Source organism: Mesorhizobium sp. FG116, from assembly GCF_057809835.1.
On record NZ_JBMDKS010000011.1, the window covers coordinates 1 to 56824 of the forward strand.

Genomic DNA, 56824 nt, shown 5'->3' on the forward strand with positions numbered 1-56824 from the left:
GCGCGCTGACGCCGGTGATGGTGAGCGGATCGCCATTGGCATCGGTGTCGTTGGCGAGCAGGGCTGCCGCAGCAATCTGCAGCGCCGTGTTCTGCGTCGTCGTGTAGCCGGTGTCGTTGGTGGCGACCGGCGGCGTGTTGGTCACCGGCGTCTGGCTGAAGACGACATCAACCCAGTAGTTGGTGTTGGCGTAGGTGCTGGACGGGAACAGATTGCCGTTGCCGTAGGTGTAGACGCCGGCCGTCGCCGTCAGCGGGCCGTTGGTCTTTGGCGTGGCGAAGTAGTTCGACGTCGAGGTGTAGCCGCCGAAGCTGTGGAAGCTTGCGACATAGGTGGTGCCGGCGGTGATGGCGACAGGGTTGGAGAAGGTGACCGTCTGCCAGCCGCTTGCCGTCTCGTTGGTGAAGGTGGCAGTCGCAAGCACCGTACCGGTCGAAGACCACAACGTCCCGGTATGCGTGCCGACGTCGCTCGCGCCCTTGTAGTATTTGATGCCGGTGATCGAACCCGACGCCGACGAGGTGAAGCGAACACCAAGGTTCAACTCCACACGGTCCGGATCGGTCAAGCTCGCAGGTGTGTCTGTCGCCGCGAATATGGTCTGGTTAACAGCCGGATCCGTGACCGTCATGTTGACGATTGCCGAGCCTACACCACCCCTGCCGTCAGAAATCGAATAGCCGAAGCTGGCTGCGCCGGTATAGCCGGCGTTCGGCGTGAAGGTGATGGTGTTGTTCTGAGCGTTGAAAACCACGGAGCCGTGGGCTGCCGCGCCAGCGCCTGTCAGCGAGAGAATGTCGCCGTTGGGATCGGTGTCGTTGGCGAGCAGCTGGGCCGCCGTGAAGGTGAACGACGTGTCCCGAGTAATCTGGAACCCATTGTCGTTCACGCCGACGGGCGGCGCATTGACGCTGTTGGTCGGGCTGAAGATTACATCGACGAAGTAGTTGACGCCATTGGAAGAGCTGGTGGGGAAGGCTGAGGTGTCTGCGTAGGTGTAGTAGCCGTTGCCGGCGGGCGCGGTAAGCGGCCCGTTGGTCGTTGCAGTCGCAAAGTAGTTTTCCGTGTTCGCATAATGACCGGCGGACAGATAGCTGACCATGTAGGTGGTGCCGGCGGAGATCTGCACGGGATTGCTGAAGATCACCGTTTGCCAGCCACTGGCGGTTTCGTTGGTGAAGGTTGCCGTAGCAAGCTTGGTGCCGGTGCTGGACCATAGCGTCCCGACATGGGTGCCGCCGTCGCCGAGGCCCTTGTAGAACTTCATGCCGATGATGGTGCCGGCTTGGGACGACGAGAACCTCATGCCGACATTGACGAACCGGTCGTCACGGTCGGAGAGGATTTCGGGAACTACTGATGGAGAAAACAGGCTGGTCAACTGGGCCGGGGTAACCGTGATGTTGACGCCGGCTCCGGGCGTTTCGAGATTGACGCTGTCGTCGACCGCGCGCGTCTTGATATTGTAGGTGCCGCCGGCAAGCGGCGTGAACGTGTAAGTCCAGTTTTCCAGCCCGCTTGCGCGACGCCAGGTGGTGCCGCCGTCGGTGGATACCTCGACCACGGCCACCAGGCCGCCACCGCTGTCGGTTGCCGTGCCGCTGATGACCACCGGCTGTCCGGCGGTATAGCTGCCGCTTGATGCCGGCGACGTGACCACGCTGACCGGCGCGGTGTGATCGGTTGTCTGCGATGCCGCCACGAGGCTGGCCATCAGCGTTCCGGGCTGGACGCCCATTTCGGCGAACAGGTTGACCATCGCCTGCTGGACATTCGGATCGGTGGGGGTCGCTTCGTTGTCATGGTGGTCGTCCAACCCCCACGACCAATAGACGGTGCCTGCGCCGAAGACGAGCGCGCCGCTTGGCGCGCGATACATGGTCAAGGCGTGCGTCGCTGTTCCCGGACCCGTGGTGTTACCGTAGTCGAGCAGGAGCGTGTTCACGTCAACCGTCGTCGACGACAGGTTGATCAAGCCGGCCGGGCGCGCGCCGTTGTCGACGTCGGAATCCCATTCGTAGCCGAGCAGATTCTTCTGCAGCGAGTAGACTTGCCCGGGCTGGAGATCGGCCACCGCCGTGTTGCTCCAGAAGCGGAAATTGGACATGTTGTACGGTATTGTGATGGTGTCGAGACGGTAGGAATCGACGGTGAAGATCGTTCCCGTCAACCCGTTCTCCGGCTGTCCGGCGCCAAGTTCAGGATCGCGCCATGTCGAGGTGGTATTGCCCGGATCGGTGTCGGCGTTGTCCCAGCGCTCCTTGTAGGACACCATGGTCTTGTATGGCGTGCCGGTACCGTCGATGCTCGATTCCCAGCGCACCTGCCAATAGACTTCGTTGCCGCTGAGAAAAGCCAGGTTGACGCCGGCGTCGCGCGCGGCTTCGACATTGGCCCTTTGCTGTGCCGACCAATATTCGTCATGGCCGACAGACAGGAATATCTGGCTGTTCAATAACTGCGAGCCGGAACGGTCGGTATCGATACCGGTGATGTAGTTGACATCGTATCCGTTCTGTTCGAGCCACCGGATCGTCGGGTATTCGACGGAAAAGATGAAGTCCTGCGGGCCTGCCGAAAAGCCACCGTCACGGGTGATGATCGGACGGTTGTAGCTGACGGCGCTGGCGCGGCCGGCATGGCCGCCTGCATCGATGCCGCCATAAAGGTTGTAGCCGCCCCACCAATTGTATGCCTGCCAGGTCGTGTCCGAAGTCTGGAAGGTGATGTCACTCGTCGCTTCGTCGTCGCGCACGATGAACGGGATGACGTTGGATCCGCGCGATCCGTCGAGGCGGGTGAGCTTGGCGATATAGACACCCGACACCGCGTCGGCTGGAACGTCCCACGATGCCGAAACCGACCAGTTGCCGGCGTCGACCAGCTTCCTGACCGGGTCGAAGAGAGGATTAGGCTGGACCTGCGCGCTCGCCAGCGTTTTGTTGATGGTGGTGACCTTGCGGGCGCCGTCGCCACCGTAATAGCCAAGACGGTAGATATCGATGCGATAATTGGTCGAATCGGTGTCGATCTTGAAGTCGACCCGCTGGCCGTGGTTGAGCGAAAACTGGACGGAGAAGCCCTCGATCGACGAATCGGCTGCGCCGATCATCCATTCGCTCTCCGGCGAGCCTTGCTTCTGGTTTTCCAGGGTAATCGCGTTGGCCGGTCCGCTCAGCGCGGCAACGCCGTTGTTCGTGCCGCCGGAGGCCGATGTATCCATATATTGCGGGTCGGTCGGCGAAAGGCCGCCGCCGACCGGCGGTGCATATGTCGTGTCGTAATATTGCAGCACGCGAGCTGCATAGCCTGTCGGCTGGCCGTTAGACGCCGTCGGACCGCCAATGCGGATCGAGCATATCGTGCAGGCCCGTCCGGTGCAGGATCCGCATGCCATCGCAGCACCGGCCGCGCGCCAGTCCGCATTCCAGCCGGAAATCGTTGCGACGGGCGCACTGTCGAGTACTGTCGCGGGTGCCGCGTCCGGCGCCGCGCCGGCGCTCTGCGACGATTGCGAAGTCCCGGTCGTCGCGGGTGCCTGCACAAGCGTGGGCTGTGGCGTCGCGTGATCGTTTGGCGCAGGTGGCGGCGCACTTGCGCCCGATGATCCGCCGGGCGCGGGAGCCGATACGCCGGACAGAGCCGGCGCGGGAGTGGGCGTCAGCAAGGATGTGACCAGGTTCTGCGCGGTCGCTGCCAGTTGCTGAAGATTGCCGTAGCGACCCGAAAACTCCGGCGCGTGCTCGGGGGCGTAGCCATCCCTGCCGGTGTTCATGGCCAGGACGGAGCCTAGGAAAGCGGACGCTGCGGTGACTATCTCAGGCGATTCGACCTTGGCCTGCCGCTGTGCTGCGCGCGAAACCTTGACCTGGCGTTTTCCGGAAGCCCGCGGCGTGCTGGTTTCGGCCAACACCGTCGTGGCGGTGGCGCTGTCCAGCGCGGCCATCTCCTTGACGGAAGCAGGTGTGTTCTCGGAAACCGCGGCCGCAGCTTTCTTGGCCTTGCGCTGCAAAGCCGGCTTTTGCCCGTTGCCAGCGACCGACGATTTGCCGCGATGCCCGCCAAAAGCCAGGTTTTCGATCGCCGGAAAATTTCCGGACCCCGTCGAGCCGTCCGTCAACGGCGATCTTTCACGTTTGTCGTCGAGCATTTTCATCGTCGTGAGCCCGGAGTTTGGCAATGTCGCATTGCACGATTGAACGCCTATGTTCGCCCGCGCGCACCCGCTTTGACTATTGGCTTCTTCGGGTGAATAGAGGTCCCACCAACGATCTAGTCCCGTCCCGATGAATTAGATCGCGGGTGCGTTGACGGGCTTCCGGGTCGAGGCCGGCGACTGGCGGAAAACCGGCTGCGGATTTCGTCTAAAGCTGCCGCAATTTCGCGACTTGGCCGGCAAGTTTTGCGGGGTCGCCGGCGATGCGCACGGTTTTCAGCCGTGCCGTCTGTCCGGCAATGATCGTCACGGCAGAAGCGGGGACACCGAAAACCTTGGCGACCAGCCGCTCGAGTGCGGCGTTGGCTTCGCCCTTTTCAGGAACTGCGCGGACCCGGGCCTTCGCGTGGCTGCGTCCATCGGAAGCTGTTTCAACTCCCTCAATGGCATCTACCGCCGATTTCGGTGTCAGGCGCACATGGAGGTCGATGCCATCGTCGCGAAGCCGGAAAGCCTGGCTCATGGCTGGAGCGCAGGTGTCGGAAGTTGGCTCAAACGACCAGCGGCAGCACTGTCGTCAGCAGGAATTGCCGAACGAAGAACAGCAGAAGCAGGAGGATGATAGGCGAAATATCGATGCCGCCGAGGTCGGGCATGAAGCGACGGATCGGCCGCAGGGCCGGTTCGGTCAGCTTGAACAGCATGTTGCCGATGGTGCCGACGAACTGGTTGCGCGGGTTGACCACATTGAACGCGTAGAGCCACGAGAAGATGGCCGAGGCGATGATGATCCACCAATAGAGGTCAAGCGCCAGAACAAGGGTCTGAATAAGGGCGATCATGCCGTTCTCCAATTGTTGCCGACATGTAGCCATTGCCGGCAAAACGAGCAAGGCCCGCCGGAGCGAAGACGGGCGCGAGGATCGCCGATGTGGCCAATTGCTCGCTTGACAGTGGATGGCGCGGCCTCATAAATGCGCCATCCGTTGGACGGGGCTGTAGCTCAGCTGGGAGAGCGCGTCGTTCGCAATGACGAGGTCAGGAGTTCGATCCTCCTCAGCTCCACCAACGGTTTTCCCTAAACAGGTTTCCACAATTGCCGTTGTTGAATATTGCGTGATTTCCGGGGCTTAGCAGTATGTGGCGTTGCTGAGCAGGGGCGGGGAGACGTGATTTGTGGCTGTGCGCGGCGTCAAAGCCCAACCGTCTCTATGCGCGTCCTTCGCAGACCACAAGTTTGGCTGGATGATGGTTGGATGATCGCAAGCATGCTGGGTTGATTGTTGCGAGGAACTCTGGCGATCAGTGTATATGGCTGTGGATTGGTGATGGCTTGGCGAGGATTTGGCCAACGCTGCGATGCCGGTCCGGCAAGTGCATATATCACGATGACACTATGCCGTCTGATATCAGGCGATGGCCTGGGCTTGATCAGACCATGTTGTTGGCAGATTGAGCCGTGCCAGTCTGCGCGCCGTTAGGTCGACTGGCTGCCGGCCTGACAGGATTTGATCTAGGAGATGCGGTGATAGAAACGCTAGCGGCAGCAGGCGACCTACATCGGCGCGATGGACACCGAACTGAGAAGCGATGTCGTTGATGGTCAGTGGCGGCTTTGATGTCAGCTGTGCGAGATAGAGATGCGCGCGGGAGACCAGATTCACGAGCGCGGTGTCTGGATTTTGAGTTGGGGGCTCACCATCGATCACCATGCGCATTTCATTGCCGCGCCGCTTTATGCTGGTTGGAAGGCTGATGGAGGCCAACGATTCTTGATGGACATTATCGGCTTCTGGACTGGCTCCTCGTGTTGATGTCGTCGGCTTGTCCGAAGTCCCAATAAGCTGAAGCAGAGCTGGCGTGTTGACGTCAAATGTAATGGCATCGGTTGCCAGGGTGATCTTGTGGAAGACGGTGGCAAGGATGGTGCGCCGGTCGGCTTCGGTCTCGTCAGCAAGGATTGTGCCTATGCACTTTGCTCTGTCCAATCCGGACTGGAGATTTGATGATGATGGGGCGTGGACAGATATCCAGTCGGATAAACGTGCCCGATCATTTAGAAGTCGTGTTGCAAACTGCAGCACCGCGGCTTCGATCATCGGCGCAGGGATGCGCCATGCTGTGCTATCGTAGCGCTTGGCCTTCCTGATGCGGCTTGAGATGTAGTAGCGAAAACGCTTGCCACGTGTCCTGGCATGGCTGGGGCTCATGCGATCGCCGCTGTCATCAAACAAAAGCCCGGTCAGCAAATGGGCGCCAGGCTGGGTGCCTGATCCACGTGGTGCTGCAGCTTGATCAGCCAACAGTCTCTGAACCTGACCGAACTGGTCCGTGTCGATTATTGCTTGGTGCTCTCCATCATAGACATTGTTGCGGTGGCGCAGCTTGCCGACATAGATGGGGTTAGCCAGGAGCTTATAGAGCATGCCGCTTCCGACGCGTCGGGAGTAGCCGGTGAGAGATGGGTCCATGTCATTGCTTTGTTCGAGGGCGATCGCTTGCCTGGTGGTCTCTGCAGCAAGGGCAGGGACGGAGCGAAGTTCGAGGTACCTAGCGAAGAGGCTACCTACGAAGCTTGCCTCAGGTTCCTTGATGAGCAACTTCCGGCTCTGAACCTGATACCCCAGTGGTACCCTGCCACCCATCCACATGCCTTTTGCCTTTGAAGCTGCGATCTTGTCGCGGATACGTTCGGCTGTGACCTCGCGCTCGAACTGCGCGAAGGAGAGCAGTACGTTGAGGGTGAGGCGACCCATGGAGGTGGTGGTGTTGAACTGCTGGGTGACAGAGACAAACGAGATGTCATTTGCATCGAACACCTCGACGATCTTGGCAAAGTCGGTCAAGGAACGGGTCAGGCGATCGATCTTGTAAACGACGACGACATCGATCTTCCGATCGCGAATGTCCTGCAGCAGGAATTGCAATGCCGGCCGCTCCATGGTGCCGCCTGAGATGCCGCCATCGTCGTAGTGATTGGCAACAAGCTTCCAGCCCAATCCTGCCTGTGATGCGATGAAGGCGGAACAGGCGACACGCTGAGCGTCGAGCGAATTGAACGCTTGGTCGAGACCTTCTTCTGTTGATTTGCGAGTGTAGACCGCGCAGCGCAGGAGCCGCTTTGCATTCATAGCCCGAAGAACCTCGGACCTGACCAATGAGTACCCGTGATCTGATGGGCTATTGCAGTCAGCGACGTGTAGACCTTGGCCTCGAACACAAAGCCGCCTTCGATGACGGTGATGACATGACGCTTGCCATTCCACTCGCGGATAAGCCGGGCTCCCGGTGCGGGTTGCTTTCGCCTTGGTCCAGCGGTTTGGCCCATCCCAGAAGAGGTGCTCTCACCAGCAGCAGCCGGACCTTGTCGGCGTGCCGCTATTGCTCGCTCCAGATCACCAATCGCCGCCTTCAGCGTGCGGCGGGTCGCTGGTGACAAGCTACCCCACCGCTTTGCCTGGACATGCCAGGCTGCTGACCGGATCAAGAGATCTCGATGCAGGCTCTTGGGTGGCGCGACCTCATATGCTTCTTGCCATCGTCGTGTCAGGTCTTCGCGCGGGAGCTTGCCCAGACCGGCGATCTCTTCCGCCACCTCCTTGCGCGCGAACTTTTGTCTCGGGCGTCTCATGGTAAGAGGTCCGCAACGTCATTGATCACCCGGTAGCGACGGGTACCATCTTTGCCCACCTCGCTGACCAGTTTGAGGTCCAGCTTCTTTCGCACTGTGCCGGACAGAAAGCCGCGCACCGAGTGCTGCTGCCATCCAGTCAAGTCGACCAGTTGCGCAAGCGTTGTTCCTTTTGTGGTGCGCAGCTTCTTCAAGACCAAATCGGTCTTGCTAGGACCAGTTTTGCTGAAGTTCGTGGGGGTGACACTGGTGCTGCTGCCACGTGTCGCTGTCGTCGCCTTCGATATAACCGAGCCTGTCGCCCCCGTAGGGGCTAAAGGCGCCTTGTCATCTTTGCTCGAATTCTGCGCTTTCGAGCTTTTGTCACGGGGAGACGTTTTCTTCGTGGAAGGGCCATTCGCAGACTGCGGGTTGGAGCGGACAGCTTCGCCGCGCTGGGCAGCAAGATCGTTATTGCCGCTGTGGATCAAAACCATGCTAGGTTCTCCTTCGGTTCATGCGCCGAACCATCCGGCGCTTGTACCGACGAAGGCCCGCATCCTGGCGGGCTTGAGAACCTCGACGACGAGAAGACCTTTTCTCTCCATCCGTCGTCTAGAACAGCAATGCTTCGTTTGCTTAGTAAGTCCAGGGGAAGTTCAGGCTGCCGCGTCTGTTCTGCTTTCCTTTGCAACCGTCTCGAATAGTTGCCGCCAGCAAGCCGTCAACTCATCCACCGAGCCTTCCATCGACCGAGCCAAAGCTGCGAGTGCGGCGGGTTCGATGCTCTCTCGATGCTCCCCCAATATCCACAGGGTCGCCAGAATTCCTTCCAGATGACGTAGTTCCGGCTCTAGCCGGTGCACGGTATCGACAACGCCGGAGTTCTTGAACGTGAGTTCTGCTGTTTGCCCTCGGCTCTTCGCCATCGATTGCCCCAAACTTCAAAGCCAGTGGCACTACTGCTTGCCGTAGCGAAGAAGTCCAGCCCATTGTCGAGAGATATCGGGCCAACACGATAAGAATTTCATGCCCTTGAGGAAGCTAAGGCATCAAATATCGAGAAAAGCGATGGTCTTCCGAAGTGATGATCAATCTTCTTTTCTTCGCCAACCTATCCAAAAAGATGTGGATTTAGTGTTTTTGTGCTATGATACGCGGATAATTATTGTCGCGTGCTGATCTTCGCCTCGCGTAGTTGTCGCCTTCGGATCTTGCGCGGCCAGAAGGATCATACTATTAACCGTATACCTCTTGGCATTGTCGCTATTTTCTCTCCCCTCCGCTCTCCTACCAACTGAGGTTTGCATGACCGAAGAACTGTAATCCAAGTCCGTGTTCATTGACCTAGATGTTATGGCGATATAACCCAGCAAGAACGAATACTGCTATAATAATAGACCACGTGAATATGTTCCATACGATCTTTCTTCCTATAAATCGGTTATATCTTGACTCGAGCTCTCTCTCGGGCTGCCTAAATGATTCAATTTGCGCGAGTAGAGTATCTCGACGATACATTTTCCATCTTTGAAAAGAAAATATACCTGCGCCAATCGACACAATAAATAGAGCCGAACGAAGCCAAGCTGGCGAATCCCCTAGGAAATATTGAAATAGCGCAACGCATATCGCGAAAGTCAAAAATCCGATCCACTCACCGCCACGTGCACTCAATTCGTTGAGATATTTTTCACATTCCTGATCGGTTGGTAATCTCTGATTAGTATTGTATGTAACCGCCTTTTCGGCAGTCCGTTCGACGTGTGCCGAAGTTCCTTCCATAAGGTGAGAAAGGGGTGTCACCTGAATCTTGAAATCTTCGTGACTGGAAATGGATTGCCAAGGACCAGACTGAGTTGTCGATATCTCGTCGGTTCCCGATATCCTGTTTGATAGAAGTAAGGTTTCGATATCGTTTTTTGACGACGGGCCGTAAATGCTGCTGCCCTTCTTTATATACCAAATGGTATCCACAGCGTGTTCCCCTTCTATATAATCACGTGAAATAATAACTCACCGCCCGCTTTCTGAGAGCTGTAGACTATTTAATCTCTTGTAGGTAGTTACCTAGTCAATTGCCACTCAATTTACCTCTTTTGAGGGTAATGCTGGCACAGAAGGCATTGGCCGTGGCAGCGGCGATCATCACCGCGTCATAGGGGGTCCGTGGGAATCTCTGCAACAATACTCGCTAAGGGGCTCCGTGGGAGTTGCTCCAGCCTTGTACGTTAAGGGCGGGGCGGCTGTTTTGGGGTGACGGGAAGCAAGTGATTTCCGCGCACGACCCTCAAGGGGTGCAATTGATCGCGCAAGACGGCGATATTTTGCAGCACGACAAGCCGAACGCCGGCATGTCATGGCGGCACCAGTACCGATGCTTGCTGTCGACACGAAGCCCGGCCCCTTCACGCTGACAATGGCAGTAGCCAACGAGATTTGGTCGCCAGACCTCCCTCAATCGCCAATAGAGGTTATCTTAACCTAATGATAACGTGCCATTATCATTCATCATAGCCTGTCGACAGTCGCGGCGATTTTATGCGAAATGGAGCGCAAATGGAGCCGCTTAGGCCTCGGCTGAGCTTTTTCGGTCTTTTCGCAGCTTTGGCCACCGCCGACTGCTGTTTTATCGCTACCATGCGGCCGAAGCTGATCCTGTTCGACGAGCCGACCAGCATGCTCAGACCCGAACTGGTTTCCGACGTGCTGGACGCAATGTAAGACCTCGCCGAAAGCGGCATGCCCATAGTGGTAGTGACGCACGAGGTCACCTTTGCTCCCGAAGTTGCAATCCGGATCGTGTTCATGGCCGGGGGTGAGATCGTCGAGCAGGGCAAGCCGGCCGATGTGCTCGGCAATCCGTCGCATCCGCCGCGCACGCATTTCTGGCCAAGGTGCAATAGCGGGCAATCGTTTTAGCGCGGCGTCCAGTGCCGATGGCCTGAAGCACGATTATCAGCCGCACACAAAGTATGATCGACTAATATGCCCAGCCCGGCTCGAGCCGGGCAAAGCATCAAGCATATTCAAGAAGTCTATTCGGCAAGGCGGGCCATGGTCTTGCGATAGGCCTCGAAAATGGCGGCCTGCTGCGGGTGGTGGCGGTCGCGGATCACCCATTTGCCTGCGACCATGACGTCGCGCACCGGGTTCTGCGTGCCGCCCAGCAGCCAGCCGTCCAGCGCGGTCTGCGGGCCGTGGCCGAGAAGCACGTTGCTGTCCGGATCGAGCATGACCAGATCGGCCCGTCGGCCGGCGATCAGCGCGCCGCCGCCCTGAGCGGAGGCCTGCTCGCCGCCGGCAAGCGCCGTATCGAACAGGATGCGGCCGCTATGGGCCTCCTGTCCGTTTTGCGATTGCGCGATGACGTTGCGGCGGTTGAGCTGCAGCCGCTTGCCGCATTCGAGCATGCGCAGTTCTTCGGCGGTGGAGGTGGAATAATGGCTGTCCGTGCCGATGCCCCAGGCGCCGTCGGCACTATGATACTCGACCAGCGAGAAGAAGCCGTCGCCCATGGTCGCCTCGGTCAGCGGGCACAGGCCCGCCACCGCGCCGCTTGCCGCCATTCCGGCGACTTCGGAAGCGTCCAGATGCGTGGCATGCACCAGGCACCAGTCGGCATTGAGGTCGACATTGTCGATCAGCCATTGCACCGGGCGGGCGCCGAGCCCCGCTTCCACTTCCACCACTTCATGCGTGGTTTCCGAAACGTGGATGTGCAGGCGCGCCTTCGGATCCATCGCCTTCATGCCGGCAAGGGCGGCCTTCACCTCGTCCGGCGTCACTGCGCGCAGCGAGTGCAGGGCAAGGCCTACGTTCAGATTGGCATGGTCGCCCCGACGGCTGCGCAGGGTTTCGATGAGCTTCAGATAATCGTCCACCGAATGGCCAAAGCGCCGCTGCGTCGGCTCGACCGGCTTGCTGATGCCGCCATGGGCATAGAGCACCGGCAACAGCGTCAGCCCCAGGCCGGTGCGGTCGGCCGCCGCGATCAGGCGATCTGACATCTCGGCCGGGTTGGCGTGGAACTGGCCGCCGGTCTGGTGATGCACGTAGTGGAACTCGCAGACGGCGGTCATGCCGAATTGCAGCATCTCCAGATAGACCAGCCCTGCAATCGCTTCGTAGTCCTCCGGCGTCAGCCGGTCGACCATCCGGTACATTTCCTTGCGCCAGGTCCACAGATTGTCTTCGGCACGCGCGCCGGTGACGAATTCGGTGCGCCCGGCAAGGGCACGCTGGAAAGCGTGCGAATGCAGGTTGGACAGGCCGGGAACGCCAAAGCCGCGCAACGTGGTCACGTTACTGGCCTGGGGTTTCGTGGCCGACACGGAAAGGATGCGCCCGTCGCTGCCGACCTCCAGATAGCCGGGAGACAACCAGCCGTCGGGCTGGTGGAGGTGCTCTATCTCGTAGACTTGTGTCATCTCGGCTCCTTCAGGCACCAGTGGCGCATCGGCAGACGGGGCGGCGCCCTGCCTCACATGGCATCGCCGCCGTCGAACATGATCTTTCCGGCTTTCAGCACCAGCCGGGCGCGGCCCCGCCCCAGCCCGTAGGCCATGTCCACGAAGCGCTCGTAGGGGAAGATCGCGACATCGGCCTGCTTGCCGGCTTCCAGCGAGCCGAGGCGGTCACCGCGATCGAGCGCCATCGCCGCGTGCAACGTGCCGGCACGGATCGCCTCGGCGGGGCTGAACTTGTAGAGCCGGCAGGCCAGTTGCACGACGAAGGGCATGGATTCCAGCCAGCAGCCGGGACACATGTCCGTCGCCAGCGCCATCGTCACGCCGGCGTCGAGCATAGCGCGGGCGTCGAAGGGGCGGTTGTGGCCGACGGCGAAGTCGAGCCCAGGCATCACCACGCAGACGACGCCCGCCTCGCGCAAAAGCGCGTATTCCGCCGGGTCGGTGTAGTTCATGTGATCGGCCGACACCGCCTTCATTTCGGCGGCGAGCGTCGAGCCGCCAATATGGGAATAGGCATCGGTGTGGATCTTGATCTTCAGCCCGTGGTCGAGCCCGCGCTGCAGAATCGCGCGTGTTTCCTCCACCGTGTAGTAGCCGTCGTCGCAATAGACGTCGTTGAACTCGGCAAGCCCCCTTCGCGCCACTTCCGGGATCATCTCGTCCGTGATCTCGGCGATATAGGCGTCGCGGCTCCTGTCATCGGGAAATTCGTGCGCGCCAAGGAAGGTCGAGACGATCTCGATCGGCTGGCGCTCGCCAAGCAGCTTGTTGACCTCAAGCATCTTGATCTCGGTCGCGGTGTTCAGCCCGTAGCCGCTCTTGCTTTCCACCGTCGTGGTGCCGCAGGCCAGCATGTGTGCGAGCCGTTCGGCGGCGCTGCCGGCAAGCTGCTCCTTGGTCGCCTCGCGCATCATGCGCGCGGTTGCCGTGATGCCGACCGGAATGCCCATGGTGCGGATTTCATCGGCGCTGCGCCCGCGCACTTTCTGCGCGTATTCCTCGACCCGCGATTTATGGAAGACCAGATGGGTGTGACAGTCGACGAAACCCGGCATCACCAGCCCGCCGCGGGCGTCGATCCGCTCGGCTAAGGAGAGGTCGTGGCCGGCGGCGATTTCGGCCGGAGTGCCGATGGCGGCGATCCCGGTACCCGAGATCGCCACCACCGTATTCGTGCGGGCACCGACAAGATCGGGTGCATCGGCAGCGCAAGTCAGGACCTGGCCTGCGTTTTCGATGAGCGCCGTGATCTTGCCCATGGCGGTGCCTCCTTATGCTTATGTGGTCTTCTTCTGCGGCGCCTTGGCGTCGTCGGGCCCGAAGGTCGCGGTGGGGGTCCACCACAAGGGAACCTGCACGCCATCCTTGGTGAACCGGTCGGACGCCGTCTTGCGCGCGATATCATAGCCCGCCTGGGCATGGCGAACCACGCCGATGCCGCTGTCGGTGGTCAGGCAGGCGGCCAGGCGAACGTCGGCCTCGGCCGAGCCGTCGGCGATCATGGTAACGCCGGTATGAACGGCCTCACCCATCGAGTAGTTCTCCTGGATCGCCACCAGATCGGCGCCGGCGGCGACGTTCAAGAGCGCATTCAGGTAGGGCCAGTCGGAAATCAGGTCGCTGCCGTCCTTCATCCGCTCGGATTCGAAGGTCGGGTTGACGATGGAGCCCGAGTCCAGATTGTCGCGCGAGAACGCGACCGGCCCTTTCAGTTCGCCCGAACGAACCATTTCGTTGACGCGCATGCCGAACGCCTTGCGCTGGCCGAAGCCGAGATAGCAGATGCGCGCCGGCAGGCCCTCGATCGGAATATGCTTGCGGGCAAGCTGGATCCAGCCCCGCACCAGATCATCATCGGCGAACATTTCCTCGACCACGTCGTCCAGCTTGGCGAGATCGCCGGCGTCGCGCGACATGCAGGTCCAGCGGAACGGCCCGCGTCCTTCGCAGAAGAGCGGGCGGATGTAGGCGGCGACGAAGCCGGGGATCTTCATCGCCTCGTCCACCGGCATGCCGGCATCGCGGCTTTCCTTGCGCAGCGAGTTTCCGTACTCGAAGACCTGAACGCCCTTGTCGTAGAACTCGTTCATGATCTGGAGCTGCTCGATCATCGAGGCGCCGGCCAGCTTGAAATATTTGTCGCGGTTGGTCTTGCGCAATTCGCGCGCCTCGTCGACCGTCAGGCCGTTGGGGATATATGACAGCGGGTCATGCGCCGGGGTCATGTCCGTGATGATATCGGGCGTGAAGCCGGTATCGCGCGCTTTCTTCAGAACATCCACTGCATTGCCGATCAGCGCGATGCCGAGCGACCGCTTTTCTGCGGCCGCCTCCCTGGCCAGTTTCACAGCCTCGTTAAAATCATGCACGACCACGTCGCAATAGCCCACCTCGAGGCGGTGCTTGGCCACTTTCTCGTCGGCGTCGGCACAGATGCAGACACCACCCAGCATGGTCATGGCGCGGGGCTGGTTGCCGCCCATGCCGCCCATGCCCGCCGTGAGCAGGATGCGGCCCTTAAGGCTGCCACCGAACTTCTGATCGCCGATGGCCACCAGGGTCTGGAAGGTTCCCTGGATCACGCCCTGCGTGCCGATGTATTCCCACGGTGCTGCGGTATACTGGGCGTAGATCGTCAGGTTCTTGTCCTGCAGATCGTAGAAGATCGGCCATGTTGCCTTCATGATGTTGGTGGTGGCCATCACCACACGCGGCGCCAGCGTGTTGGTCTTGAAGATGGCGACCGGCATACCCGACTGCACCACCAGCGTTTCGTCGTTCTCAAGCTCCTCCAGCGACTTGACGATGGCGTGATAGCTTTCCCAGTTGCGGGCGCATTTGCCGATGCCACCATAAATGACCAGTTGCTCCGGATATTCGGCGTTCTCCATGTTGTTTTCGAGCATGCGCAGGATGCTTTCCTGCTTCCAGCCCTTACAGCGCAGGTTGTTTCCGCCCATTGCACGAACGGAATAGAGAATCTCGGGTTTACTCATCGTGGCCTCCTCGCTGGGTCGCAGATCGCTGCAGGTAATCACAGCGATATAAGTGATATATACAACTACATATCAATGCTCCGACAGCCCCTGTCAAGTGCCGTTTTTTGTCTCTGACCTAGGAAGGTTGGCTTGTTGTGGCAAGCTGCCATGATGTGTATATGCTGGCACGAGACGTGATCTGGCGGGATGTCATGAACGGGCGCAGAGATTTGAGGAAGAGCAATCAATCGGCTGGCGGCGGAACTCTTGCACTTTCGCTCGGCCAGCAGATTCGCAACCACGTTTTGGAAAAGATCGCCAGCGGTGAATGGCCGGAAGGTAGCCGCATTCCATCCGAAGCCAAATTGGTCGAGCAACTGGGGGTGTCGCGAATGACGGTCTATATCGCGCTGCGTGACCTGTCAGCTGAAGGCGTGCTGCTGCGCAAGCAGGGGGCAGGCACCTTCGTTGCGCCCCGCCGAAGTCACTCGACATTTCTTGAATTGCGCAACATCCACGCGGAAATCGAGGCGCGAGGCAATCGGCACACAACCGACGTTCATTTACTGGAACAAGTAAGCAGCGACCTCGCTGTGGCGACGGAACTCAACATTTCTCCGGGCACAACAGTCTTTCACTCGGTCCTGGTGCACCGGGAAAACGGCAAACCCATCCAGATTGAGGACCGGTATGTCAATCCACAATTCTCGCCCGACTATATCGAACATGATTTTACCAAGATTACCCCGAACGAACATCTGATGGCGATAGCGCCATTGGAGGAAATCGAACATGTGATCCAGGCTGTGCTGGCTGACGGACAAAGCAGCGAACTGCTGGAATTGCACCTCGGCGATCCGGTCCTGCTCATGCGTCGGCGCACTTGGTCGCGCGGTATGATCGCAACGAGCGCGCGCCTCCTGCACCCCGGCGCCAGATTCAGCCTGGCCGGGCGAATGGTCGTACAACGCTAGCGGAGTCAGTCGCAAGACACGTCACTAGCATCAGCGGTTTCTGGAGCGGAGCGCCTGATCCGTCATCCGAGGCGCCAACCATCGAGTGACGCCTATCGATTGCGACGCATGCACCAGACTACGACTGTCGGAGCGTAAGGCCGGTATCGACGCCTGCCGGATTGCTCGAAATCCATCGTACGCTTCTGACGCGACAGTGCGGCCACAGAAGGCAGCGCCGATATCCGCAAGCACAGGAACTGGCGCTTGACAAGGTAATTACCATATAGTTGTATATGCAACTATTGGGTTGGCATTGGTCGCTCGATCTGGCCAAAACACTGCAATGACTCTGGGAGGATCTAATGAGGTACCGATTTTTCAACAGGCGCATGGTTGCGGTGGTCGCAGCCCTTGCTTTTGCCGCCTATTCTGGCGTTGCGGCCGCCGATTCACCGGCGATCAAGATCGGGTTCTTTTCGCCGCAGACCGGTTTCGGCGCGCCGGACGGGCGCAGCGCACTGGCCGGCGCGCAGTTGGCGATCAATCAGGTCAATGCCGCCAACGGCATCGACGGGCAAAAGCTTGAGTTGATACCCTACGACGACGGCAGCGACCCCAAGCAGGGCGCCACCATCGCCACCAAATTGACCTCCCAGGACGGCGTCGTTGCAGCGGTAAGCGGCTCCTACAGCCCGCAGACGCTGGCCGCCGCCACGATCTTCCAGCGTGCTAAGACGGTGCTGGTTTCGGCCTATGCGGTCAATCCGGGCATTCCCAAGACAGGGAGCTACATCTTTCTGCAGGACGCCAACGGCACCGTGCAGGGCCGCGCCGGAGCCAAGTTCCTCGCGGACAAAGGGATCAAGAAGCCGGCCGTGATTTCCATCGACAACGATTTCGGCAATGCGCTGGTCGAAGGTTTCGTCGCCGAGGCGCCCAAGCTCGGCATGACGGTCGTTTCCACCGACAAGAACCAGTTCGGGGAAAAGGATTTTGGCACCATCATCCGCCGCGTGATCGCATCGGGCGCCGATGCCATCTACCTCGTCCAGTACGTTGCGGAGGGCAAGCAGTTTCTGCGCGATTGGGCACAGGCAGACGGAAAGCTGACGCTGCTCAGCACCGAGGGCATCGATTCCGCCGGATTCTATTCGATCGGCAAGCTCGCCGACGGGCTGATGTTCACAACTAACCTCAACCGTGACAGCAAGAGCGAAGAAACCCAGCAGTTTCTTTCGGACTTTGCCAAGGCCTACGACTTCCCCGTCGATATGGTCGCGGCCTCGTCGCATGACGCGGTAATGCTGGTGGTCGACGCGATGCGTAAAAACGGCGTAACTGCTGCGGACGTAAAAGCTGGGCTCGACGCGTTGCGTGATTTCAAGGGCGCGACCGGAACCTTCGAACGCTTCACGGAGAACCGCGAGGTCATCAAGCCGGTGCAGATCCAGGTCTTCAACGACGGCAAGATTTCCAGCGCCGGCGTCGTATCCGACCCAGACATCATCACACCGTGAGCCTGAGGCCGGATCGTAATGACCTATATCCTCATCCAGGGCATCGTGGTCGGCTCGCTCTACGCGCTGATCGCGATCGGGCCGTCGCTGGTCTATGGGCTGATGGGCGTACTTGATGTTGCCAGCGCAGCGGCACTGACGCTGGGCGCGTATCTGCTGCTCGTCGTCTTCCAGGCCAGCGACAGCGTCCTGCTTGGGGTGGCCGCGGCGCTGGTTCTTGCAGGTGCCGTAGGCTGGGTCTTCCAGAAAGGCCTGTATGTCCCGATCCTGGATCGAGGTCCCATCGTCACTCTGATAACGAGTATCGGAGTCTATATATGTGCGGATGAACTGTTCCGCCTGGTCTTCGGCCCCTTGCAGCAAAGCCTTGGCATCCAGACCATGATTCCCGATCTGCACGTAGCCGGCGTAGAGGTGACGGGAATAAACCTGCTGATCATCGTCATCGGCGTTGGCCTTCTGCTGCTGACCTGGCTGGTGCTGACCAGGACGCGTTACGGCGTGGTATGGCGCGCCGTGGCTCAGGACCGTGACATCGCATCCGCCGTCGGGATCGACAGCAAGAAGGTCATTGGCGGCGTTTTCGTCATCGGCTATGCGCTGAGCTCCCTCGCCGGCATTCTCTACGCGCTGAAATACGACAACGTCATTCCCACGATGGGCGACGTTCCCGCCTACAAGATGCTCGCCATCATCATCCTCGGCGGCCTCGGCAGCCCGCTCGGCACCATCGCCGCCGCCTTTCTCATCGGGCTGGTGGAGACGGCTGTGGTCGCGCAGTTCGGCTTCGTCGTCCCGCGTGATGCGATAGCCTTCGCCGCGCTCGTGCTGGTGTTGCTTATCCGGCCGCAGGGCCTTATTCCATCCCGCGTGGTGCGCGCATGAGCTACCTACTCGTCCTGCTCATCACGGTGACTATCCTGTCGACGGTCACCGTCAGCCTCAATATGGTGGTGGGCTATACCGGCCAGCCAAACCTCGGCCAGAGCGCTGTCTTCGGTATCGGCGCCTACTTCGCGGCTGTGTTCTCGACCTCCTACAGCATGCCGTTCTGGTTCTGCTTCTTGGCCGCCGGGCTGGTAGCGGGCGTCGCCGGCGCGCTGATCGGCGCCATCAGCCTGCGCCTGCACCAGGATTTCTTCGCCATAACCACGCTCGGCCTGAACTTCATCGTGGTCGCGACTTTCCAGACCCTGCCGTTCTTCGGCGGCGCCACTGGCCTCTACGGCATCCCCTTGCCGTCGATCGCTGGATACGAACTTGATTATCCGGGGCTGGCAATCTGTTCCCTGCTTCTCCTGGCGAGCAGTGTGGGGGTCAGTCTACTAGTCAACCGCAGCTGGTTCGGCGGCATCCTTCAGGCGATCCGCGAGGACGAAACGCTGGCGGCGGCGCTCGGCGCTCCGGTGGCGCGATACAAATCGACCATATTCGTCATCAGCTCAATCTTTGCCGGATTTGCAGGATGCCTCTACGCCTATTTCCTCAGCACGGTGTCTCCTCAGACTTTCGGGTTTAACGATTCGGTCCTATTCTTGGCGATGCTTTTGATTGGCGGTTCTGCAACGATCCGGGGAGCCATTTTCGGTGCGGTCCTGCTGACGATCATCCCCGAACTGTTTCGGTTCGCTTCGGAATACCGGATGCTGATCTTCGGCGCCGTGCTAGTCCTCGTTCTGCGGTTCCACCCGCAAGGCATCATCGGCGACGACAGCCTGATTGCGCGCTGGACGGCCATTGTCTTCGTCGGCAAAAGAGCCCACTCATGACCGCGCCCTTGCTTGAACTGAAGGCCGTTACCAAGCGCTTCGACGGGCTGGTTGCGCTTTCCAACGTGAATTTGGCCGTGATGCCCGGCGAATTCGTTTCGGTCATCGGGCCGAATGGGGCGGGCAAATCCACCCTCTTCAACGTCATCACCGGCGTGCTCGCACCAAGCGAAGGCACGGTCGCCGTCAATGGCGAAACCGTTCGCAAGTTTCGCCCCGATTTGCTCCACGCTTGCGGGCTTGCCCGGACGTTTCAGGTCGCGCGCGCGGTCGGATCCCTTTCCATCCGCGACAACGTCATGCTGGGTGCGGCGGGGCCACGGCTTCGCGGCTTGGCGGCTCCGTTCCTGTCGAGGTCGGGAGAGCCGGAACTGCAGGAACGAGTAGACGAACTGCTGCGGTTCACCGAGCTTGCTGACGTCGCCGGGCAGAGCGCCAGGGAGGCCTCGCCAGGCGATCTTCGCCGCATGGAAATCGCACGGGCGCTGGCCGGCAATCCTGAGATGATCCTGATGGACGAACCAGCGGCGGGTATTGGCGCCGACGGCCTGCAACCGCTGAAGGAACTGATCAGGGCCATCCACAAGCGCGGAATATCGGTGCTGCTGGTCGAGCACTACGTCGGGCTGGCGCTTTCGCTTTGCGACCACGCCATTGTGCTGGAAAGCGGCAAGATCCTTGCCGAAGGGCCGCCGGACGCAATCCGCGCCGACCAGCGTGTGATCGATGCATACCTCGGCACGCACGGCAATTACACTGCCACGAGCAAAGAGCAGGACAAGGCATGAGCGCGGCGGATCTCTTGCTCGACATAAACGGCTTGGCTGCCGGGTATCGCCGGACCGAGGTGCTGCACAAGGTGTCGCTACAGGTCAGGCGCGGTGAATTCGTCGCCGTGCTTGGCGCCAACGGCGCTGGCAAATCGACACTGATCAAGTCCCTTATCGGCCTGCTGCCGGCGCGAGGTTCCGTGATTTTTCAGGGAGCGCCGCTGCTGGGCTTGGAGCCGCACCGGCGCGTTGCCGCCGGGCTCGCTTACGTGCCGGAGGGACGGCGCGTGTTTCCGGCACTGACGGTTGCAGAAAACCTCCAGGTGGCGAACCGGACCCAGCGCGGCGGCGCGGTCGACGAAATCTACGGCATCTTTCCCAAACTGGCGCAGCGAAAGGCCCAGCTTGCCGGCACCATGTCCGGTGGCGAGCAGCAGATGCTGGCGCTGGGCCGCGCGCTGATCAGTAAGCCGGCCTTGCTGCTTGCCGACGAGATTTCTCTCGGTCTGGCGCCGCTGATCGTCGAATCGCTGTTCGAGGTGCTGGTGCGGCTTAACCGCGAGGGGATGGCTATCCTTCTCGCCGAGCAGAACGCCCGTGAGGCGCTGGGCCATGCGCATACGGCCTATGTCATGGAGACGGGGCGCATCACGATAAGCGGACCCGCCGCCGAATTGGCAGTGGACCCGCGTATCGTCGATGCCTATCTGCAGATGAACTGAGAGCAGAGTTTTACCCGAGGGTCTTGTGGGCGCCCGTCAGTTCCGTTTCGCCAGCGCTCCGGCGATGATCATCTTCTGGATGTCGCTGGTGCCTTCATAGATGCGACAGATGCGGGCGTCGCGATAAATCCGCTCGACGGCGAAATCCTTAAGGTAGCCGTAGCCGCCATGCACCTGTATGGCCTCGGAGGCTACCTTTTCGGCGATTTCCGAGGCGAACAGCTTGGCCATGGCCGCCTCGCCCTTGCAAGGCTGCCCGAGGTCGCGCATGCGGGCGACCTGATGCAGGAAGCTGCGCCCCACCTCAATCCGTGTCTGCATCTCGGCGAGGCGGAAGCCCACGGCCTGATGCTCGATGATAGACTTGCCGAAGGTCTGGCGGTCGAGCGCATAGGCATGGGCATGCTCGAATGCGGCACGGGCGAGGCCTATGGATTGCGCGGCGATGCCGAGCCGGCCGAGTTCCAGCGTGCTCATCGCCAGCGCATAGCCGCCGCCCGGCGCGCCGAGAACATGGTCGTCCGGGACGAATACGTCGTCCAGTTGCACCTGGCAGGTTTCCGATGCGCCGAGGCCGAGCTTTTCCTCCACGCGCACGGCGCTGTAGCCTGCCGAGGCGGGTGGAACCAGGAAAGCGGTGATGCGGCGGCGCGGATCGTCACTTTCCGTTGCTGCGAAAACGATGGCTATATCGGCCGACTTGCCATTCGACATGAATTGCTTGGCGCCAGAAATCCGATAGCCGCCCTCGCATTTCACCGCTTTCGTACGGATGGCGAAGGCATTCGACCCTGCTTCCGGCTCGGTCAGGCCGAATGCGCCGTTCATTCTGCCTTGGGCCAGCGGACGCAAATAGCGCTCCTTCTGCGCCTCAGTTCCATGGACCCGCAAGGGCGTACTGATGAGGCCGTTGTGCAGCGCCATCATGGCGCCAATGCTGCCGTCGACCGCCGAGATCTCCTCCACTGCCAGCACATAGCTGACATGGTCGGCTGCGACGCCACCCCACTCCTCGGAAACCAGCATTCCGAGGAACCCGAGTTCCCCCAAGGCCGCCATTTCGGCGCGGGGAAATGCCTTGGTGCGGTCACGCTCGGCCGCATGCGGCGCCAGTTGCTCGCGCCCGAAGCTGCGGGCGCTATCGCGGATCATCCGCTGCTCTTCACTCAACAGGCAATCATGCATGGCTGGCTCCTCAATTAACGGCGTCATGCGCCGTGCAGAATGCCATGGCTCGCGAGTCCGGCGATCTCGTCCGGGGCCATGTCCAGCAGGTCGGCGAGAATAGCCGGTCCATCGGCGCCGAGGGCGGGCGGGGCAACCTTCGAGGAGGCCGGCATTCCGGAAAACTTGACCGGCTGGGTCATGACGCTGATTGAGCGTCCGTGCGCGGTCGAGGCCGGGCGCAGCAACGAGCGCTCCCGCGCCTGCGCGCTTTCAGCTGCTTCGGCCACCGACAGGATCGGCGAACAGGGCACGTCATGGCCCTGCAGCGTCACCACCACGTCGGCGACGCTCAGCGAACGGCTCCACGCCTCGATGCACGCCTTGAGCGGCACGTGGTTCTCGCTGCGCACGGAATTGTCAGAGAAGCGGGGATCGTCCGCCAGCTCCGGCCGGCTAATCGCACGCGCCAGTTTCGCAAATTGCTTCGGATTCAGCACGGCGATGGTGAAATGGCCATCCGCGGCGGCGAATACGCCGAAGGGAGCGCCCAGCTGATGCCGGTTGCCGACCCGGATCGGCGGAGCATCGCCGTAGAGATGCTGGGTCAACGCCGCTGGCAGGAAATTGAACAGGCAGTCGTACATCGCCACGTCGACGAACTGTCCCTTGCCGTGGCGCTGGCGCGACAGAAGCGCTGCCAGCACCGACCATGAGGCAAACAGGCCCGTGGCCAGATCGGCGACGGATTCCCCGGTCATCATCGGCGGGCCATCGGGTTCGCCGGAAACATCCATGAAACCCGTCATTGCTTGGATGATGAGATCGTAGGCCGGCAGGCTGCCCATCGGGCCGGTCTGGCCGAAACCAGAGATAGAAACATAGATAAGCCGCGGATTGGCTTGCGAAAGCTCCGCATAGCCCAGCCCCATCTGTTCCATAACGCCGGGGCGGAAATTCTCCACGACGACGTCACAGCTCGATGCCAGCCGGCGCACGATCTGCCGCCCGGCCTCGGACCTTATATCAAGCGCAATGCTTTTCTTGCCGCGGTTGAGAAGCAGAAACAGGCCGCCGGTCTCCTCTTCGAAGGGCGGCACGTGACGGTAGTCATCGCCGCCGGGCGCTTCGACCTTGATGACTTCCGCCCCAAGGTCGCCAAGCAACGCCGTACAGAAGGGGCCGGCCAGAACACGAGTCAGATCGAGGACGCGAACGCCGTCGAGGCAGGGTGAGGTCATTCGAGCCTCCTTAGGCTGGCCGTATTTGAGTGGGCCATAATTGCAAGAACGATACGAGCGAACCAAAAGAAGGAAAAGAATTGATTCCAAGCAGCAATTATAGGTTAATCCTATAATGATCTCCCTGAACCAGCTTCGCTATTTCGTGGCCGCCGCTCGCGCCGGCAGCGCCACCCGCGCAGCCCAGAGCCTTCACGTCTCCCAGCCTTCGATCTCGGCTGCGATCCGCGACCTGGAAGCGGAATTCGGCAAACCCCTGTTCGAGCGGCGACAGGCGCGGGGGCTCGGCCTGACGGCATTCGGCGTGAGCAAGCTAACGGAAGCGCGGGATATCCTGAACCGGCTCGACCACCTGACGTCCGTTACCGAGGCCGAATCCGCACCGCTGCTGCTGCTCGGCTATTTTTCCACCGTCGGTCCGACCTGCGTACCCGGCATACTGGCGCAGCTGGCGCACGATCTTCCCCATGTTCATGTGGATCTATGCGAGTACGACCTCGAGGCGCTTTCCAAGTCGCTGAAAAACGGCCTCGTGGATCTGGCGATCAGCTATGACGTCGGTCTGCCCAACGAGGTCGCGCGCGACGTGCTGGCGGAGTTTTCGCCCCATGCCGTGCTCCCGCCGGATCATCCTTTGGCAAGCCAGCCGGAAGTTTCGCTTTTCGAACTGGCGCAATACCCCTTCATCCTTGTCGACCTGCCGCTTAGTCGTGATTTCCTGATGGTTCGTTTCTGGCAGCAGGGGCTGTCGCCGACGGTCGTTTTGCGCACCGGGTCGGTCGAAATGGTGCGCGGCATGGTCGCCAACGGGCTGGGCGTCTCCATGCTGTTTACCAGGCCGCACCACGACCTGACCTACGACGGCAAGCCGGTCGTATGCCTGCCGATCAGCGACGGGAATGTCCGTCAGCGTCTGGTGGTTGCCTATGCTGCTTCTGGTCCAGCCACCGCTACTGGAAAGGCAGCACTAGTTTCAATTCGGGATCACTTCTCAGATGTCAATCTCGATTAACGGCGTCTTCCATTTCCGTTCCAATCTCCGTCGTTCAACCGAGAAAGGTCATCTCCCAAAAGAAGTCTCTCGCTTGCCCTACCACCGACTTGAGACGACTGGCCCAAATCGTAGTACGTCGCGACCCGCTGCACGCAACTCGGTGACCGATCTCAACCCCATGAGTGCCAGCGTAGCATCTAGTTCGGCCCGCAAGGATGACAGAACAGCCGTGACGCCTGCCTCGCCGCCGGCGACCACTCCATAAACATAGGCACGACCTAGCAGGCACGCAGAGGCTCCGAGTGCCAGGGCCTTCACAATATCGCCGGCTCTGCGAATACCTCCATCAAACAGGATTTCCGTCCGCCCAGCGAGGGCGGGGGCGATATCGGCAAGAGCCGCGATACTTGAGGATGTGCCGTCGAGCTGCCGTCCGCCATGGTTCGAGACAACAATCCCATCGGCACCGAGATCGACGCAGCGCAAAGCGTCTCTAGGTGTGATAATGCCTTTGACGATCAATCGGCCATGCCACCGATTCCGCAACCATTTGAGCGCTTTCGCGTCAAAGGAAGGAGCAATCTGGCCTGCCAGGAAAGCAGCCTGTTCGAGGTAACCACTGCCGGCCTCCGGCCAGCCCTCGGCAAGCGTCATCTGGATAGGATAGGCCCGAATTAAATCCGCCAGCCAAAATGGATGGCTGAGAAAGTCCGCCATCATGCGTGGTCCAGGGCGCGACAGTATACGCAAGCCGTTACGGATGTCGCGTTCACGGATGCCTGATACCGGAGTGTCAACTGTAACGAATAGGTTCTCTATCCCGCAGGCAGCTACCCGTTCGAGAACAGATTCCGTGCGGTCGGGGTCCTTTAGAACATAAAGCTGGAACGCGGCATCAGAGCCGAGCAACGGCATCAAGGTCTTCAGGCTGCTCACTGCAAAAGACGAGATGCATACGGGGATGCCTGCGGCTTTGGCGGCACGGAAGGATGCCATCTCACCCCCAGCCCGGAACAACCCCAGCGACCCAACAGGGCCGAGCATCAATGGCAGTGCATACTGTCGACCTAGAAAATTTGCATCGAGCCGCCGTTCCGAGACATCCCGCAAAACCTGGGGGCTAAGCTGGAGACAATTGAAATCGGCAATATTCGCTCGAAGCGTGACCTCCGCCGAAGCCCCACCGTCGATGTAGTCGAAGAAGACGCGCGGCAGGCGGCGGCTTGCAGCGAGACGAAAATCGTCCGTGCTGACCATACGCCTAAGTCGCGCTTTCGAGACCACTACAGCTATCGGTCGGGTTGTCCAGGCAGGATTTTGCCGGGATTCATGATGCCTTGTGGATCGAGTGCCGACTTGATCATGGCCATGATTTCCAAGGCATCCCCCATCTCGCGCTCAAGATACGGTCGCTTGCCCTGTCCGATCCCGTGCTCTCCAGTGCAGGTGCCCTCCATGGAAAGGGAAAGGTCATTCAACCACCCCATATATGACTTGGCCGCAGCCAATTCAGTGGAGTTTTCCAAATCCACAAGTATCAGGTTATGGAAGTTGCCATCGCCGACATGGCCGGCAATGGGCGCGAGTAATCCCAGCGTTTCCGCCCTTTCGGTCGCAGCAGCTATGCATTCGGCCAAGCGCGAAATCGGCACGCATACGTCGGTGCTTATGCCTTTAGCTCCGGGTCGCAGACCAAGAACTGCCCAGAAAACGTCATGGCGGGCCTTCCACAGCCGGCTCCGTTCTTCGGGGTCTGTGGTCCAGTCGAGACCGGTCGCCCCATAGTCGCGGGCGATTTCGGCAAAGGTCTGTGAGTGCTCAGTGACGGAGGACGGGCTGCCATGGAACTCCGCCAACAGCAATGGAGCTTCCGGAAGGGACTGCCCCGAGTATCGATTTACGGCGTTTACTGTCATTGCGTCCAGCAATTCGATACGTGCAAACGGCAGGCCGAACTGAAGTGCGCCGATCACGGCATTGCTCGCGGCCTCGACCGACGGGAAGCTGCAGCGGGCGGCCGAAACCGCTTCGGGAATACCGCGCAGCCGCAATGTCAATTCGGTGATGATGCCGAGCGTGCCTTCAGAACCGATCAGCAGTCGCGTCAGGTCGTATCCGGCGGCGCTCTTGCGAGCGCGATGCCCGGTCCGGATCACCCGGCCATCAGCCATCACGGCCTCCAGCGACAGCACAACGTCCTTCATCGTGCCATAGAGCACCGCTGTTGTTCCCGATGCTCGGGTAGCCGCCATCCCGCCAAGCGTGGCATCGGCGCCCGGGTCGAGAGGGAAGAACAATCCGGTGTCACGTAGATATTCGTTGAGCCGGCTGCGGGTTACACCCGGTTGGACGACGCAATCCATGTCCTCGGTGTTTACGGACAGAATAGCATTCATGCGCGAGAGGTCGATGGAGACTCCACCTCTAGGTGCATTCAACTGCCCCTCCAGGGAACTACCGGCACCATACGGAATGATCGGCACCCCGGCTTCTGCACAGAGCTTGACGGCTTCTGCGACCTCAGATGTGCTCTCGATGAAGATTACAGCGTTCGGCGGCTGGTTCTCTATCCACGTGGTAGTGGCACCGTGCTGGGCGCAAATGGCCGCTCCCGTCTGGAAACGGTCCTTAAATCGCGCCCGCAAGGCTTCGGTAAGCGTCTCGGGGAGAGCACTTGCTGCCGGCATCGTGATCAGCCCATCGCCGTCCGGGCGGCCCGCAGGACCGCACCGGAGTGAACCAGGGTCGTTGCCGCATGCAGGCGCGGATAGAGGACCTTATCGCGTTCCAGATGATCGATCGGTCGACCGTCGGTCGCGGCACTGGCGCGCAGCATCCCGAGCACCGCCCGACTGGCCGCCGAGAGTGCATCCTGTCCCTCGCGCCTTTCGGCCAGTCGTAGCTCCAATGCCTGTGCGGCCATCAACACCTCGATGCCAACGACATTCTCGATGTTGCGCACGATCTGGCGAGCATGGCGCCCGGCATTGTTGGCCATTGAGACGTGGTCTTCCTGGTTGGAACAAGTAGGTATGGAATCCACGCTGTCGGGATGGGCAAGTGTCTTGCAGTCCGACACCAGCGCCGCGGCGAGATATTGCGGCAGCATATAGCCACAATCCATTCCCACATGTTCGCTGGCTACCAACATGTCGGGCAAGCCACGGTTGAGGGTGCCGTCATTCAGCCGGAACAGCCGTCGCTCTGCGATATTGCCAATCTCGGTCACGACGATTGATAGGAAGTCGGCAGCGAAGGCGACATATTCTGCATGGAAATTGCCGCCTGACAGAGCCTTCAGACTGCGCCCTGGCAGGCGATCGGCGAAAATAAGCGGGTTGTCGGTCGCGGCATTCACCTCCGTCTCGATGATGCCGCGCACGAACTTCAGCGTATCGCGCACCGGACCCAGCACCTGCGGTACGCACCGAAGCGAATAGGCGTCCTGCGGCGGCTGGCGCTTCGGGTCGTTTTCTATACCGCCATCAATCAACTTGCTTCCCGCCAGAAGACCGCGGATGTTGGCTGCGCATTCGATCTGGCCGGGATGCCCTCTTGCCTCGTGCAACTCGGGGATGAATGCGTCGCCGAAGCCTGTCAGTGCCTCGATTGACATCGCCGCAGCCACTTCGGCGGTGGCCAGCAAGGTTTCAGCATCGGCAAGAGCAAGCGCGGTCTGAGCGGTCGAAAAGGACGTCCCGTTAAGAAGCGCCAATCCTTCCTTCGGCCCCAGGACGAGACGTTCAATTCCTGCCGCGCGCATCGCTGCAAGGCCGGACATCAGTTCACCCTTGTACCAGGCTTCGCCGCTGTCGATCTCAGCTTCGCCAGTTTCGTCCCGCGACATGACCAGCGCCATGTGTGCTAGCGGGATGAGATCACCACTTGCGCCGAGTGAGCCATACTCGGGGACGACCGGGATCACGTCCCGTTCCAGCATGGCAAGGATTGTCTCCACCACCTCGCGACGCACGGCGGAGTAGCCGCGCGTCAGGCTGGTGGCGCGGATGAGCATGGCAGCGCGCACCACTTCCTGGTCGAGATGTCGCCCGACCCCGGCCGAATTGGACACCACCAGTCTCCGCGAAAGGTCGCGCGCCTGAGCCGATGTCTTGAACGCCTGTCGGCCCGACAATGACCCGAAGCCGGTGTTGATCGAATAGATTGCCTGGGTTGGCTCTCCCCGGTCCATCTGTGCTGACAGTTTGGCAACCCACTCCTCGCTCACACGCATGGCGGCGCAGGCCGCCTCGGTCAATGCCACAGGACACCGATGCCGGGCTACATCGATAAGATCGTCCAAGTTTACCGGGTTCTGTCCGAGTCGTAGCGCCTTCGTCATGATCGTTGTCTTTCCTCCAGCCGGCGCGTTGCTTAACGCCTGCTTGTGCTCGATCGCCAATTATTGACTGCGGCAAGCACCGCCGCCGTGTCGGCCGCCATGCCGGTCGTGATCCGCACCCCTTCACCGGAGAAACAGCGCACGGCGATGCCCGCCTCGCGCAGGTAGCGGGTCAAATCGTCAGCCTCGTTGCGGACCGCTACCCATACGAAGTTTGCGCGCGAGCGTGCGACCGGCAGGCCCATCGCCTCCAGCCCTTCTGTCAGAAGGCCACGCTGTTGGACGCTACATGCCACCCTTTCTGCCACAACGCCGTCTTCCTTAAGGGTGGCCAGAGCGCCAGCGATTGCCGGGGCTGGGAGCGGAAACGGAGGCGCTACCGCGTTGATGGCGTCTATGATCTGAGGATCAGCCAGACCGTATCCGATACGCATACCGGCAAGTCCCCATGCCTTCGAGAAGGTACGAAGGACGACAAGGTTCGCATGGTGCTCCAATCGGGCAGCGGGAGAGTTTGCCACCCCAGTTCTGTCCTGGTCATAGTCGGCATAGGCCTCGTCAAGAATGATGAGGATATCTTTCGGCAAAGCATGCAAGAGGGCGTCCAGGTCCTCTTGGGCGAGGGCGGTTCCGGTAGGATTGTTCGGATTGCACAGCACTACGATACGTGCCCCATCCGCACAGGCTTTCAGCATAGCATCGGGGTCTACCCGATGGTCGGCATCGAGCGGCACCTCGACGAGACGGGCGCCCGCGATACCGGCGATAATCGGATATGCCTCATAGGAACGCCAAGGTATTACGACCGTGTCTCCCGCATCGCAGTAAGCACGCATCAATTGATCAAGCATGACGATGGAGCCCGCGGATACAGCGATGCAATCCTCGGCCAAGCCATGCCGCTTTGCCAATGCTTCGGTGAGAGACTCACCGCGCAGGTCCGGGTAGCGATGCCCGGCGCCAATGGCGCCCGAAACCGCAGCTTGCACTACAGGACTTGGCGCATCGGGAGCTTCATTGGAGCCGAGGCGGTGTGAAAAATGAGCGGACTGACCGGCTCGGCCACGCCCGTAGCTGGGCAGGCCGGACAGACGGCTGCTTGGTTGCGGAACGCAAAAGCCTTGATCGTCGTTCGGACGCAAACTTCCCGACATGGCGGCATCCATTTGTACTTAGTTGTATATGCAACATAAGCATCTTCCACAAATCGAGCGTTTGTCAAGATGGCCGGGACTTCGGTAGCAGTCAGCCAGCAGGGTGCCTCACTCCTAGCGAGCCATCGCCATGCGTCCGGCTAGGCTGAACGGGAACCAGGATGCAGGAGTCGTGCACTGGTGGCGATCATTCCGTGCGGACCACGTACGACGACGCAACATATGCACAGGATCATCCGTTTGCATCTCCAGAAGTTTGCGGCTCGCCTCGTCAGCCAGCACGGCTTGGATATGCTCGACTTCCTCTAGCGGTTCCGTCGCCATTAGGTGGGCGTGCGGAGTGATACTGGTGAAACCCTGTTCCATATAGTCTGGAGAAAAGCGCGGATTTACGAACCGGTCCTCAATTTATAGCAGTTTTCCATTTTCGCGATGAACGAGAATGGAATGAAATACCGTTGATCCCCGGGGGCAACTTTCATTTCCGTTGCGATGGCAAAGTCGCTATTTACTGCCTCCAGCTTGATGACATCGGTGGTATGCAGATTTCCGTGCTCTTCGACTTCCGCATGAATGCTGCGAAGTTCTAGGAACGTTGATTGCCTACGCCGGGCCGCGACAATGGTACCGGTGCCTTGTAGACGAACCAGAACGCCCTCTGTAGACAAATCACGCAATGCGATGTGAATTGTCATTCTTGAAGCGTTGAATAGCCCGGCCAATCGGGATTCAGATAGTATTCGATAGCCTTATGGCCATTCTCTCGAATTGACCTGGACAGGACGTGGTTGCGTACCTGTTGGCCCAGAGAAGGGCCGATCTCGTCAATCTCAACGTCAATCTGCTTGTGGGAACTCCACATCCGTCCACTCATGTGCCACACGCTGATTTGTTCATGTCGAGATGATTTTCTGCGCGTGATGCAATTTGTATTCAACGGCCGATCAATCTTGGCAGAGCTCATTGTTCGCTCCTGACGAATTCGATTGGTGGATATGTACGTGGTTATATATACATTTATGACGATCGAAAATTGTTGTTGTGTCGCCCAATTTTCCGAGGAGGATGACGACGGAAAAGCCAGAAATCCTCTATTCCGTCCGCGCCACCGGAGAAAACAACCTGCGCTGCAAGGGATAGAATCAGGAAGGGATTCTGCGCATGCTCGAAAACAACATGGATAATGCACAGTATCCTAAAGAACCGGTCATCTACGGGGCATCGGAAAGTGCGCCCGCAACTGGGAAAGCCACCACGCAATCGTAAAGTCTCTGGTAAAATTGGAGAACGACGAAACGCTGCCGTTCAATCCGGTATGCCTGTGGCCACTTTCATGACGAACGCTCCGGCTCCGCGCGTGGTCATGGCGACTACCAACATGAATGCGTCATGTGTCCACCAACCCGCACAAATCAAGCGTTTCGCAAGCCCGTCAGGTCAACTGCGGTTAGTTTGGGTCTAAAGACAGGCTTTGAGATCGGTGCTGTGCCCTCGCGGGCCGTAAAATCTGTCGGTTCAAAGAAAATTGCGTATGCGCGCGACAAAATCGCGCTTGACAATCCATCTTCCGCCAAGTTGTCTATGTGAGTATATACTTATCATCGATTGGCGCTGTGCGGCGCCGTGGAGGAATCGGTGGGAAAAGCCTGCGTCATACCAATGCATTCCGCCGAACGGCCGGATCTGACCGGGTCGTGTGGACAGCTTGGCGCGGAGTGTCTCGATGTATCGCGCCGCAGGACTCTGTTTGGGCGAACGGCCTGTATCAAAGTTTTTCAACGTCGCCACGGCGACCAGAAGGGGAGTGAAGATATGAGCTTTGGATGTTTTGGTCGAATTCGACTCGTAGCGGGTGTCGCAGCCGCGTTGCTGACAGTCGGATCGATGCTTGCGGGCCCGGCCAGCGCCGATACCGACATCGCCACCAGCATGGACGCAAATCTTAGCGCCATGCTGCCGGCCAAACTGAAAGAGGCCGGCAAGATCAGGGTCGCCAGTAACGTCGAATATCCACCCTTCGAATATTACGACACCGACAATACCACCATCATCGGTCTGGACAAGGATCTAGCGGAAGCGATCGGCCAGAAGCTCGGCGTCAAGCTGGAATTCGAGAACATGAGCTTCGACGCCATCATCCCAGCACTGGCCGCCAATCGCTATGACATGGCCATGTCGGCGATGACCGACACCGAGGAGCGGCGCAAGAAGGTCGATTTCGTCGACTATTTCATCTCCGGCGGCGGCTTCCTGGTCAAGCACGGCAATCCCAAGAACATCCACAGCCTTGCCGACATCTGCGGCGTGACTGCCGCCATCGACAAGGGCACCACCGAAATCGAAGACGCAAGGCTGGCCTCTGAGGAGTGCGTGAAGGCCGGCAAGCCGGAGGTCAAGGTCGAGGTGCATCCCGGCACCAGCAAGATCGTGCTGGCCTTGCAATCGGGCCGCGCCGACGTGGCGATGATCGACACCTCCGCCGGTGCCTATATCTCGCAGCAGCATCCGGGCGAGTTCGAGGTGCCGGACGCCTCCTACGCGCCGCGACCCTACGGGCTGGTGTTGCCCAAGGAATCGAACGAACTGGCCAAGGCCCTGCAAGCCACGGTGCAGGCGCTGATCGACGAGGGCACTTACGCCAAGATCCTAACGAAGTGGGGCCAGGAGGTCGGCGCCGTCAAGGAGGTGACGATCAACGAGGGCACCGGCCTGTAAGGCGGACTCATCAGACCGGGCCGGAAAGCGGAACTCGATTTCCGGCCCGATGGACAGGGCGGCGGCCCGGTTTGGTCCGGATATCCACCGCTCCAGACGCCACCGGACGGCCAATATCTCCAGGAGTGCGACGCCATGTCGGCCAGCAAGACCGGTTCCGAAGGAAGGAAAAGCGATCCCACGATCGACCTGGTCATCAGGCCGGCAAGGCATCCGTGGCGCTGGGTGGCCATGGCCTTCGTGGCCCTGCTGGCGGCGATGCTGGTGCAGACGCTTTTCACCAATCCACGCTTCGAGTGGGCGGTGGTGGGCCAATACTACACCTCGCAGACCATTCTGCTGGGCGTGCGCCGCACCCTCGAACTGACGGCCATTGCCATGGTCCTCGGCATCTCGCTCGGCGTGGTGCTGGCGGTCATGCGCCTGTCGCCCAATCCGATCCTGTCGGGTTCGTCCTGGCTGTTCGTGTGGTTCTTCCGGGGCTCGCCGCTGCTGGTGCAGTTGCTGTTGTGGTACAACCTGTCGGCGCTGTTTCCCCACATTTCGCTCGGTATACCCTTCATCGGCCCGGAGTTCGTCCAACTCGACGCCAATGCATTGATCACGCCATACACCGCGGCCATACTTGGCCTCAGCCTCAACGAAGCCGCCTATAGCGCCGAGATCATCCGCGCGGGCATCATATCGATCGACCACGGCCAGACCGAAGCGGCCCAGTCCATCGGCATGTCGCGGGGCCGGCTCCTACGGCGGGTGGTGCTGCCGCAGGCGATGCGCGTCATAATCCCGCCGCTCGGCAACGACACCATCAACATGCTCAAGATGTCGGCGCTGGTCTCCATCATCGCCGTGCCGGAACTTCTGTTCGCGGCGCAGACGATCTATACGCGCACGTTTGAAACGATCCCGCTGCTGATGGTTGCGGTCATCTGGTATCTGATCATCGTCTCGATCCTGAGCGTCATTCAATACTATATCGAACGCCATTACGCCCGCGGCGGCAGCCGCAGCCTGCCGCCAACACCATTGCAAAGCGCACGCGATTTCTTCGGCTTCGCCCGCAGCCGCCTGATCGAGACCGACAGGAAAGGGAACGCGTCATGACTAGTCAAGTCGAGCCATCTGCCAAGGTGATGGTGCAGGCGACAGGCGTGCGCAAATCCTTTGGCGCTCTTGAAGTGCTTAAGGGGATCAACCTGTCGCTTTCGAACGGGCAGGTCATGTGCCTGCTCGGCCAGTCGGGTTCGGGCAAGAGCACGTTCCTGCGCTGCATCAATCATCTGGAGCGCATTGACCAAGGCCGCATCCGGGTCGACGGTGAACTGATTGGCTACAAGGAAGCCAACGGTTATCTTCAGGAAATGCACGAGCATGAGATCGCGCGCCAGCGCATCCACATCGGCATGGTGTTCCAGCATTTCAATCTGTTCCCGCACATGACCGTACTTCAAAACATCATTGAAGGGCCGATCGGCGTGAAGCGGGAGCCGCGCCAGGAGGTGACGGAGCGGGCGCATGCCATCCTGAAGCGGGTCGGCCTGGCTGAGAAGGTCGACGCCTATCCGCGCCAACTTTCGGGCGGCCAGCAGCAGCGCGTCGCCATTGCGCGGGCGCTGGCCATGCGGCCCAAGCTGATCCTATTCGATGAACCGACCAGCGCCCTCGACCCCGAACTGGTTTCCGATGTTTTGGATGTCATGCGCGACCTGGCCGCAAGTGGCATGACCATGATCGTCGTCACACATGAAATCGCCTTCGCTCGAGAAGTGGCGGATCGGGTGGTATTCATGGCCGGAGGCGAGATCGTTGAAGAAGGAAGTCCAGCGAATGTTCTTGGAAGTCCTTCTCATCCGCAGACACAGGCATTCCTCGCTAAGGTACTTTAAGCTGCAAATCTATAGGATTACCGCTATTGTTGCCCATGAATATTGTCGATTACAGGGTTGTCAATCTCTTCAAAAATGAATAATTCTGGTAACGTGCGACCGGATTGTATTCGTGTCACCTATCGTCAGATATCTAATCTGTCTGTCGTCAGAACGTTCGGCCCATATTGAGGTGTAGCTTAGCGAAGTGCCGGCCTTGTCTTGGGATTGTTGTTAAGCGGCAATGTTGCGGTGCTGCAAGCGCCGCTGTTCAATGGTCTGTCGTTTGATCCTTTCTCGCTGTTTGATGATGGCCGCGGCCCTGCCGAAGTAAGCGCTAGCCACACCAGCTAGGTCGGCTCGTAAGAAGGCAACCGCCCGCAAGGCGGCCACAGCAAATCCTGGATGGGCAAAAGAGACTGGGGCCGAGGCCAATTGTGCTCCAAGAATTGCGAACTGCTCGGCCAAGGATGGATTCGGACTGAAGGCGCCTCTCTCCTGTCGGTTGCGTATCATGTGGACCATCTCGATGCCGGACAAGATGATGATGGCTGATGCCTGTGATTTGAAGTCGAGCATTGGCTGGACGCGGCGCTTGATGCGCCGATGATCCGGTTCAATTCGGTCATTCAGGTATTTACCCTTGCGGATTTCGATCGGCTTCAGGTCGCGTCGGGAGCGATCCAGTACCCAGCTCGCTGACCAATTTGAGGTCTAATTTCTTTCGCACTGTGCCGGACAGAAAGCCGCGCACCGAGTGCTGCTGCTATCCAGTCAGGTCGACCAGTTTCGTAAGCGTTGTGCCTTTTGTGGTGCTCAGCTTCTTCAAGACCAGATCGGCCTTGGTAGGAACAGCTTTGTTGGTGCTTTTCGCCTGAACCTGACTGACAACTGTCGTCGCCTTTGGCTTCGGCTTGCTGAGCAGAAATGTTAGCGCAAACTGAATCGCCTTTTGCTTTAAACTCCGCTTCGCAAACCCGTGCAACCTTACCCAACTGATCGGCGATGTCGTTGATGGTCAGTGGCGGCTTGTCGGGGTCGACGACAATGCCATTCTTGCAGATGTCGAGGATGTCTGACATGCCACCGGCCCCAGACGTGACGACCGGCAGCCCCGCAGTTGCAGCCTCCACCAACGTCAGGCCGAAATTCTCGTGACGGGAAAGTCCCAGCAGCGCGCCGCCGCTGCGCGCGGCATAGTGGAAAAGTGCTGCGGCCATTTCGGGCGGATTGGTCTTCGGGTGAAGCGAACACTGTCACTTCCCCGCCACGCGAGCGGCGACCCTACGGCTCTGGGGGAGGCCGCAAACGGGCGATGTAGGAACCCGAAGTCAAAGCTGCAAATCGAAAAAATCACACCCAAATAGCAAAAAATCTGCAGAGAAAAGAGCTGTGCGATATCCGGTGACGCAGATTTACAAATGGCTGCGCCACGAACATCGGCTTTGCGTTTAGACCGAAGGGTCTCTGCCAAGTGGGGTCAGCTACTTCTATCGTTCTATACAGTAGCCGTTGTAGGTATTCTTGTCGCCTTTATGGGACTGATGCTTGCCTAAAATTGTAGTGACGATAATCACATACAAGACACCTCATGGACATTGTGAGCTTGTACCCTACTTGCCATTTAAGCAAAACGAAAATAACTGTAACGTTAGGGCATTCAGGGGGAATTGCTATGAAGAAGCTTTCATTGTTTGTGGCATTATTGACGTTGTCTGGCTGTACTTCGAATGAGATGGTGCAAGTGGCGGCGGCTGGGTTAGGTGTTGCCGCCGCCGTCTCGGGGGCATCCTCGGGCGGCGGTTATTCGTCCAGCGGCGCATCATATGGTTCTGGTTCCGCCGGGGTCGCAAGACCGACGGGATATAGCCAGCGTGGCGCCTTTGAGGATTGTCAGCGAATGTATGCGGCAGCGGGCCGATATGATCTTGCCCAAACTTGCGCTACAAGAGCCTCAAACATGAGTTCGCTCAACTGATGTTCGTCATTCCCGGCAAGCAGCGGCGCGTGCCCGTACGGGAGCTCGCCCTCGGCGTCTCCCTGTGCTTGCTTATGCTCTTCGCAATCGATCGTGCGCAGAGCCAAGAAGGCGATTGGATTTACGACATTTTCGTCAAGGAATGTCAGAAAGCGGGCGGTCGCGCCGCGAGCTCGCTGGAAGCGTACAAGCGAGGAGAGCCGTTCCGTTGCGATCAAGGGAGCACAGGTAGTTCTCAACCCTCCTCCCAGGCAATGTGTGAAACCGAAGCCAAGGAGAGTGTTGACTGGGTTTTCCGGGACGGTGGCGCACGAGGAACCTACGATCGTGCACTGCGCGAAGGAAGGTCCCCGTTCGAGTCCGTCTTTCACGCACAAGGACACAATCCGTCAGCACAGGACACTCTTACCGCATGCAGACCTTGGGTGGAGGCATATCTCAGCAAGCTTGGCGCTAAACCTGATACGTCTCCTCTCGGAAAACGGAAACTGAGTGCGAAGGACTGTCGATGTATTTCTGTCGAGCCAGTTGGGCGAAACAGTCAGGGTGGACGCGCAATCTATCGCGTAACCAATAGCTGTGACGGCATGTATGTCACCGTCCATTTTGACGAAGATAATCTGAGCACGACAGGAGGGCCCGCGCTATCAACGACAGCTGACGCAGGCCTACTGACAACGGGGCAGCAAACGTCGATCCAAGGGTCAGGAAGAAACTATACTTCCATCAAGGGCTACGACTTGGAGAACGCTGCATCCAGATACGCGTGCAGATTCTGAACGCAGACATCGTAGGGCCTGAGCAGGTCGCGATTATTGCCACTTCCGGCTTGCAGCTTGGTGCCAGACGATCAGCTTGAAGGTTGGAACAAGACGGTCCGCGATGTGACCAAGTCCCCAGAATAGCCTCTATTTGGCAAACGCCCACCATGGTCGAAGCGTTGGCAGTGGTGGATTCACCAAAGCAGGCATTAGAAGCAAGTTAGATGGCTGCTTCATACCAAAAAATGACCATCCAGCTCAGCTTAGGTTACTAGCCTGCTGCCGGTTTTTCGGACACCAGGTTAAGCTAGCATAACCGGCATCATCAGGCGATCGGCAAAAACTGCGGCAGGCCTGCCGCCCAGCGCCAGTCCCAAGTGATGAACGATGGTCTCGAGGCGTCCGGTTCTCCGTGATAACGGTGCTAAAATATCGGTGCCAAACCGCTCGGCAAAAATGCGGCGGCGACGAAGAACGGCGTCGCACCAGAAACGGCGAACCGTCACCCGCAAGACCACCCCTCGGCCGGCGATGGGCAGATCGGCGGCTTGCCGCATATATCGGCTCTGCGTCCGGCGCGAACTCGTCCCGCAGCACGGGCACTTTGCCGAAAGCGCCGTAGCGCGCACGTCAAGAAATACACAATCCGTGTTGATTTCGGCATGCTCCACGAGCAATCCCACCGGCGCCAGTCTCGTCGACCCAAATCTCCGTTCCATCACGCTGATCCCCTCTCGAAATCAGGCGATATCATTCTTCACATGCAGCGAGATTGAGTCTGACCCCCTTTTAGGGTCTGACGCACTCTCGATGAAGTGGGCGACGGACACTGGCTGTGCCGGATAGGCGTCGAAGGACAGCCTGCGGTCATGCGGGACCTTGAGGAGGCACATCCCTCCGACAATTGACCGCGCCTCCAGCCGCAAGAACTTCGGCTGCGTGTCCGAGTTTAATCCGGCATGACCCTTCTGATCATATTGATGATCTTGGTGTTGTGTTCAATGTCGGCGATGACCTGTTCCTTGTAGGGGTAGTCAGGCTCGTCGAGCAGGAGCTGCTCCAGTTCTTCGACTTCCTTGATGTACTCCTGCTTGCGCTCGCGCATCCAGTCCCACCTGACCTTTTCTTCCGGCGTTGCCGGGCCTTTGATGGCGACTTCTCCGGTGCGGATGTCGACGATGACATGATCGGGATGGGGAAGGGGTTCGGGACCGGTTGTGCCAAGGCGTTGCCGCCGTTCGAACTCGCGTTCCCAGCTGGCCTTGTAGGAGATTGCCGCGTCGAGGAAGTCGTCATGAAGGCGCTTGTTCTCACGCTCGGTGGTGAAGAGCAACTCGGTGAACAAGCGTTGTGCTCGCTGGTTGCCCTTGGCGGCATTGACGGCCAGCGAACGAATGACGGCTTGGGCCATCGGAATGGTGACCTGGGTATTGCCTTCGTTGAGCCTGATGGTGCGATAGGCTTCCTCCAGCAGGATGGATTTCATGCGCTCTTCGTTGAGGGCGGGCAATTTTGATTTGTTGCGACTGCCCTTGGGGCGGCCGCGCGGATTGCCGGATTGTCCTTTCTGGAAACGGTTCTCTTCCGGCGGCTTGCCATAGCCAACCGTGTAGTTGCCAGAACCTGGGCGAACGGCAAGTGCCTTGCGACGGGGATCGTCCGGCCCGGCCATCACTCGGCTGCCTCACGCAATTGATTAGGCGTTCCGATGCCACAGGCAATCTGTTCAGCCTCGTCCTTGGCATAGGCCTCCCAACGCCTGATGATGCGGTCGCAATAGATTGGATCGAGTTCACACAGATAAGCACGACGACCCGTCTTGTGGGCGGCAATCAAGGTGGAGCCCGAACCTGCGAAGAGATCCAGCACGATATCGCCACGCCCGGACACATCCTTGATCGCATCGGCAATCATCTGCACAGGCTTGACCGTCGGATGAAGGGCAAGCTCATCCATGCGGCCTGCCTTCAGGGTGTTGACACCCTTGTACTGCCAGACATTGGTGCGATAGCGCCCATGTTGCCCAAGCTCGAACGTGTTGATGTGAGCAGAGTCGCCGTGCTTGAAGGCAAAGATGAGTTCATGGCGGGAGCGGTAGAAGGTACCCATGCCGCCATTGTCTTTTGCCCACACGATCAGGTTCTTGAATTCCGAATAGATTTCTTCGCCCGCCGCCAGAATCTCACCAATATGGCGCCAGTCCATGCAGATGAAGTGGATAGATCCGTCGACACTCGCCGAGGCGAGATTGGTGAAGGCGGTCTTGAGAAAGACGATGAACTGGTCTGTCGACATCTCACCGCTGGCCATCGCAAATTCGCGATGCTTGATCTTGCCGGATCCGCCGACATGGCCATCGATGGGAACATTGTAGGGTGGGTCGGTAAACACCATGGTGGCGTGCTCGCCATCCATCAGGGCAGCAACGACAACCGGATCAAGTGCAGAGCCGCACACCAGTCGGTGACGGCCGAGCTGGAAGATGTCGCCAGACTGGCAGCGCGAGGCGGAAGGATCGATGTCCGGCAGCACATCATCCTCTGGATCGCCCGGCTCTTCCGGGATCAAACCTTCGACGAGGCTGTCAATCTCGGCATGCGAGAAGCCGGTAATCTCAAGGTCGAAGTCGAGATCGATGTCGAGCAGGGCTTTCAATTCGTCGGCCAGCAGTTCGTCATCCCATCCCGCGTTCAGCGCCAGCTTGTTGTCCGCAAGCACATAGGCTCGCTTCTGTTCGGGTGTCATATGTTCGAGGCGAACACAGGGGACTTGGTCCATCCCAATCAATCTGGCCGCTTCAACCCGGCCGTGGCCAGCGAGAATGGTGTTGTCGGCGTCGATCAACACGGGATTGGTAAAGCCGAACGTTTTGATGCTGTCGGCGATCTGCCTGATCTGCTTCTTGGAATGCGTGCGGGCATTCTTGGCCCATGGATGCAGTTGTGAGGGCGGGATCATGTCAATGGCCGGGTCTGTCATTGCGACTTGCCTTTCCGAATCGGTGGCCGATATCGTTAGATCATATTGACGATAAATTGTTCGTCAAGATGCCCGTTCACGTAAGGCTGTGTTGACGCCGATCCTGCCCTGTGCTTTGCTCTCGGCAATCCCACAATGGAGGTTTGTATGGCTTTCGGGGCCCGCATTGCCGAACTCAGGCGCAATGCCAAGGAATCGCTGCAGGATGTCGCCAGCGCTGTTGGGGTGACCAAGACCCACATCTGGGATCTTGAGCGGGGACGGTCGGCCAATCCCTCGCTTGCCGTGATCGAGGGGCTGGCCAATCACTTCAAGGTCTCCGTCGCTTTCCTGGTTGGTGAGGACATAGAGGCCAAGGATGCCGATCCGGAATTGGCCCGCATGTTTCGGCTGGCAGGTCAGTTGGAAGACCATGAACGCCTCGCCGTCGACGACATGATCCAGTCCTACATCAGGCGGCGCAAAGAACGTGAACAGCAGCGTCGCGCTTGAACGCATAGACATAGATGATGTTGCTACTGATCCGATGAGGATCGCTGCCGAGATTCACCGCCAGATGGGTGAGATTCCAGGTCCGGTTCCCGTCCATGATATCGCACGGGCGCTGGACATCGATGAGATAAAGACCAGGCCGCTTAAAAATTTCGAAGGCATGCTGCTGACCCAACCTGAGCGTGATTTCGGAACCGTCCTGCTTAATTCGCTGGCCTCACCGCAACGCAGGAACTACTCACTCGCCCACGAGCTTGGTCATTTTCTGTGCGGATGGCATGTCCCGACAGAGGATGCTGGCTTTCGCTGCAGCCAGCGTGACATGGCATCGCCATCTGGTAATGCGCGTCATGTAGAGCAAGAGCGCGAAGCCAATCAGTTCGCGATCGAGCTCTTAGCGCCGCCGCGCCTAGTCAAACCTTATCTGCGCCGACTTCCGGACCTCGAACACGTGCTCTCCATGCATGTGGCGCTCGATATCAGCAAGGCCGCCGCTGCCCGCCGCTATGTCGAACTGCACAAGGAACCGTTGGCGGTGATCTTTGCCAAGAACGATGAATTCATCTACACGGTCCGCGGCAGCCAATTTCCCTGGATCGGACTTAAGGAAGGTGATCCACTGCCGATCCTGCCAAGCGTGTCTCTAGAGGCGGGCACCTCCGAGATGACTGAGACGGATCGGCGAGACTGGCTCATCCGCGTCCCTTCAGTCGAGCTCGCCGTTCAGGTCTTCACCCAGGAAAACGGACACGCGATCATTCTTCTGCATGCCGCTGATGTGGACGACGAAGCTTGAATCACTGTCCGATCGGGTCGGGCCGCCGGGCAGCTGTTGCTGCTACAATTGCCTGTAACAAGCTGCAACTTCCCTGTTAACCGGCCACCTGTTCCCTGATCCGCAAATTTCAATTCCCTGTTACCTGTAGTAGGGAATTTCTCCTCAACCCATTGTTATTACCGCGCAATTGGGCATCAGAATGCGCCTCCCGCATCCAAAATTATTCAAATTCCCTGTAGTTTCCCTGTAAACCAGCCAAACCAAACCAAAGACTAGTTCGCTCAAGACTGCAAACACCACCAACGGCATTAGCGACCCAAACGCTTCCCATTCTCCTCAAGCGAAATGAATTCGATCTGTCGGTCGACGCTCACGCGCTCCGACGGCCAAAATCATAGGCCGCAATCGATGCCGCCTTCATCTCGATGGAAAAGCCGGGCAGGGCTGGCGGCATGTAGGCAGCGTTTTCGATGACGCAGGGCTCGATGAAATGCTCATGCAGGTGATCGACATATTCGATGACGCGCCCGTCCTTGGTACCGGATACGCAAAGATAGTCGATCATCGACAGATGCTGGACGTATTCGCAAAGGCCAACGCCGCCCGCATGCGGCCAGACCGGAAGGTTATACTTCGCCGCCACCAGGAGCACGGCGAGCACCTCGTTCAGGCCGCCGAGACGGCATGAATCGATCTGCACCACGTCGATCGCGCCTTCGGCGATGAACTGCTTGAACATGATGCGGTTCTGGCACATCTCGCCGGTTGCGACCTTCATCGGGGAAACTGCCTTGCGGATCTTGCGATGGCCGGCAATGTCGTCCGGGCTGGTCGGTTCCTCGATGAAGAAGGGATTGGCGAAGGCCAGCTTTTCCAGCCAGCCGACGGCTTGCGGCACTTCCCAGACCTGGTTCGCATCGATCATCAGGTAGCGGTCGGGGCCGATGACGTCGCGCGCGATGGCCAGCCGGCGGACATCGTCGTCAACGTTGTGGCCGACCTTCAGCTTTACGTGCTGGAAGCCCGCGTCCACCGCCTCCTGGCAGAGCCGCCGCAGCTTCTCGTCGGAATAGCCGAGCCATCCGGCAGATGTCGTGTAGCACTGATAGCCTTCGCGCCGCAGAACGGCTTCCCGTCCTGTCCGGCCCTGTTCCGCTTTTTGCAGGATCGCCAGCGCCTCGTCCGGCGTCAGCACATCGCCAAGATAACGGAAATCGACGATCTTCACGATTTCAGCGGCACTCATGTCGGCAACCAGTTTCCACACCGGCTTGCCTGCTTCCTTTGCCCAAAGATCCCAGATCGCGTTGACCACGGCGCCGGTGGCAAGGTGGATGGCGCCCTTGTCCGGGCCGATCCAGCGCAGTTGGCTGTCGCTGGTGAGATGACGCCAGCAGCGGCCCGGGTCCTCCTTGATCCAGTCGAGGTCAAGACCGACGACGAGATGGCGCATCGCCTCGATCGCCAGAACGCAGATGTCGGTTCCCCTGCCGATGGTGAAGGTCAGGCCGTGCCCTTCGAGACCCGGCTTGTCCGTCTCCAGAACGACATAGGCGGCCGAATAATCCGGGTCGGGGTTCATAGCGTCCGAACCGTCGAGGTGCTGCGACGTCGGAAAGCGGAGATCGTGCGTGCGAAGGTTGGTGATCTTGGTCATCTTTGCTCTCGAACTAGCGATCCGCGGTGATGTTCTGCTTTTGCGATCCAAGGCCGTCGATGCCGAGTTCGACCACGTCGCCGGATTTCAGGTAGCGGGGCGGCTTCATGCCCATGCCGACGCCGGGAGGCGTGCCGGTCGAAATGATGTCGCCCGGGTGCAGGCTCATGAACTGGCTGAGATAGGAGACGAGATAGGCGACGCCGTAGACCATGGTCCTCGTCGAGCCGTTCTGCATGACCTCGCCATTGACCTTTAGCCACATGCCAAGGTCCTGCGGGTCAACAATCTCGTCTTTGGTCACCAGCCATGGTCCGGTCGGGCCAAAGGTGTCGCAGCTCTTGCCCTTGGTCCATTGGCCGGAGCGCTCAATCTGGAAAGCGCGCTCGGAAACGTCGTGGATGACGCAGTATCCGGCCACGCAGTCCAGCGCATCGGCTTCGCTCACATATTTTGCCGTCCTGCCGATGACGACGCCGAGTTCGACCTCCCAGTCTGTTTTCTGGGAGCCACGCGGTATCGTCACGCCGTCATTGGGGCCGACGATGGCCGATGTCGCCTTCATGAAGACCACCGGCTCGGGCGGAACCGTCGCGCCGGTCTCAGCCGCATGGTCGGAATAGTTGAGACCGATGCAGATGAACTTGCCGGTCCCGGCTACGCACGGTCCGAGGCGCGGTTCACCGCCGATGATGGGCAATGTCGCCGGATCGAGCTTTGCCAGCCTTGCCAGCGACTTTGGATCGATAGCCTTGCCACCGATGTCGGCCACAACGCCGGAGAGGTCGCGAATATTGCCGTCAGTGTCGAGAAGGCCCGGCTTTTCGTGGCCGGCCTCGCCGTAGCGCAAAAGTTTCATGTCGTTCTCTCAGGGTTCGTCAAATGGTCCAGCCGCCGTCGATGGCGTAGGCTTGGCCGGTCGTGTAGGTCGCGCCGGCCAGATGGACGGCGAGTTCGGCGATCTCTTCCGGGGTCCCCAGCCGGCCCATGGGCTGGCGTGCGATGAAGGCTGCCCGCGCCTTGTCGTAGTCGCCCTGCGCGCGCATGCGGTCGGCAAGCGAAGGGCTCTCCACCGTCCCTGGGCAGATCGCGTTGCAGCGAATGCCTTGCGTCACATAGTCGGCGGCAACAGCCTTGGTTAGGCCGATGACCGCCGCCTTGGTCACGCCATAGGCGAAGCGGTTGGGAACACCCTTCATGCTGCTGGCAACCGACGACATGTTGATGATCGTGCCGTCTTTGCGCTCGAGCATGCCGGGCAGCACGGCGCGGATGGTGCGGATCATCGAACGGACATTGAGGTTGAGCGCGAAATCGAGGTCCGCGTCCTGCATATCGAGGATGGTGCCGGAGTGGACAAAGCCGGCGCAGTTGAAAAGCACATCGACCGGTCCGATCCGGCTGATCACCGAGGTCACGTCGGCATCGTTCAGTACGTCCATCCTGTGGGCGGAAATTCCACTTTCGCTGCTCAACTCGCCAAGCAGCGTTTCGTTGATGTCGGTGGCGTAGACCTTGGCACCGGCCCTGGCGAAGGCCAGCGCGCTGGCCCGGCCAATGCCTTGCGCTGCCGCCGTCACCAGCACGGTCTTGCCTTTGAGATTTGTGGTCATGTTGCAGGCCTTTCAGTCAGTTTGGTTTTGGCCGGAGGGCCGCTTGGCAAGCGGGGTCGCCGGTGAAGAACTCGATGCGTAGGCCGCCTCGACCAGCGCCATCGTTGTCCATGCATCCTCGACCGAACTGACCAGTTCGGCATCCTCTCCGGCGATGAAGCGTTGCAGGTTGGCCATGCGCCCGACAAAGGCATCGGGAAACCACGCCCCTTGCAACGGGACAGACACCCAGCCGTCGCCGTCCTTCGGATGGATTTCGAGGATATCCGGCTCGCCGCGCGGATAGTCGAGATTGACCCCGAGTTTCAGGTAGGCCGCACCCTCGGTGCCCGAGATGCGAAACTCGCAGGCCTGGTACTTGCGGCCGAACTTGTGATCGTGATTGACCGACAGCGCGCAGCGCAGCGTATCACCATAGTCCAGAATGGCACTCGTGCGGGTCTGGGCGACGGTGTGTTTGGGATGGCCAAGCGTCTTGGCGTGGACGCCAGCCGGATCGCCAAGCAATTGCCGGATCAGGTCGAGATAGTGGATCGAGTGCAGCGCGATTTCGACACGCGGCGCCTTGAGCAGGAACTGCCACAGGTGCCACGGCGTATCGAGGGCGATCCAGGCATCGAAATCAACGATCTCACCCAGCCAACCCTTGGCAATCGCATCCTTCAGCGCCAGCATCATCGGCGCGAAGCGAAGCTGGAAATTGACCGCCGCCACGAGTTTCTTGTCGCGGCAGATTTGCAGGATTTCCGTCGCAGCCGTGAGGTTGCTGCCCATCGGCTTCTGGATCAGCGCCGGTGCTCCATCCGGCAGTGCGCGCAGCACCTCGGCATGGAACTCAGGCGGCGTTGCGAGGTCGAACACGGCATTCTTGACTGAAACCGCTTCCTCGACCGTGCGAAATGCAGTCACGCCCCAGGCCTCGGCCAGTTTCCCGGCCTTGGCCAGATCGGGGTCGTAGAGCCCGGCGATCGGCACGCCGCTCTTCCTGTAGGCAGGAAAGTGGGCGTCGCCGACTATCGAACCTGCGCCGAACGTCACCACCGGGCGGGGTGCCGAGGGCGACGGCCATGCCTGCATGAGCGAGGCCGGGTCGAAGGCGCGGGTGTCGCCGTGGCGGTCAGTCATGATGGAAAACCTCTTCCATCATCGCCCACCATTCGCCTTCCTTGCGGGTGTCCAGCGGTGCCTGCATCGGCATGCAAATTGCCCACCATTCCTGGGTCTTCGGGTCGGCTGCCATCCTGGCCGCGTCGGCGGCGAAATCGGTGCCGTGATACTCCCAGTAGCCGAACAGCATGTTCTCCGGCTCCTTCAGGTAGATCGAGTAGTTGCGGATGCCGCATGCCGTTATCATCGCCAGCACGTCCGGCCACACAGCGGCGTGGATGCGCTTGTAGTCGGCAATCGCATCCGCCTTGAGCCCAAGCACCATCGCCATGCGCTGCATCACCGGCCTCCGATCTCGTGCGTGAATTCGGCGATGCTGCGCGCCTTTACCGCGTCCCAATCCCAGTCGATGCCGATGCCCGGTTCGCTCGGTGCGTAGGCATAACCGTCCTCGACACGCATGCGGCTTGCGGTGATCTCATCCAGTTGCGGGATGTATTCGACATATCTGCCGTTCTGCACTGCGCAGGCCAGGCTGACATGCAGTTCCATCAGGAAGTGCGGGCAGACGGGGATGTCGAATGCCTCTGCGGCATGCGCCACCTTCAGCCACGGCGTGATGCCGCCTATGCGTCCGGCATCGACCTGCACGATGGAGCATGCACCCTTGTGCATGTATTCGCGAAAATGGCGGATCGAATAGAGCGACTCGCCAACGGCGACCGGCGTTGCCGTCGAATTCGACAGCCGCACATGGCCATCGATGTCGTCCGCCGGCAGCGGTTCCTCGATCCAGGCAAGGTCGAGATCGCGCAGGCGGTCGGCCCGGCGGATCGCCTCATCGACAGTGAAGGCCTGGTTGCAGTCGGTCATGATCTCATAGCCGTCGCCGAGAGCCTTGCGAACTGCTGACAGGCGGGCGTGGTCTTCCGATCCGTGCGGTTTGCCGATCTTGACCTTCGAGCCGCGAAAACCGCGTGCCTTGGCCTGCAGCGCGTCGTCCACCAATGCCTGTGTCTCGATGTGCAGCCAGCCGCCTTCGGTCGTGTAGAGCGGGCAGCGATCCTTGGCGCCGCCGGCCAGCTTCCACAGCGGCAGCGCCATTTTCTTCGCGCGCAGGTCCCAAAGCGCTGTGTCGATCGCTGCAAGCGAAATCGAGGTGATCGCGCCGATGGTGGTGGCGTGGGTGGCGAATTCCTGGTCGTGCCAGATCGCCTCGATCATGTCGGCGTCTCGGCCGATGATGCGTGGGGCGAGATGATCGGCAAGCAGCCGCATCACCGATGAGCCACCGGTGCCGATGGTGTAGCTGTAGCCGGTCCCGACCGCGCCGTCGCTGTCGGTGATGGTGACGATAGGCGTTTCCTGCGAGACGAAGCTCTGGATGGCGTCGGTGCGCTTGACCTTGGGAGCAAGGTCGACCATGCGCAACTCGACCTTCTCGATCTTGGCCATGGCGTCAGCTCCGCAGTGTGTTGCCGCTTGCCGCATCGAACAGATGGGCTTGCGACAGGTCGAAGCTCATCTTGATGCGGTCGCCGGCCTTTAGCGGCCTCGGGTTAAGCATGCGCGAAACCCAGTCGCGGCCGGTGAACTCGGTAAAGACCAGCGTTTCGTTGCCGAGAGGCTCGGTAACCGAAACCGGCAACTCGATCTGGTGCACGTCTTCTTCCTCGCCGGAATGGATGCCGTGCCCGCTTGGGTAAAGATCATCAGGCCGAAGGCCGAGCACGACTTTCTGGCCGGCTGACACTTTGCCCTTGAACTGCCGGGGCAGGGGGAGCGTCTCTCCCTTGCCGAAATCGACCTTGCCGTCACGGATTTCTGCCTCGACCAGGTTCATCGGCGGCGAGCCTATGAAGCCGGCGACGAAACGGGTTGCCGGCCGCCTGAACACTTCATCCGGCGTGCCCACCTGTTCGATATAGCCGTCGCGCATGATGACGATGCGGTCGGACAAGGTCATCGCCTCGACCTGGTCGTGGGTGACGTAGATCACCGTCGAATTCACCTTGGCGTGCAGCTTCTTGATCTCCGTGCGCATCTGTGTGCGCAGCTTGGCGTCGAGATTGGACAACGGCTCGTCGAACAGGAACACTTCGGGATCGCGCACGATGGCGCGGCCCATGGCAACGCGCTGGCGCTGCCCGCCCGACAGTTGCGACGGGCGGCGGTCAAGCAGTTGGTCGAGGCCGAGGATGGCGGAAGCCTCGGCCACGCGCCTGTCGATCTCGGGTTGGGGCCGGCTGGCGATCTTCAGCGAAAATCCCATGTTTTCGCGCACTGTCATGTGCGGATAGAGCGCGTAGGACTGGAACACCATGGAGATGTTGCGCGAGCGCGGCGGCAGGTCGTTGACCACCTTGCCGCCGATCTCGATCACGCCGCCGCTGATCTCCTCGAGCCCGGCGATCATGCGCAAGGTCGTCGACTTGCCGCAACCCGACGGCCCGACCAGCGCGATGAACTCGCGGTCGGCGACGTCGAGATCGATGCCGTGCACGATCTCCAGGTTGCCGTAGCGCTTGGTGAGCTTTTTCAGCGAGACGGTTGCCATGGGATCAGCCTTTGACCGCGCCGGACGTGAGCCCGGAAACCAGATGCTTTTGAACGATGAAGGTGAGGGTCAGCGCCGGGATGATCATCACGACTGCAAGCGCGCACATGCCGCGCCAGTCGATGGTGAATTCGGCGGTATAGTCGAGCAGCCCGACCGGCAGGGTCTTGGAATTGACCGAGCGTGTGAGCTGCGAGGCGAGCGCGAACTCGTTCCACGAGGTGAGGAAGGCGAAGATCGCGGATGAGGCGATGCCCGGTCCGGCCAATGGGAACTCGACCTGCCAGAACGCCTGCCAGCGGGTGCAGCCGTCGATCTGCGCCGCCTCGGCCAGATCCTTCGGCACCTGGCGGAAGAAGCCGTCGATCAGCCAGATGGTGAAAGGGATATTGAGCGCGACGTAAGCAAGGATCAGGCCGAAATGCGTGTCGATGATGCCGAGCCGCGCATAGACGAAGAACAGCGGCAACGACAGCGCAATGCCCGGCACGGTGCGCGTCAGCATCAGTCCGAGGAACAGGCCCGACTTGCCGCGGAAGCGGAAGCGGGCGAAGGCGTAGCCGCCGGCCATGCCGATGGCGATGGCGATCACCGTCGAGGTGACCGAAATGATCAGCGAATTGCGGAAGTATTCCAGAACCGGGATGCCGCCCTTGCCGACGCCGGAGAACATCGCGACATAGGCATCGAGGTTGATCTCCTGTGGGATCCACACCGGCGGCTTGGCCATGATCTCGACGGGCGGCCGCAGCGACGTCAGCACGATCCAGATGCCGGGCAGGCAGATGATCACCATGGCGAGGAACAGGCCGATCTGATGGGCGATCTTGAGCAGGCGTCGCTTGAAGCGTGCGGTGGCGTTGTCGTCCATCATCACCACTCCGCGCCAATCTGGACACGCGCCGCCGCGAGCTTGCGGAAGAAATAGACGGTAAAGACGATCGACAGGATGATCGAAACATAGGCCATGGCGTTGGCCAGCCCCATGCGCGCGTCGCCATAGGCGGTTCGCGAAATCAGCGTCCACAACAGTTCGGTGCGGCCGGCAGGACCACCGTCGGTCATGATTTTGACGATGTCATAGGCGCGCGCGACGTCGAGCGAGCGGATGGTCATGGCGATGTAGGCGAACGGCATGACGAACGGCCACGTCACATAGCGGAAGGTCTGCCAGGGCGTGCAGCCATCGACGCGCGCCGCCTCGATCGGTTCCTTCGGCATGGCGAGCAGGCCGGCCAGGATCAGGATCGCGAACACCGAGGTCGAAGACCAGATTTCAGCTGCCGAGATGGCAAAGAAGGCAAGCCCACCGTCGATCAGCCAGGGAATGGCGCTATTGCTCAGCCCAAGCGACTGCAGCGCGTTGTTCACCACGCCGACATTGTCGTTGAACATGAACTTGAACTGGAAGCCGACGAGGATCGGTGAAAACATCATCGGAAACATCATCAGCGTGCGCAGCAGGCGCTGGCCGCGCGAAGCCTTTTCCACCAGCATGGCGAGGCCGAGACCGAGCAGCATTTCGAGATTGAGGGCAACCGTGAGCAGAAGCACGGTGCGCCCGAACGCCCACCAGAAGTCGCGGCTGGCGAAGATGCTGAGATAGTTGTCGAACCAGATGAAGGTGAAGAAGGTTGCGGGGCGCGTCAGCCGGAACGGCGTGAAGCTCGAATAGAGCGACAGGAGCAACGGAACCAGCACGACCGCCGCCAGCACGATGAAGGCCGGCAACAGCAAAAGCACGGGTGCAGAGAGCCTGCGAGGCCTCATGGTTCACGGGTCCCAAATCAGGTGAAGTATCGGGCAGTGCCGGGCTTGCTGCAATCGCCAGCCTCGGGCGTCCTGCGATGCAATCGCGCCACCGCGCGCCGTTTCGAAGAAAGGTGCCGCACCATGTGGCGCGGCACCTTCAGTTGCTAGAATTGCTTGATGATTTCCGTTGCCTTGGCGGCAGCGGCATCAAGCGCTTCCTTCGAGGTCTTGTCGCCGACGATCGCGGCCTGAAGCTCCGGGAAGATGGCGTTCGAAATCTCGGTCCATGCAGGTGTCTGCGCAACCGGGAAGGCATGCTTTGCCGCTTCCTGGAAGGCTGCCAGAACTTCGGACTTGTAAGGATCGCTCTTGGCCTGCTCGAGATCCCAGGCCCAGACCGCAGTGCGCGTCGGCAGCGGTCCTGCCGCAGCCTCGAGCTTCTGGCTGTCTTCGTTGGTCAGGAACCACACCAGCGAAGCTGCCGCTTCCTTGTTGGCGCAGTTTTCCGTGACGGAGAAACCGTGGTGGCCAGACCAGCCGGTGCGCTTGCCTGACGAACCCTTCGGCTGCACCTTCACGCCGACATTGCCTGCGACCTTCGACGACTTGGGATCGTTGAAGAAACCTGCCCAGCCCGGCCAGTCGAGGTTGATCGCGATGGTTCCGGATGCAAAACCGGCGCCGAGGTCGTCCCACACATAGTTGGTGGTGCCGGCCGGCACGGCCTTTGCCTTGTAGAGATTGACGAACCAGTCGAGGGCGCGCACGCCGGCATCCGAATTGAAGGCCGGCTGGCCGTCCTTGTCGAGATATTCGCCGCCCTCGGCAACCAGCATCTCGTAGAAGCGGCCGACGATGCCCTCGTCCTTGCCGGCGAACTGGGTGCCGTAGAAGTTCGGCGGCGCGGCGAAGAACTCAGCCTGCTTGGTCACTTCGTCCCAGGTATCCGGCGGAACCAGATCCTCGCCGTACTTTTCCTTGTAGGCCTTCTTCTTGGCTTCGTCGGCGTAGAGGCTCTTCTGGTAGTAAAGCGCGGAAACGTCGAACTGCGCGCGCGGCAGCATCACCAGCTTGCCGCCGACGGTCGATGCCGTGATGTTGGCCGGCACGAAGGCGTCGATCTCTTCCTTCGGCAAAAGAGGCGTCAGGTCGGTGTAGAGGCCCTCATAGATTGGCGCGAAGGACGAGTGGTTGGAACCGACGCACCAGCTCGTATTGCCGGATGCCATGTCGGACTTGATTTCCTTGTCGAGCTCGAAGTGGCTCTTCTTGGAAATGACGTTGACCTTGGCGCCGGTCGCCTTCTCCCATTCGGGAATGCGGGCATAAAGCGCTTCATATTGCTGGCCGCCGATCAGCTTGGCGTCGATCGTTACGCCTTCGAACTTGCCCGGCAGATCAGCGGCAACCGCGCCGCCCGCCAAGCAAAGCAGGATCGCCCCAGCGGACGCGCCCGAAATCAGATTCCTCATTTGCTCCTCCCAGAGACGCGCCGGCCTCCATCCAGCCGGTCGCGGAACGAAGCCACGATTGACAAAGCTTCATTCATATACAAAGATTATTTTCACCAGTCGGTCAAGCGGGAAAATTATTTTGGAGCTGTCGCCTTCAAATTGCTGTTTGCTGCATATATGAATTTCAAAATTCATATGAGGGAACGTCATGGAAGATGGTGAAGCCGATCGGTATCGCGCCCCTGCATTGGACAAGGGTCTCGACATCATCGAGCTTCTTTCCAGCGTCGATGGCGGGCTGACCCAGGCCGAGATTTCAAAAGCACTGGGGCGTAGTCCGAATGAATTTTATCGCATGCTCGACCGTCTGGTGCGGCGCGGCTATGTCACCAAGCTCGACGGCGACCGTTTTTCGATGACGCTCAAGCTGTTCGGCCTGGCGCAGTTCCACGCCCCGGCGCGGCGGCTTGCCTCTTTCGCCACGCCGATCATGCGCGAGCTCGCGGAAAAGTCGTCGCAGGCCAACCAGCTGGCGGTTTTCGATCGCGGGTCGGTGGTCGTCATCGCCCAGCAGGAGGCTCCGGGCTATTGGGGCATCTCCATCCGCGTCGGCTCGCATATCAGCCTGTTCGACACCGGCTCTGGCCATGTCCTATTGGCCTTCCATTCGCCGGAGGAGCGTCGGATGATGGTTGCCGAATACATGCGCAGCACCGACATGCAGGAACAGCCTGCCGAATTCTTCGAACGGCTGGATCAGGTGCGCAGCCGTGGCTATGAGATGATGGCGAGCCTCCAGACCGCGGGCGTCTACAATCTGTCCGCACCCGTGCTGGCGCCAAACGGCAAGGCCATCGCAGCACTTACGATCCCTTATATTACGCTCATCAACCGCCCGGCCGCCCCCGACATCACCAAGACCATCGCGCTGTTGATCGAAGCGACCGGGCAACTGTCCGAACTAGCCGGATCGCAACTGGAAGCGGCGGGCGAGGGCAGATGATTGTCGATACCCATCTGCACCTGATCGACAGGTCCGCGCTCACCTATCCGTGGCTGTCGTCGGTTCCTGCTCTCGACCGGGATTTTCTCTATGACGACTATGCCCGCGAGGCGAAACGCGCCGGCATCGTCTCGGCCTTGCACATGGAGGTCGATGTCGATCCAGCCAAGATCGAGGCTGAGACCGCGTATGTCGAGCAACTTTCCAGGCAGCCAGGCAGCCTGCTCAGGGGCGCAATTGCCTCGTGCCGGCCGGAAGAGCCCGGTTTTGCCGCCTATCTGGAGCGGCAGAAGGCCAATCCCTTCGTCAAGGGTTTCCGCCGCGTCCTCCATGTCGTGCCGCAAGAAATTGCGAGCAGTCCGCTGTTGCGGGAGAACCTCAAGCTCATGCAAGGCAGTGGCCTGACGTTCGACCTCATCGTTCAGCAGCGCGACCTGCCGAATGCGATGGCACTGGCGGATAGTGCGCCGGACCTCCAGTTCGTCCTGAACCATTGCGGCGGCCCCGATCTCAAGGCTGGCAAGGCTCAACCCTGGTGGGGCCATATCGCCGAGCTTGCAAAGCGGCCCAATGTCGTCGCCAAGGTCTCCGGCATCATCGCCTATACCGATCCCGACAACTGGACCGTCGAAAGCCTGCGGCCCTATGTCGAACACACAATCACAAGCTTCGGCTGGGATCGGGTAGTGTGGGGCAGTGACTGGCCGGTCTGCAATCTCGGGGGCGGGTTGTCTGCTTGGGTCGCGGCAACCCATGCCTTGATCGCAGGCGCCAGCAGGCATGAGCGCGACAGCCTTTTTTCCGGTAACGCCCGGCGCATCTGGAAATAGCCTGGTCGCGCTTGCAGGATAAAAAAGCCCCGGCGGGGAGCCGGGGCTGAGGTGGTTCTTCAGGTGCCGTTGGGATCGGCACGCTCCATGGCTAGCATCGCTGTCCCAAGCTCGCTTTGCGCAGGATCAAAGAGAAAGCTGCTCGCAAGTCGTCAAGACATGGCCACGAAGCCTCAATAGGCTTTCCGTCCTGTCATGATGCGACGGGCGCGATCTTGGTCAGCCAGCGTTCATCTTGCCTGTGCAAATAGTCTCGTCGGCCTAAGGGGGCACAACGGAGATATTGGATATGAACATTTTCAAACTTGCGGCTGTCGCAGCCGTAGCACTTTCCGCCGCACTCGCCGGCTGTTCCCAGACCCCGCAACAGCAGCGGGCAACCACCGGTGCTGCGCTGGGCGCTGCTGGTGGCGCACTGGTCGGGCAGGCGGTCGGCCGTGATACCAAGAGCACGCTGATTGGCGCTGGCGCCGGTGCGTTGCTTGGAGCAGTTGTTGCCACCTCTGCCGGACCCCAGCCCGGCGAACGCGAAATGTGCCGCTACCGCGCGCCCGATGGCCGCATCTATGTCGCCGAGTGCGACGATCGCTATTATCGCGGCCAGTACTGAGCGAACTCACGGACTGATCGGGCGGTAGCCGGTGCCCAAGGGCGCTGGCTACCGTTCTTCGAAATCGGCCGTCATCCCTTGAACGGGTGATGAACCCCGCTGCGGACTGCGCATAACGTCCCCGCCGAATATCGATTGCGGGGAAGGCGCGTGGCGTCAGGAATCCATATCGCCAAGGCCAGTCGCCAGCCGGACAAGTCCGGTTTGCCCGCTTGTGCCTGTCTTGCTGTAGATTGCCTTGAGCTGGCTGCGCACCGTTTCCATCGAAACGCCGGCGAAAGCTGCAATTTCGATCGGGCGCTGGCCCGCGAGAACGCCTTCGAGAACCCTTTTTTCAGCCGGCGTAAGCCGATAGGCCGTCGCGATCCTCGCAGTATCGGGCACTGCCTTTCGCTCGCGCTTCGCCATGAGGATCGCCACGGTGCCGCCGAGAAAAATGCGCGAGCCATAGTCTCTCGCACTGCGCACGAAGGTGATTTCCGTGTCGCCATCGACAAGCTTGGTCGTTCTGGTGCCCAAAAGGCTGCGCCGGAGCGCCAGCCGGAACGCGTCCTGCACCTCGGGGCTGCGAAAACTCACCGCGCCGCTTGCACCGATGCGCAAAGGAGAACCACCGGCAAGCCGCGCTTCACCGAGCGGCGAGGCATAGATCACGCGTGCTGCCGCATTGACGACGACGGTTGCAATGCCGCCGACTTCACCGATCTCGCTGGCAAAGCCGCCGCCGAACGTCTCGGCCCTTTGCTTGCGGTAGAAATCCGAGACGCGGCGCAAGTGCGGTGCGAGCCGGGTGAGATGTCCTGCGCGGGCGCTGTTGCGTTCGAAATCCGTATCGCCACAGAGGACCGAGCACAGGAAGAAGCAGCCGCCGTCACGGCTGATGGTCACGCCGATACCGGCTTCCTGTCCCTGATGGCGCAGAAAGTCATTGTAGTATTCGGTTCGAAGGAAGTGATCGCGCGGCACGATCTGCTCGCCGACGATGCCTTCGCCCAGCTTTGTCGCAGCGACCTGGGACATCCACGGGTTAAGCGGTGCGAAGTGGTCGATGTAGTCGCGCTGGACCGCCTCGGGGATGCCGTGGGCGAGCGTAATCGCGCCGCTGCCGCTATGCGCGTCGTGATAGAACAGCGTGGCCACTTCCGCATTCGTGGCCATCGCGACTTCATCGACGACTTCCTGCCAGTGGGTCTCCCCCAGAAGCGCGGAATAGATCAACGCGATCGCTCTTTCGCTGTTTTCAGCCTTCACGCCGGCCCTCCCCAAATCAATCGCCTTAACCCCAATATCAAATGAGAAGAGAAAATAACATGCGAAGTATAATTCCAATTGTATTTTGTGCTGGTCTCGCGCTCTCCGGGTGCGAAACCACCGGCGGCGACGGATATATCACACATTCCGATCATAATCTGACGGCGTCGGAGAGAGCTGCTGTCACATCTGCAATGCAGGGCTATCTCAAGGTTCCGGTGACGCTCTCCGGCCTTGAGGCGAGCTACGACCTCAACAGCTCCGCCGTCATCGTCTGCGGGTATGTCTCAGGTGTCGTCGCCGGCAGGCCGACACCGCCCTCGGTGTTTGGCGGAACGCTTTCGGGAAAGAGTTTCGTGCCGCTCAAGGTCGGCGGCAAGGGGCAGGACCCGCAACGCATCGCAACGGTACGCGCGTTTTGCCAGGCAGCGCATATCAGCATCTGAGGGCGCGGCCGCACGGCCCGCCGCAATAACCGGACCATCGTCCCAAGCAGTAAGGAAAGTCATGAAATTCCCATCATTGATCGCAGTCACCTCGGCTTTGGCATTCGTAGCAATGGCCACCGCAACCCATGCGGCGGACAGCATCGGCGCCGAGCAACCCATTGCCGGCTATGACTGGTCCGGCACCTATATCGGCGTTCAGGGCGGCGGCGCCTGGGCCAAGGCTGCCGACAGCGTCGACGATGTCCGGCTCAACGGCGGCGCGCTTGGCGGCTACGCCGGGGCCAACTGGCAATCCGGCAACCTGGTCTTCGGTATCGAAGCCGACGCAACACACTCCTGGAACGACGGCACCATCTTCGGCGTTGGCGTCGGCACGGACTGGCAGGCGTCGCTGAGAGGACGTCTCGGCTATGCCATGGACCGCGCGCTGATCTACGGCGCTGGCGGCATTGCGATAAGCCGCGTCACCGTCGATGCGTCGCCAGCCTTTGTCGTCAAGGACACCTTCACTGGATGGACGCTGGGCGGCGGCGTCGAGTATGCGCTTTCCCAGAATTGGACCACCCGCGTCGACTACCGGTACTCGGACTATGGCAAAAGCGGGTTCGGCCTTGGTATCGGCGAGGTCAAGTTGACCGAGCATGCCTTGCGCTTTGGCGTCGGCTACAAATTCTGATCTTTAAAGTGCGTGGCGGGCTTTGCCCGTCCCCAAGACATTTCCCGACGAGGAAATCTGCAACCGGCGATTGGCATGCCAGTCGCCGGTTCGCATTTTGTCGATATTGAAAAGTACACGCCGTGCTGCGCTTTTCGCGCAGTATAGAGCCTTCGTCCTGCCGCAATGGCTTAGGTCTCGTCTGGCAGCCCCCTTTGTCACCGATATTTGCCATGTATCGCATTTCGAACCGGTCTGTCCTCGATGCAACTTCCGGTTCCCGCGTGCGTTTCATTCGCATCTAAGCCGCGGATTCGACTGGCCGACAAAGCATTGCCCGGCGCATTGATCGGGCGACATCAACTGCCTTCAAACGGCTATTCATTTTCAGGCTAAAAACCGCTGAGTGTTGCGTGCGGCACAATAGTACCTTATGAACCGGCTGCATTTCCCTGCATTTCCCAGCATTTCGA

51 protein-coding genes, 1 tRNA gene and 3 pseudogenes are annotated in these 56824 nt (G+C 60.0%); 20 read left to right on the forward strand and 35 right to left on the reverse strand.

Annotated elements, in window-relative coordinates:
• The 3 genes from ACODTY_RS10735 to ACODTY_RS10745 form a co-directional block, all read right to left on the reverse strand.
• Positions 1 to 4150: N,N-dimethylformamidase beta subunit family domain-containing protein (locus tag ACODTY_RS10735; protein ID WP_488994263.1), on the reverse strand; the 4150-nt coding region annotated here is incomplete at its 3' end.
• Positions 4151 to 4364: 214 nt separating this feature from the next.
• Positions 4365 to 4679, reverse strand: coding sequence for a DUF167 family protein (locus ACODTY_RS10740; protein ID WP_488994264.1), 315 nt, complete (start codon positions 4677 to 4679; stop codon positions 4365 to 4367).
• Positions 4680 to 4707: 28 nt separating this feature from the next.
• Complete coding sequence (locus tag ACODTY_RS10745) at positions 4708 to 4998, reverse strand: YggT family protein (RefSeq protein WP_488994265.1); 291 nt, start codon at positions 4996 to 4998, stop codon at positions 4708 to 4710.
• Positions 4999 to 5148: 150 nt separating this feature from the next.
• Here ACODTY_RS10745 and ACODTY_RS10750 point away from each other — a divergent pair.
• Positions 5149 to 5224: transfer RNA gene (locus ACODTY_RS10750), tRNA-Ala, on the forward strand.
• A 341-nt stretch (positions 5225 to 5565) separates the two neighbouring features.
• Here the strand turns inward: ACODTY_RS10750 and ACODTY_RS10755 are convergent.
• The 4 genes from ACODTY_RS10755 to ACODTY_RS10770 all read right to left on the reverse strand — a co-directional run bounded on the left by ACODTY_RS10755 (position 5566) and on the right by ACODTY_RS10770 (position 8695).
• Positions 5566 to 7287, reverse strand: a complete 1722-nt coding sequence (locus ACODTY_RS10755; RefSeq protein WP_488994266.1) for a recombinase family protein — start codon at positions 7285 to 7287, stop codon at positions 5566 to 5568.
• The gene (locus ACODTY_RS10760) at positions 7284 to 7787 is read right to left on the reverse strand and encodes a DUF2924 domain-containing protein (protein WP_488994267.1); all 504 of its coding nucleotides are present in this window, start codon (positions 7785 to 7787) and stop codon (positions 7284 to 7286) included. Before ACODTY_RS10760 ends, ACODTY_RS10755 begins: the two co-directional genes overlap by 4 nt.
• A complete protein-coding gene (locus ACODTY_RS10765) occupies positions 7784 to 8263 on the reverse strand; it encodes a DUF3489 domain-containing protein (protein WP_488994268.1) in 480 nt (159 codons plus the stop codon). Before ACODTY_RS10765 ends, ACODTY_RS10760 begins: the two co-directional genes overlap by 4 nt.
• 162 nt (positions 8264 to 8425) lie before the next feature.
• The gene (locus ACODTY_RS10770) at positions 8426 to 8695 is read right to left on the reverse strand and encodes a hypothetical protein (RefSeq protein WP_488994269.1); all 270 of its coding nucleotides are present in this window, start codon (positions 8693 to 8695) and stop codon (positions 8426 to 8428) included.
• 1711 nt (positions 8696 to 10406) lie between these two features.
• Here ACODTY_RS10770 and ACODTY_RS10775 point away from each other — a divergent pair.
• Positions 10407 to 10688: pseudogene (locus ACODTY_RS10775) on the forward strand (ectoine/hydroxyectoine ABC transporter ATP-binding protein EhuA); the annotation flags it as partial.
• Between the two features lie 116 nt (positions 10689 to 10804).
• On the opposite strand, the gene ACODTY_RS10780 reads toward ACODTY_RS10775, so the two are convergent.
• From ACODTY_RS10780 to hutU, 3 genes are read right to left on the reverse strand one after another with little or no spacing between them, the layout of a single operon-like run.
• Positions 10805 to 12196, reverse strand: coding sequence for a formimidoylglutamate deiminase (locus ACODTY_RS10780; RefSeq protein WP_488994270.1), 1392 nt, complete (start codon positions 12194 to 12196; stop codon positions 10805 to 10807).
• Between the two features lie 53 nt (positions 12197 to 12249).
• Positions 12250 to 13497, reverse strand: a complete 1248-nt coding sequence (gene hutI / locus ACODTY_RS10785) for an imidazolonepropionase (protein ID WP_488994271.1) — start codon at positions 13495 to 13497, stop codon at positions 12250 to 12252.
• An 18-nt stretch (positions 13498 to 13515) separates the two neighbouring features.
• Positions 13516 to 15234 (reverse strand): urocanate hydratase, encoded by a 1719-nt coding sequence (gene hutU, locus ACODTY_RS10790; RefSeq protein WP_488994272.1) that lies wholly within the window; start codon positions 15232 to 15234, stop codon positions 13516 to 13518.
• A 194-nt stretch (positions 15235 to 15428) separates the two neighbouring features.
• Between hutU and hutC the strand changes: the two genes are divergently transcribed.
• The 6 genes from hutC to ACODTY_RS10820 all read left to right on the forward strand — a co-directional run bounded on the left by hutC (position 15429) and on the right by ACODTY_RS10820 (position 20950).
• Positions 15429 to 16190, forward strand: a complete 762-nt coding sequence (hutC, locus tag ACODTY_RS10795; protein WP_488994273.1) for a histidine utilization transcriptional repressor HutC — start codon at positions 15429 to 15431, stop codon at positions 16188 to 16190.
• Between the two features lie 344 nt (positions 16191 to 16534).
• The gene (locus tag ACODTY_RS10800; protein ID WP_488994274.1) at positions 16535 to 17689 is read left to right on the forward strand and encodes an ABC transporter substrate-binding protein; all 1155 of its coding nucleotides are present in this window, start codon (positions 16535 to 16537) and stop codon (positions 17687 to 17689) included.
• 18 nt (positions 17690 to 17707) lie between these two features.
• The gene (locus tag ACODTY_RS10805; RefSeq protein WP_488994275.1) at positions 17708 to 18574 is read left to right on the forward strand and encodes a branched-chain amino acid ABC transporter permease; all 867 of its coding nucleotides are present in this window, start codon (positions 17708 to 17710) and stop codon (positions 18572 to 18574) included.
• Positions 18571 to 19458, forward strand: coding sequence for a branched-chain amino acid ABC transporter permease (locus ACODTY_RS10810; protein ID WP_488994276.1), 888 nt, complete (start codon positions 18571 to 18573; stop codon positions 19456 to 19458). The genes ACODTY_RS10805 and ACODTY_RS10810 overlap by 4 nt, the downstream gene beginning before the upstream one ends.
• On the forward strand, positions 19455 to 20246 hold the full coding sequence (locus tag ACODTY_RS10815) for an ABC transporter ATP-binding protein (protein WP_488994277.1): 792 nt from the start codon (positions 19455 to 19457) through the stop codon (positions 20244 to 20246). Before ACODTY_RS10810 ends, ACODTY_RS10815 begins: the two co-directional genes overlap by 4 nt.
• The gene (locus ACODTY_RS10820) at positions 20243 to 20950 is read left to right on the forward strand and encodes an ABC transporter ATP-binding protein (RefSeq protein ID WP_488994278.1); all 708 of its coding nucleotides are present in this window, start codon (positions 20243 to 20245) and stop codon (positions 20948 to 20950) included. Before ACODTY_RS10815 ends, ACODTY_RS10820 begins: the two co-directional genes overlap by 4 nt.
• Positions 20951 to 20986: 36 nt before the next feature.
• Here ACODTY_RS10820 and ACODTY_RS10825 read toward each other — a convergent pair whose 3' ends face one another.
• Positions 20987 to 22135 carry an acyl-CoA dehydrogenase family protein gene (locus ACODTY_RS10825; RefSeq protein WP_488994279.1) on the reverse strand — a complete coding sequence of 383 codons (1149 nt, stop codon included), beginning with the start codon at positions 22133 to 22135 and terminating at the stop codon, positions 20987 to 20989.
• Between the two features lie 23 nt (positions 22136 to 22158).
• Complete coding sequence (locus ACODTY_RS10830; RefSeq protein WP_488994280.1) at positions 22159 to 23355, reverse strand: CaiB/BaiF CoA transferase family protein; 1197 nt, start codon at positions 23353 to 23355, stop codon at positions 22159 to 22161.
• A gap of 115 nt (positions 23356 to 23470) precedes the next feature.
• On the opposite strand from ACODTY_RS10830, the gene ACODTY_RS10835 reads away from it, so the two are divergent.
• Positions 23471 to 24367, forward strand: coding sequence for a LysR family transcriptional regulator (locus ACODTY_RS10835; RefSeq protein WP_488994281.1), 897 nt, complete (start codon positions 23471 to 23473; stop codon positions 24365 to 24367).
• A 78-nt stretch (positions 24368 to 24445) separates the two neighbouring features.
• Here the strand turns inward: ACODTY_RS10835 and ACODTY_RS10840 are convergent, their stop codons facing one another.
• The 6 genes from ACODTY_RS10840 to ACODTY_RS10865 form a co-directional block, all read right to left on the reverse strand.
• Positions 24446 to 25606, reverse strand: a complete 1161-nt coding sequence (locus ACODTY_RS10840) for an alpha-hydroxy acid oxidase (protein WP_488994282.1) — start codon at positions 25604 to 25606, stop codon at positions 24446 to 24448.
• A gap of 32 nt (positions 25607 to 25638) precedes the next feature.
• The gene (locus tag ACODTY_RS10845) at positions 25639 to 27036 is read right to left on the reverse strand and encodes an FAD-binding oxidoreductase (RefSeq protein ID WP_488994283.1); all 1398 of its coding nucleotides are present in this window, start codon (positions 27034 to 27036) and stop codon (positions 25639 to 25641) included.
• 5 nt (positions 27037 to 27041) lie between these two features.
• On the reverse strand, positions 27042 to 28691 hold the full coding sequence (locus ACODTY_RS10850; RefSeq protein WP_488994284.1) for an HAL/PAL/TAL family ammonia-lyase: 1650 nt from the start codon (positions 28689 to 28691) through the stop codon (positions 27042 to 27044).
• Positions 28692 to 28723: 32 nt separating this feature from the next.
• Entirely contained in the window at positions 28724 to 29845 is a 1122-nt protein-coding gene (locus ACODTY_RS10855; RefSeq protein ID WP_488994285.1) for a pyridoxal phosphate-dependent aminotransferase, read from the reverse strand.
• Positions 29846 to 29959: 114 nt separating this feature from the next.
• Positions 29960 to 30211: a hypothetical protein gene (locus ACODTY_RS10860; protein WP_488994286.1), complete on the reverse strand. Its 252-nt coding sequence runs from the start codon at positions 30209 to 30211 to the stop codon at positions 29960 to 29962.
• Between the two features lie 23 nt (positions 30212 to 30234).
• The gene (locus ACODTY_RS10865; protein WP_488994376.1) at positions 30235 to 30585 is read right to left on the reverse strand and encodes a GntR family transcriptional regulator; all 351 of its coding nucleotides are present in this window, start codon (positions 30583 to 30585) and stop codon (positions 30235 to 30237) included.
• A 480-nt stretch (positions 30586 to 31065) separates the two neighbouring features.
• On the opposite strand from ACODTY_RS10865, the gene ACODTY_RS10870 reads away from it, so the two are divergent.
• From ACODTY_RS10870 to ACODTY_RS10885, 4 genes are all read left to right on the forward strand, one after another.
• On the forward strand, positions 31066 to 31182 hold the full coding sequence (locus tag ACODTY_RS10870; RefSeq protein WP_488994377.1) for a hypothetical protein: 117 nt from the start codon (positions 31066 to 31068) through the stop codon (positions 31180 to 31182).
• A 547-nt stretch (positions 31183 to 31729) separates the two neighbouring features.
• Positions 31730 to 32560: an ABC transporter substrate-binding protein gene (locus ACODTY_RS10875; protein WP_488994287.1), complete on the forward strand. Its 831-nt coding sequence runs from the start codon at positions 31730 to 31732 to the stop codon at positions 32558 to 32560.
• A 135-nt stretch (positions 32561 to 32695) separates the two neighbouring features.
• Positions 32696 to 33664 carry an amino acid ABC transporter permease gene (locus tag ACODTY_RS10880; protein ID WP_488994288.1) on the forward strand — a complete coding sequence of 323 codons (969 nt, stop codon included), beginning with the start codon at positions 32696 to 32698 and terminating at the stop codon, positions 33662 to 33664.
• A complete protein-coding gene (locus ACODTY_RS10885) occupies positions 33661 to 34446 on the forward strand; it encodes an amino acid ABC transporter ATP-binding protein (protein WP_488994289.1) in 786 nt (261 codons plus the stop codon). The genes ACODTY_RS10880 and ACODTY_RS10885 overlap by 4 nt, the downstream gene beginning before the upstream one ends.
• Before the next feature lie 417 nt (positions 34447 to 34863).
• Here ACODTY_RS10885 and ACODTY_RS10890 read toward each other — a convergent pair.
• From ACODTY_RS10890 to ACODTY_RS10915, 6 genes and pseudogenes are all read right to left on the reverse strand, one after another.
• Positions 34864 to 35109 (reverse strand): annotated as a pseudogene (locus ACODTY_RS10890) (DDE-type integrase/transposase/recombinase); the annotation flags it as partial.
• The gene (locus ACODTY_RS10895) at positions 35063 to 35179 is read right to left on the reverse strand and encodes a hypothetical protein (protein WP_488994290.1); all 117 of its coding nucleotides are present in this window, start codon (positions 35177 to 35179) and stop codon (positions 35063 to 35065) included. The pseudogene ACODTY_RS10890 and the gene ACODTY_RS10895, both read right to left, overlap by 47 nt.
• Positions 35180 to 35342: 163 nt before the next feature.
• Positions 35343 to 35645, reverse strand: a pseudogene (locus ACODTY_RS10900) (glycosyltransferase); the annotation flags it as partial.
• 1821 nt (positions 35646 to 37466) lie between these two features.
• The gene (locus ACODTY_RS10905) at positions 37467 to 37883 is read right to left on the reverse strand and encodes a transposase family protein (RefSeq protein ID WP_488994378.1); all 417 of its coding nucleotides are present in this window, start codon (positions 37881 to 37883) and stop codon (positions 37467 to 37469) included.
• A 230-nt stretch (positions 37884 to 38113) separates the two neighbouring features.
• Positions 38114 to 38836, reverse strand: coding sequence for a DUF5681 domain-containing protein (locus ACODTY_RS10910; RefSeq protein ID WP_488994291.1), 723 nt, complete (start codon positions 38834 to 38836; stop codon positions 38114 to 38116).
• Entirely contained in the window at positions 38836 to 40143 is a 1308-nt protein-coding gene (locus tag ACODTY_RS10915; RefSeq protein ID WP_488994292.1) for a site-specific DNA-methyltransferase, read from the reverse strand. The genes ACODTY_RS10910 and ACODTY_RS10915 overlap by 1 nt, the downstream gene beginning before the upstream one ends.
• Positions 40144 to 40290: 147 nt before the next feature.
• Here ACODTY_RS10915 and ACODTY_RS10920 point away from each other — a divergent pair, with 147 nt between their 5' ends.
• On the forward strand, positions 40291 to 40635 hold the full coding sequence (locus ACODTY_RS10920) for a helix-turn-helix domain-containing protein (protein WP_488994293.1): 345 nt from the start codon (positions 40291 to 40293) through the stop codon (positions 40633 to 40635).
• Positions 40613 to 41431: an ImmA/IrrE family metallo-endopeptidase gene (locus tag ACODTY_RS10925; protein ID WP_488994294.1), complete on the forward strand. Its 819-nt coding sequence runs from the start codon at positions 40613 to 40615 to the stop codon at positions 41429 to 41431. The genes ACODTY_RS10920 and ACODTY_RS10925 overlap by 23 nt, the downstream gene beginning before the upstream one ends.
• Before the next feature lie 352 nt (positions 41432 to 41783).
• On the opposite strand, the gene ACODTY_RS10930 is transcribed toward ACODTY_RS10925, so the two are convergent.
• The 10 genes from ACODTY_RS10930 to ACODTY_RS10975 form a co-directional block, all read right to left on the reverse strand.
• Positions 41784 to 43070, reverse strand: coding sequence for an L-fuconate dehydratase (locus tag ACODTY_RS10930; RefSeq protein ID WP_488994295.1), 1287 nt, complete (start codon positions 43068 to 43070; stop codon positions 41784 to 41786).
• A gap of 13 nt (positions 43071 to 43083) precedes the next feature.
• The gene (locus ACODTY_RS10935; RefSeq protein WP_488994296.1) at positions 43084 to 43929 is read right to left on the reverse strand and encodes a fumarylacetoacetate hydrolase family protein; all 846 of its coding nucleotides are present in this window, start codon (positions 43927 to 43929) and stop codon (positions 43084 to 43086) included.
• A 19-nt stretch (positions 43930 to 43948) separates the two neighbouring features.
• A complete protein-coding gene (locus ACODTY_RS10940; RefSeq protein ID WP_488994297.1) occupies positions 43949 to 44683 on the reverse strand; it encodes an SDR family oxidoreductase in 735 nt (244 codons plus the stop codon).
• A gap of 12 nt (positions 44684 to 44695) precedes the next feature.
• The gene (locus ACODTY_RS10945) at positions 44696 to 45808 is read right to left on the reverse strand and encodes a Gfo/Idh/MocA family protein (RefSeq protein WP_488994298.1); all 1113 of its coding nucleotides are present in this window, start codon (positions 45806 to 45808) and stop codon (positions 44696 to 44698) included.
• Complete coding sequence (locus ACODTY_RS10950; RefSeq protein ID WP_488994299.1) at positions 45801 to 46130, reverse strand: L-rhamnose mutarotase; 330 nt, start codon at positions 46128 to 46130, stop codon at positions 45801 to 45803. The genes ACODTY_RS10945 and ACODTY_RS10950 overlap by 8 nt, the downstream gene beginning before the upstream one ends.
• Positions 46130 to 47245, reverse strand: coding sequence for a mandelate racemase/muconate lactonizing enzyme family protein (locus ACODTY_RS10955; RefSeq protein ID WP_488994300.1), 1116 nt, complete (start codon positions 47243 to 47245; stop codon positions 46130 to 46132). Before ACODTY_RS10955 ends, ACODTY_RS10950 begins: the two co-directional genes overlap by 1 nt.
• Positions 47246 to 47249: 4 nt before the next feature.
• The gene (locus ACODTY_RS10960) at positions 47250 to 48347 is read right to left on the reverse strand and encodes an ABC transporter ATP-binding protein (RefSeq protein WP_488994301.1); all 1098 of its coding nucleotides are present in this window, start codon (positions 48345 to 48347) and stop codon (positions 47250 to 47252) included.
• 4 nt (positions 48348 to 48351) lie between these two features.
• Complete coding sequence (locus ACODTY_RS10965; RefSeq protein ID WP_488994379.1) at positions 48352 to 49218, reverse strand: carbohydrate ABC transporter permease; 867 nt, start codon at positions 49216 to 49218, stop codon at positions 48352 to 48354.
• A 2-nt stretch (positions 49219 to 49220) separates the two neighbouring features.
• The gene (locus tag ACODTY_RS10970; RefSeq protein WP_488994302.1) at positions 49221 to 50117 is read right to left on the reverse strand and encodes a carbohydrate ABC transporter permease; all 897 of its coding nucleotides are present in this window, start codon (positions 50115 to 50117) and stop codon (positions 49221 to 49223) included.
• 146 nt (positions 50118 to 50263) lie between these two features.
• Positions 50264 to 51571 carry a type 2 periplasmic-binding domain-containing protein gene (locus ACODTY_RS10975; protein WP_488994303.1) on the reverse strand — a complete coding sequence of 436 codons (1308 nt, stop codon included), beginning with the start codon at positions 51569 to 51571 and terminating at the stop codon, positions 50264 to 50266.
• 190 nt (positions 51572 to 51761) lie between these two features.
• Between ACODTY_RS10975 and ACODTY_RS10980 the strand changes: the two genes are divergently transcribed.
• From ACODTY_RS10980 to ACODTY_RS10990, 3 genes are all read left to right on the forward strand, one after another.
• Positions 51762 to 52556, forward strand: a complete 795-nt coding sequence (locus tag ACODTY_RS10980; protein ID WP_488994304.1) for an IclR family transcriptional regulator — start codon at positions 51762 to 51764, stop codon at positions 52554 to 52556.
• Positions 52553 to 53386 carry an amidohydrolase family protein gene (locus ACODTY_RS10985; protein WP_488994305.1) on the forward strand — a complete coding sequence of 278 codons (834 nt, stop codon included), beginning with the start codon at positions 52553 to 52555 and terminating at the stop codon, positions 53384 to 53386. Before ACODTY_RS10980 ends, ACODTY_RS10985 begins: the two co-directional genes overlap by 4 nt.
• Positions 53387 to 53675: 289 nt before the next feature.
• A complete protein-coding gene (locus tag ACODTY_RS10990) occupies positions 53676 to 53996 on the forward strand; it encodes a YMGG-like glycine zipper-containing protein (protein ID WP_488994306.1) in 321 nt (106 codons plus the stop codon).
• 156 nt (positions 53997 to 54152) lie between these two features.
• On the opposite strand, the gene ACODTY_RS10995 is transcribed toward ACODTY_RS10990, so the two are convergent.
• Positions 54153 to 55247: a helix-turn-helix transcriptional regulator gene (locus ACODTY_RS10995; protein ID WP_488994307.1), complete on the reverse strand. Its 1095-nt coding sequence runs from the start codon at positions 55245 to 55247 to the stop codon at positions 54153 to 54155.
• Between the two features lie 194 nt (positions 55248 to 55441).
• Here ACODTY_RS10995 and ACODTY_RS11000 point away from each other — a divergent pair, with 194 nt between their 5' ends.
• Both ACODTY_RS11000 and ACODTY_RS11005 read left to right on the forward strand, forming a co-directional pair.
• Entirely contained in the window at positions 55442 to 55693 is a 252-nt protein-coding gene (locus ACODTY_RS11000; protein ID WP_488994308.1) for a hypothetical protein, read from the forward strand.
• A gap of 61 nt (positions 55694 to 55754) precedes the next feature.
• Positions 55755 to 56372 carry an outer membrane protein gene (locus ACODTY_RS11005; protein ID WP_488994309.1) on the forward strand — a complete coding sequence of 206 codons (618 nt, stop codon included), beginning with the start codon at positions 55755 to 55757 and terminating at the stop codon, positions 56370 to 56372.
• Positions 56373 to 56824 lie beyond the last annotated feature (452 nt).

Bases quoted from the DNA above. Each gene is read 5' to 3' on its own strand.
- ACODTY_RS10920 (WP_488994293.1), top strand. From the start codon at position 40,291: ATGGCTTTCGGGGCCCGCATTGCCGAACTCAGGCGCAATGCCAAGGAA.
- ACODTY_RS10860 (WP_488994286.1), bottom strand. From the start codon at position 30,211: ATGGAACAGGGTTTCACCAGTATCACTCCGCACGCCCACCTAATGGCG.
- ACODTY_RS10935 (WP_488994296.1), bottom strand. From the start codon at position 43,929: ATGAAACTTTTGCGCTACGGCGAGGCCGGCCACGAAAAGCCGGGCCTT.
- ACODTY_RS10990 (WP_488994306.1), top strand. From the start codon at position 53,676: ATGAACATTTTCAAACTTGCGGCTGTCGCAGCCGTAGCACTTTCCGCC.
- ACODTY_RS10760 (WP_488994267.1), bottom strand. From the start codon at position 7,787: ATGAGACGCCCGAGACAAAAGTTCGCGCGCAAGGAGGTGGCGGAAGAG.
- ACODTY_RS10905 (WP_488994378.1), bottom strand. From the start codon at position 37,883: ATGGAACGGAGATTTGGGTCGACGAGACTGGCGCCGGTGGGATTGCTC.
- hutC (WP_488994273.1), top strand. From the start codon at position 15,429: ATGAACGGGCGCAGAGATTTGAGGAAGAGCAATCAATCGGCTGGCGGC.
- ACODTY_RS11000 (WP_488994308.1), top strand. From the start codon at position 55,442: ATGCAGGGCTATCTCAAGGTTCCGGTGACGCTCTCCGGCCTTGAGGCG.
- ACODTY_RS10980 (WP_488994304.1), top strand. From the start codon at position 51,762: ATGGAAGATGGTGAAGCCGATCGGTATCGCGCCCCTGCATTGGACAAG.
- ACODTY_RS10955 (WP_488994300.1), bottom strand. From the start codon at position 47,245: ATGGCCAAGATCGAGAAGGTCGAGTTGCGCATGGTCGACCTTGCTCCC.
- ACODTY_RS10945 (WP_488994298.1), bottom strand. From the start codon at position 45,808: ATGACTGACCGCCACGGCGACACCCGCGCCTTCGACCCGGCCTCGCTC.
- ACODTY_RS10965 (WP_488994379.1), bottom strand. From the start codon at position 49,218: ATGGACGACAACGCCACCGCACGCTTCAAGCGACGCCTGCTCAAGATC.
- ACODTY_RS10960 (WP_488994301.1), bottom strand. From the start codon at position 48,347: ATGGCAACCGTCTCGCTGAAAAAGCTCACCAAGCGCTACGGCAACCTG.
- ACODTY_RS10820 (WP_488994278.1), top strand. From the start codon at position 20,243: ATGAGCGCGGCGGATCTCTTGCTCGACATAAACGGCTTGGCTGCCGGG.
- ACODTY_RS10970 (WP_488994302.1), bottom strand. From the start codon at position 50,117: ATGAGGCCTCGCAGGCTCTCTGCACCCGTGCTTTTGCTGTTGCCGGCC.
- ACODTY_RS10805 (WP_488994275.1), top strand. From the start codon at position 17,708: ATGACCTATATCCTCATCCAGGGCATCGTGGTCGGCTCGCTCTACGCG.
- ACODTY_RS10800 (WP_488994274.1), top strand. From the start codon at position 16,535: ATGAGGTACCGATTTTTCAACAGGCGCATGGTTGCGGTGGTCGCAGCC.
- ACODTY_RS10835 (WP_488994281.1), top strand. From the start codon at position 23,471: ATGATCTCCCTGAACCAGCTTCGCTATTTCGTGGCCGCCGCTCGCGCC.
- ACODTY_RS10825 (WP_488994279.1), bottom strand. From the start codon at position 22,135: ATGCATGATTGCCTGTTGAGTGAAGAGCAGCGGATGATCCGCGATAGC.
- ACODTY_RS10765 (WP_488994268.1), bottom strand. From the start codon at position 8,263: ATGGTTTTGATCCACAGCGGCAATAACGATCTTGCTGCCCAGCGCGGC.
- ACODTY_RS10915 (WP_488994292.1), bottom strand. From the start codon at position 40,143: ATGACAGACCCGGCCATTGACATGATCCCGCCCTCACAACTGCATCCA.
- hutU (WP_488994272.1), bottom strand. From the start codon at position 15,234: ATGAGTAAACCCGAGATTCTCTATTCCGTTCGTGCAATGGGCGGAAAC.
- ACODTY_RS10950 (WP_488994299.1), bottom strand. From the start codon at position 46,130: ATGCAGCGCATGGCGATGGTGCTTGGGCTCAAGGCGGATGCGATTGCC.
- ACODTY_RS10830 (WP_488994280.1), bottom strand. From the start codon at position 23,355: ATGACCTCACCCTGCCTCGACGGCGTTCGCGTCCTCGATCTGACTCGT.
- ACODTY_RS10850 (WP_488994284.1), bottom strand. From the start codon at position 28,691: ATGACGAAGGCGCTACGACTCGGACAGAACCCGGTAAACTTGGACGAT.
- ACODTY_RS10975 (WP_488994303.1), bottom strand. From the start codon at position 51,571: ATGAGGAATCTGATTTCGGGCGCGTCCGCTGGGGCGATCCTGCTTTGC.
- ACODTY_RS11005 (WP_488994309.1), top strand. From the start codon at position 55,755: ATGAAATTCCCATCATTGATCGCAGTCACCTCGGCTTTGGCATTCGTA.
- ACODTY_RS10880 (WP_488994288.1), top strand. From the start codon at position 32,696: ATGTCGGCCAGCAAGACCGGTTCCGAAGGAAGGAAAAGCGATCCCACG.
- hutI (WP_488994271.1), bottom strand. From the start codon at position 13,497: ATGGGCAAGATCACGGCGCTCATCGAAAACGCAGGCCAGGTCCTGACT.
- ACODTY_RS10740 (WP_488994264.1), bottom strand. From the start codon at position 4,679: ATGAGCCAGGCTTTCCGGCTTCGCGACGATGGCATCGACCTCCATGTG.
- ACODTY_RS10855 (WP_488994285.1), bottom strand. From the start codon at position 29,845: ATGTCGGGAAGTTTGCGTCCGAACGACGATCAAGGCTTTTGCGTTCCG.
- ACODTY_RS10910 (WP_488994291.1), bottom strand. From the start codon at position 38,836: ATGGCCGGGCCGGACGATCCCCGTCGCAAGGCACTTGCCGTTCGCCCA.
- ACODTY_RS10875 (WP_488994287.1), top strand. From the start codon at position 31,730: ATGCTTGCGGGCCCGGCCAGCGCCGATACCGACATCGCCACCAGCATG.
- ACODTY_RS10745 (WP_488994265.1), bottom strand. From the start codon at position 4,998: ATGATCGCCCTTATTCAGACCCTTGTTCTGGCGCTTGACCTCTATTGG.
- ACODTY_RS10780 (WP_488994270.1), bottom strand. From the start codon at position 12,196: ATGACACAAGTCTACGAGATAGAGCACCTCCACCAGCCCGACGGCTGG.
- ACODTY_RS10885 (WP_488994289.1), top strand. From the start codon at position 33,661: ATGACTAGTCAAGTCGAGCCATCTGCCAAGGTGATGGTGCAGGCGACA.
- ACODTY_RS10940 (WP_488994297.1), bottom strand. From the start codon at position 44,683: ATGACCACAAATCTCAAAGGCAAGACCGTGCTGGTGACGGCGGCAGCG.
- ACODTY_RS10845 (WP_488994283.1), bottom strand. From the start codon at position 27,036: ATGCCGGCAGCAAGTGCTCTCCCCGAGACGCTTACCGAAGCCTTGCGG.
- ACODTY_RS10810 (WP_488994276.1), top strand. From the start codon at position 18,571: ATGAGCTACCTACTCGTCCTGCTCATCACGGTGACTATCCTGTCGACG.
- ACODTY_RS10985 (WP_488994305.1), top strand. From the start codon at position 52,553: ATGATTGTCGATACCCATCTGCACCTGATCGACAGGTCCGCGCTCACC.
- ACODTY_RS10815 (WP_488994277.1), top strand. From the start codon at position 19,455: ATGACCGCGCCCTTGCTTGAACTGAAGGCCGTTACCAAGCGCTTCGAC.
- ACODTY_RS10930 (WP_488994295.1), bottom strand. From the start codon at position 43,070: ATGACCAAGATCACCAACCTTCGCACGCACGATCTCCGCTTTCCGACG.
- ACODTY_RS10755 (WP_488994266.1), bottom strand. From the start codon at position 7,287: ATGAATGCAAAGCGGCTCCTGCGCTGCGCGGTCTACACTCGCAAATCA.
- ACODTY_RS10840 (WP_488994282.1), bottom strand. From the start codon at position 25,606: ATGGTCAGCACGGACGATTTTCGTCTCGCTGCAAGCCGCCGCCTGCCG.
- ACODTY_RS10770 (WP_488994269.1), bottom strand. From the start codon at position 8,695: ATGGCGAAGAGCCGAGGGCAAACAGCAGAACTCACGTTCAAGAACTCC.